The sequence below is a fragment of the Roseomonas aerilata DSM 19363 genome, assembly GCF_000711725.1.
Lineage (GTDB): Bacteria > Pseudomonadota > Alphaproteobacteria > Acetobacterales > Acetobacteraceae > Roseomonas > Roseomonas aerilata.
Window position 1 is genome coordinate 54602 of the sequence record NZ_JONP01000018.1, and the last position, 46895, is coordinate 101496.

At 70.3% G+C, this 46895-nt stretch carries 42 protein-coding genes, 1 tRNA gene and 2 pseudogenes (1 of these 45 cut by a window edge); 20 read left to right on the forward strand and 25 right to left on the reverse strand.

The window, feature by feature from the left end; genetic code table 11:
• A protein-coding gene (locus BO39_RS19285) for a hemolysin family protein (protein ID WP_043836473.1) crosses the window boundary here: on the reverse strand, positions 1-456 show its 5' portion. 849 nt of this gene lie to the left of the window's left edge; the window shows 456 of its 1305 coding nt (coding positions 1-456); it begins with the start codon at positions 454-456; its stop codon lies beyond the left edge, outside the window.
• 263 nt (positions 457-719) lie between these two features.
• Between BO39_RS19285 and BO39_RS19290 the strand changes: the two genes are divergently transcribed.
• Both BO39_RS19290 and BO39_RS19295 read left to right on the forward strand, forming a co-directional pair.
• Positions 720-3548, forward strand: a complete 2829-nt coding sequence (locus BO39_RS19290) for a glycosyltransferase (RefSeq protein ID WP_043836475.1) — start codon at positions 720-722, stop codon at positions 3546-3548.
• A gap of 155 nt (positions 3549-3703) precedes the next feature.
• The gene (locus BO39_RS19295; RefSeq protein ID WP_043836477.1) at positions 3704-3961 is read left to right on the forward strand and encodes a hypothetical protein; all 258 of its coding nucleotides are present in this window, start codon (positions 3704-3706) and stop codon (positions 3959-3961) included.
• Positions 3962-3977: 16 nt separating this feature from the next.
• Here BO39_RS19295 and BO39_RS19300 read toward each other — a convergent pair whose 3' ends face one another.
• Genes BO39_RS19300 through BO39_RS19320 form a run of 5 tightly spaced genes read right to left on the reverse strand, consistent with a single transcriptional unit; the run spans position 3978 to position 8835 of the window.
• Positions 3978-4415, reverse strand: a complete 438-nt coding sequence (locus BO39_RS19300) for a GNAT family N-acetyltransferase (protein WP_043836479.1) — start codon at positions 4413-4415, stop codon at positions 3978-3980.
• Positions 4412-4804 (reverse strand): VOC family protein, encoded by a 393-nt coding sequence (locus BO39_RS19305; RefSeq protein ID WP_043836481.1) that lies wholly within the window; start codon positions 4802-4804, stop codon positions 4412-4414. Before BO39_RS19305 ends, BO39_RS19300 begins: the two co-directional genes overlap by 4 nt.
• Before the next feature lie 4 nt (positions 4805-4808).
• The gene (locus tag BO39_RS19310) at positions 4809-6302 is read right to left on the reverse strand and encodes a M81 family metallopeptidase (RefSeq protein ID WP_043836483.1); all 1494 of its coding nucleotides are present in this window, start codon (positions 6300-6302) and stop codon (positions 4809-4811) included.
• 2 nt (positions 6303-6304) lie between these two features.
• Positions 6305-7546 carry a Zn-dependent hydrolase gene (locus tag BO39_RS19315; RefSeq protein WP_043836564.1) on the reverse strand — a complete coding sequence of 414 codons (1242 nt, stop codon included), beginning with the start codon at positions 7544-7546 and terminating at the stop codon, positions 6305-6307.
• Entirely contained in the window at positions 7543-8835 is a 1293-nt protein-coding gene (locus tag BO39_RS19320) for an ArgE/DapE family deacylase (RefSeq protein ID WP_043836484.1), read from the reverse strand. The genes BO39_RS19315 and BO39_RS19320 overlap by 4 nt, the downstream gene beginning before the upstream one ends.
• A 146-nt stretch (positions 8836-8981) precedes the next feature.
• On the opposite strand from BO39_RS19320, the gene BO39_RS19325 reads away from it, so the two are divergent.
• Together BO39_RS19325 and BO39_RS19330 are read left to right on the forward strand one after the other, a co-directional pair.
• Positions 8982-10013 (forward strand): histone deacetylase family protein, encoded by a 1032-nt coding sequence (locus BO39_RS19325; protein ID WP_043836486.1) that lies wholly within the window; start codon positions 8982-8984, stop codon positions 10011-10013.
• The gene (locus BO39_RS19330) at positions 10010-11521 is read left to right on the forward strand and encodes a YifB family Mg chelatase-like AAA ATPase (RefSeq protein ID WP_043836488.1); all 1512 of its coding nucleotides are present in this window, start codon (positions 10010-10012) and stop codon (positions 11519-11521) included. Before BO39_RS19325 ends, BO39_RS19330 begins: the two co-directional genes overlap by 4 nt.
• Before the next feature lies 1 nt (position 11522).
• Here BO39_RS19330 and BO39_RS19335 read toward each other — a convergent pair whose 3' ends face one another.
• The 3 genes from BO39_RS19335 to BO39_RS19345 all read right to left on the reverse strand — a co-directional run bounded on the left by BO39_RS19335 (position 11523) and on the right by BO39_RS19345 (position 15243).
• Positions 11523-12992, reverse strand: a complete 1470-nt coding sequence (locus BO39_RS19335; RefSeq protein WP_043836489.1) for an AAA family ATPase — start codon at positions 12990-12992, stop codon at positions 11523-11525.
• Between the two features lie 92 nt (positions 12993-13084).
• Complete coding sequence (locus BO39_RS19340; RefSeq protein WP_156963768.1) at positions 13085-13600, reverse strand: hypothetical protein; 516 nt, start codon at positions 13598-13600, stop codon at positions 13085-13087.
• The gene (locus BO39_RS19345; protein ID WP_169742788.1) at positions 13597-15243 is read right to left on the reverse strand and encodes an AAA family ATPase; all 1647 of its coding nucleotides are present in this window, start codon (positions 15241-15243) and stop codon (positions 13597-13599) included. Before BO39_RS19345 ends, BO39_RS19340 begins: the two co-directional genes overlap by 4 nt.
• Before the next feature lie 192 nt (positions 15244-15435).
• Between BO39_RS19345 and BO39_RS19350 the strand changes: the two genes are divergently transcribed.
• Both BO39_RS19350 and BO39_RS19355 read left to right on the forward strand, forming a co-directional pair.
• Complete coding sequence (locus BO39_RS19350; RefSeq protein WP_043836496.1) at positions 15436-16917, forward strand: amidohydrolase family protein; 1482 nt, start codon at positions 15436-15438, stop codon at positions 16915-16917.
• Positions 16918-16931: 14 nt separating this feature from the next.
• Entirely contained in the window at positions 16932-17711 is a 780-nt protein-coding gene (locus BO39_RS19355) for an SDR family NAD(P)-dependent oxidoreductase (protein WP_043836497.1), read from the forward strand.
• Here BO39_RS19355 and BO39_RS19360 read toward each other — a convergent pair.
• Complete coding sequence (locus BO39_RS19360) at positions 17708-18088, reverse strand: YkvA family protein (RefSeq protein WP_043836498.1); 381 nt, start codon at positions 18086-18088, stop codon at positions 17708-17710. The two genes, BO39_RS19355 and BO39_RS19360, sit on opposite strands and share 4 nt — an antisense overlap.
• A gap of 96 nt (positions 18089-18184) precedes the next feature.
• Here BO39_RS19360 and BO39_RS19365 point away from each other — a divergent pair, with 96 nt between their 5' ends.
• Positions 18185-19618 carry a dihydroorotase gene (locus BO39_RS19365; protein WP_245615267.1) on the forward strand — a complete coding sequence of 478 codons (1434 nt, stop codon included), beginning with the start codon at positions 18185-18187 and terminating at the stop codon, positions 19616-19618.
• On the opposite strand, the gene BO39_RS19370 is transcribed toward BO39_RS19365, so the two are convergent.
• The 3 genes from BO39_RS19370 to BO39_RS19380 all read right to left on the reverse strand — a co-directional run bounded on the left by BO39_RS19370 (position 19584) and on the right by BO39_RS19380 (position 22781).
• Entirely contained in the window at positions 19584-21923 is a 2340-nt protein-coding gene (locus BO39_RS19370; protein ID WP_043836499.1) for a xanthine dehydrogenase family protein molybdopterin-binding subunit, read from the reverse strand. The genes BO39_RS19365 and BO39_RS19370 overlap by 35 nt on opposite strands.
• 73 nt (positions 21924-21996) lie before the next feature.
• The gene (locus BO39_RS19375) at positions 21997-22410 is read right to left on the reverse strand and encodes a DUF3775 domain-containing protein (protein WP_043836500.1); all 414 of its coding nucleotides are present in this window, start codon (positions 22408-22410) and stop codon (positions 21997-21999) included.
• A gap of 95 nt (positions 22411-22505) precedes the next feature.
• A complete protein-coding gene (locus BO39_RS19380; RefSeq protein WP_043836501.1) occupies positions 22506-22781 on the reverse strand; it encodes a hypothetical protein in 276 nt (91 codons plus the stop codon).
• Between the two features lie 119 nt (positions 22782-22900).
• Here BO39_RS19380 and BO39_RS19385 point away from each other — a divergent pair, with 119 nt between their 5' ends.
• The gene (locus BO39_RS19385; RefSeq protein ID WP_043836503.1) at positions 22901-23641 is read left to right on the forward strand and encodes an SDR family oxidoreductase; all 741 of its coding nucleotides are present in this window, start codon (positions 22901-22903) and stop codon (positions 23639-23641) included.
• Positions 23642-23781: 140 nt separating this feature from the next.
• Here the strand turns inward: BO39_RS19385 and BO39_RS19390 are convergent, their stop codons facing one another.
• On the reverse strand, positions 23782-24780 hold the full coding sequence (locus BO39_RS19390) for a polyprenyl synthetase family protein (protein WP_043836506.1): 999 nt from the start codon (positions 24778-24780) through the stop codon (positions 23782-23784).
• Between the two features lie 138 nt (positions 24781-24918).
• Between BO39_RS19390 and BO39_RS19395 the strand changes: the two genes are divergently transcribed.
• From BO39_RS19395 to BO39_RS32740, 3 genes are read left to right on the forward strand one after another with little or no spacing between them, the layout of a single operon-like run.
• Complete coding sequence (locus tag BO39_RS19395; RefSeq protein ID WP_043836508.1) at positions 24919-25137, forward strand: putative signal transducing protein; 219 nt, start codon at positions 24919-24921, stop codon at positions 25135-25137.
• Complete coding sequence (locus tag BO39_RS19400; RefSeq protein ID WP_245615269.1) at positions 25122-25874, forward strand: tRNA1(Val) (adenine(37)-N6)-methyltransferase; 753 nt, start codon at positions 25122-25124, stop codon at positions 25872-25874. The genes BO39_RS19395 and BO39_RS19400 overlap by 16 nt, the downstream gene beginning before the upstream one ends.
• Positions 25875-25925: 51 nt before the next feature.
• Positions 25926-26240: a hypothetical protein gene (locus tag BO39_RS32740; RefSeq protein WP_156963769.1), complete on the forward strand. Its 315-nt coding sequence runs from the start codon at positions 25926-25928 to the stop codon at positions 26238-26240.
• 95 nt (positions 26241-26335) lie between these two features.
• Here the strand turns inward: BO39_RS32740 and BO39_RS19410 are convergent, their stop codons facing one another.
• From BO39_RS19410 to BO39_RS19450, 9 genes are all read right to left on the reverse strand, one after another.
• Positions 26336-27400 (reverse strand): ribonucleotide-diphosphate reductase subunit beta, encoded by a 1065-nt coding sequence (locus tag BO39_RS19410; protein ID WP_043836512.1) that lies wholly within the window; start codon positions 27398-27400, stop codon positions 26336-26338.
• 116 nt (positions 27401-27516) lie between these two features.
• Positions 27517-29370 (reverse strand): ribonucleoside-diphosphate reductase subunit alpha, encoded by a 1854-nt coding sequence (locus tag BO39_RS19415; RefSeq protein WP_043836514.1) that lies wholly within the window; start codon positions 29368-29370, stop codon positions 27517-27519.
• Between the two features lie 297 nt (positions 29371-29667).
• Positions 29668-30693 carry an amino acid ABC transporter substrate-binding protein gene (locus BO39_RS19420; protein ID WP_043836516.1) on the reverse strand — a complete coding sequence of 342 codons (1026 nt, stop codon included), beginning with the start codon at positions 30691-30693 and terminating at the stop codon, positions 29668-29670.
• Between the two features lie 167 nt (positions 30694-30860).
• A complete protein-coding gene (guaA, locus tag BO39_RS19425; RefSeq protein WP_156963770.1) occupies positions 30861-32456 on the reverse strand; it encodes a glutamine-hydrolyzing GMP synthase in 1596 nt (531 codons plus the stop codon).
• Between the two features lie 43 nt (positions 32457-32499).
• Complete coding sequence (locus BO39_RS19430) at positions 32500-33075, reverse strand: GNAT family N-acetyltransferase (protein ID WP_052402326.1); 576 nt, start codon at positions 33073-33075, stop codon at positions 32500-32502.
• A 33-nt stretch (positions 33076-33108) separates the two neighbouring features.
• Entirely contained in the window at positions 33109-34476 is a 1368-nt protein-coding gene (locus BO39_RS19435) for an RsmB/NOP family class I SAM-dependent RNA methyltransferase (RefSeq protein WP_043836521.1), read from the reverse strand.
• 102 nt (positions 34477-34578) lie between these two features.
• Entirely contained in the window at positions 34579-36075 is a 1497-nt protein-coding gene (guaB, locus tag BO39_RS19440; RefSeq protein WP_043836523.1) for an IMP dehydrogenase, read from the reverse strand.
• Positions 36076-36221: 146 nt separating this feature from the next.
• Positions 36222-36872: an RlmE family RNA methyltransferase gene (locus BO39_RS19445; protein WP_084698264.1), complete on the reverse strand. Its 651-nt coding sequence runs from the start codon at positions 36870-36872 to the stop codon at positions 36222-36224.
• 67 nt (positions 36873-36939) lie between these two features.
• On the reverse strand, positions 36940-38010 hold the full coding sequence (locus tag BO39_RS19450) for a Ppx/GppA phosphatase family protein (RefSeq protein ID WP_084698261.1): 1071 nt from the start codon (positions 38008-38010) through the stop codon (positions 36940-36942).
• A 514-nt stretch (positions 38011-38524) separates the two neighbouring features.
• Between BO39_RS19450 and BO39_RS19455 the strand changes: the two genes are divergently transcribed.
• The 4 genes and pseudogenes from BO39_RS19455 (at position 38525) to BO39_RS19465 (ending at position 42244) form a co-directional block, all read left to right on the forward strand.
• Positions 38525-38598 (forward strand) — tRNA-Gln (locus BO39_RS19455).
• 73 nt (positions 38599-38671) lie between these two features.
• Positions 38672-38914 (forward strand): annotated as a pseudogene (locus BO39_RS35235) (DUF6538 domain-containing protein); the annotation flags it as partial.
• Between the two features lie 21 nt (positions 38915-38935).
• Entirely contained in the window at positions 38936-40834 is a 1899-nt protein-coding gene (locus BO39_RS19460) for a tyrosine-type recombinase/integrase (RefSeq protein ID WP_043836527.1), read from the forward strand.
• Positions 40835-41839: 1005 nt separating this feature from the next.
• The gene (locus tag BO39_RS19465; protein WP_043836529.1) at positions 41840-42244 is read left to right on the forward strand and encodes a hypothetical protein; all 405 of its coding nucleotides are present in this window, start codon (positions 41840-41842) and stop codon (positions 42242-42244) included.
• A gap of 31 nt (positions 42245-42275) precedes the next feature.
• Here BO39_RS19465 and BO39_RS19470 read toward each other — a convergent pair whose 3' ends face one another.
• Positions 42276-42542, reverse strand: a complete 267-nt coding sequence (locus tag BO39_RS19470) for a helix-turn-helix domain-containing protein (RefSeq protein ID WP_043836531.1) — start codon at positions 42540-42542, stop codon at positions 42276-42278.
• A 168-nt stretch (positions 42543-42710) separates the two neighbouring features.
• Here BO39_RS19470 and BO39_RS34485 point away from each other — a divergent pair, with 168 nt between their 5' ends.
• Positions 42711-43832, forward strand: a complete 1122-nt coding sequence (locus tag BO39_RS34485) for an MbcA/ParS/Xre antitoxin family protein (RefSeq protein ID WP_245615271.1) — start codon at positions 42711-42713, stop codon at positions 43830-43832.
• 29 nt (positions 43833-43861) lie between these two features.
• Here the strand turns inward: BO39_RS34485 and BO39_RS19480 are convergent, their stop codons facing one another.
• Complete coding sequence (locus BO39_RS19480) at positions 43862-44131, reverse strand: hypothetical protein (protein WP_043836533.1); 270 nt, start codon at positions 44129-44131, stop codon at positions 43862-43864.
• A gap of 6 nt (positions 44132-44137) precedes the next feature.
• Here BO39_RS19480 and BO39_RS19485 point away from each other — a divergent pair, with 6 nt between their 5' ends.
• From BO39_RS19485 to BO39_RS19500, 4 genes and pseudogenes are all read left to right on the forward strand, one after another.
• Positions 44138-44740, forward strand: coding sequence for an MbcA/ParS/Xre antitoxin family protein (locus tag BO39_RS19485; RefSeq protein ID WP_043836535.1), 603 nt, complete (start codon positions 44138-44140; stop codon positions 44738-44740).
• Positions 44741-44919: 179 nt separating this feature from the next.
• Positions 44920-45024 (forward strand): antitoxin Xre/MbcA/ParS toxin-binding domain-containing protein, encoded by a 105-nt coding sequence (locus BO39_RS35240; RefSeq protein WP_245615272.1) that lies wholly within the window; start codon positions 44920-44922, stop codon positions 45022-45024.
• Between the two features lie 479 nt (positions 45025-45503).
• Positions 45504-46313, forward strand: a complete 810-nt coding sequence (locus tag BO39_RS19495) for an IS6 family transposase (RefSeq protein ID WP_211257487.1) — start codon at positions 45504-45506, stop codon at positions 46311-46313.
• A 343-nt stretch (positions 46314-46656) separates the two neighbouring features.
• Positions 46657-46895 (forward strand): annotated as a pseudogene (locus tag BO39_RS19500) (hypothetical protein); the annotation flags it as partial.

Sequence of the window (46895 nt, forward strand, 5' to 3'; positions counted from 1 at the left end):
CGGCGCCGAGATGCGGGACAGCTTGGACATGGGGCGTGCGACCAGCGCCGCGATCCGCTCGGGGTGGCGGAGCGCGAGCTGCTTCGGCACCAGCTCCCCCAGGATAAGGGAGAGATAGGTGATGAGCACGACGACGAGAACAAGCGCCACCTCGGTGCCATAGGGGGCGACGCCCGGGATGGCGTCCAGCACCGGGCCGAGGGTGGCGGAAAGCCGCGCGCCGCCGAAGGTGCCGGCCACGACGCCGATAAGGGTGATGCCCACCTGAACCGTCGGCAGGAAGCGCTGCGGGTCGTCCGCCAGCTCCATCGCGACGGTGGCCCCGGGTGAGCCGGCGCGCTCGAGCGCCGTCAGCCGGGCGCGCCGCGCGGAGACGATCGCCAGCTCGCTCATGGAGAAGACGCCGTTCAGCAGCACCAGGAGGAGGACGATGCCGATTTCGAGGAGCGCCGACATGATGGGGGTTGGGTTCCTTCGCTGAGCATGGGAGGCTGGACGGCCGATCGGGGAGATAACACCCAAGGCCCCCGGCGGTCGTCCCCTGCCTTTGTTTTACACTGCGCAACATCATCACGCTGCGCCGCAATATTGCCGCGATTGGGCCGGACCGGCGCCTCAGCCGGAACGCTTCATCAGGGTGAGCGCAGGTCTCTCCCGCTCCATGTCGCCCGGATCGGCCGGGTGGTGGACGGGGGCGCCGCGCCGGAGCCCTGCACGCGATGAACGCGCTCGCCGCCCCGCGCCCTTCCAACAACCCCGAACCCATGCTGTCCGGTTCGCGTCCCCCGCCGTCCTCCGTGGCGGGGCGCCTCGGGCGGCACCGCGTCACCCTCGCGATCCTGCTGGTCGTTGCCCTCGCGCATCTTGGCGCCTGGTGGGCGATGAACCGCCCGGTCTCGATGCCTGACTTCCGGGGCCAGGTGAACGGCCTCGCCTTCGCCCCCTATCAGCGCGGCCAGAGCGCCGAGGGCACGAACTGGCCCACGCCCGACCAGATCGAGGGCGACATCCGCCGTGTCTCGGGCATGACGCGCCACATCCGGACCTACGCCGTCCACGGCGGGATGGAGCGGATCCCGGAGATCGCGCGCGCCGCCTATCCCGACATGCGGGTGACGCTCGGCTCCTGGCTGGACCGGCGGCTGGACCGCAACGCCGCCGAGATCCGCCGCCTCGTGCAGGTGGCGCGCGAGAGCCGCAACGTCGAGCGCGTGCTGGTCGGCAACGAGGCCGTGCTGCGCGGCGACGTGACCCCCGCGCAGATGGTCGGCTACATCGAGCAGGTACGGCGCCAGGTGCGCCAGCCCGTCTCCACCGCCGAGCCCTGGCACGTCTGGATGGACCACCCCGAGCTCGGCAACGCGGTGGACTACATCACCATCCACCTGCTGCCTTACTGGGAGGGGCTGCCGGTCGATAACGCGCTGCGCTTCATCATGGAGAAGTACGACGCCGTGCGGGCGCGCTTCCCCGGCAAGCGCGTGGTCATCGGCGAGGTCGGCTGGCCCTCCGACGGCGTGGCGCAGGGCGCCGCCCGCGCGAGCCGCGTGAACCAGGCGCTGTTCATGCGCAGCTTCTTCAACATCGCCGAGGCCCGCGGCCTCGAGTACTTCGTGATGGAGGCCTTCGACCAGCCCTGGAAGACCTCCTTCGAGGGCCGTGCGGCCGGCCACTGGGGCATGTACGACCTCGACCGCGCGCAGAAGTGGCCGCTGACGGGCCCCGTGCAGGAGACGCCGGCCTGGCTCGGCTGGGCGCTGGGCGCGAGCTTCGCGGCCTTCCTCTCGGCCTTCTTCTTCCTCTCCCGCCGGCCCGACATCCGCTGGCAGGGCAAGCTGATGCTCGCGGCTCTGTCGCAGGGGTTCGTGGCGCTCGGCACCTGCGTCGTGCTGGCGATGAGCGAGACCTACATGTCGACGACCGCGGGCGTGGTCTGGAGCCTGCTGGTCGCGGGGCAGGTGCTGCTGCTGGCGATCCTGCTCTCGGACGGCTTCGAGCTGGCTGAGACCGTCTGGGGCCGCGTGAGCAAGCGCCAGTGGGCGCCGGTGCCCGCGCCCGAGGGCACCCCGCTGCCCAAGGTCTCGATCCACCTGCCGATCTGCAACGAGCCGCCCGCGATGGTCCGGGAGACGCTCGATGCCCTCGCCGCCCTCGACTACCCCGACTTTGAGGTGCTGGTGGTGGACAACAACACCACCGACCCGGCGCTCTGGGAGCCGGTGGCCGAGCACTGCGCGCGGCTCGGCGCCCGCTTCCGCTTCTTCCACCTTGGCAAGTGGCCCGGGTTCAAGGCGGGGGCGCTGAACTTCGCCCTGCGCGAGACGGCGCCGGACGCCGCCGTGATCGGCGTGCTCGACAGCGACTACACCGTGCGACCGGACTGGCTGCGCCGGATGGTGCCGTTCTTCAACCGCCCCGAGGTCGGCTTCACCCAGTCGCCGCAGGACTACCGCGACGCGCATGGCGGCCTCTTCAAGCGGCTGATGTTCTGGGAGTATGCCGGGTTCTTCAAGGCGGGGATGGTCACGCGCAACGAGCGCAATGCCATCATCCAGCACGGCACGATGACCCTCATCCGCAAGTCCGCGCTGGTTGGCGCCGCGGTGGAGGGCAAGGCCTGGGCGGAGTGGTGCATCTGCGAGGACAGCGAGCTCGGCCTTCGCCTGATGCGGCGGGGCTGGGAGGCGGTCTACTGCCCGGACTCGATGGGCCGCGGCGTGATGCCCGATGACTTCTCGGCCTATCGCAAGCAGCGCCACCGCTGGGCCTTCGGCGCGGTGCAGATCGTGAAGGGCCACTGGCGCGCGCTGCTCAACCCCTTCAACCGCAGCCTCACCCAGGGCCAGCGCTTCCACTTCGTCATGGGCTGGATGCCCTGGCTGGGCGATGCGCTGGGGCTGGCCTTCGTGCTCGGCGGCCTCGTGTGGTCGGTCGGCCTGGTGCTGATCCCCCTGACGCGGCTCTACCCGTCCTTCGACCTCTTCGGGATGCACCTGCAGACCGAGGGGCTGCGGACCGCGCTCGTCGCCGCCGGGCTGTCCGACGAGTTCCCGATCACCCTCTTCATGATCCCGAGCCTCGGCCTCTTCGCCTTCAAGCTCGCGCAGATCTGGACGCTCTACCGCGCCCGGGTCGCCTGCGGGCCTTGGGACCGGCTCGGCGCGGCGCTGGGCGGCCTGGCGCTGACGCACACGATCGGCAAGGCGGTGTGGCAGGGCTTCTTCAAGCGGCGCGCGCACTTCGCCCGCACGCCGAAGATGGAGAACGCGCCCGCCCTGGTGCAGGGACTGATGACGGCGCGGCAGGAGGGAATGGTGATGCTGCTCCTCTGGCTCGCGGCCGCCGGCATCACCCTCGCCCATCGCGGCGGCACGTGGGAGGCGATCCTCTGGACCGTGATCCTGCTGGTGCAGTCGGTCCCCTACCTCGCGGCGGTGTCGATGGCGCTGGTGGCGGCCATGCCGGCGCGACAGACGTCGGCGGTGCTGGGTGCGGTTTCCGCCCAGTCCTCCGCAGGGCAGGCAGTGGCGCGGACGGAGATGCGCTAGCTGCGCTTCAGGCCGATCGGTACGGGCCGCGAGGGTGACCTCGCGGCCCGTTCCATTTTTGATGCAAGAAGTGAAAATGGTTAACGATGTTTGAAGATACGAGACGGGGAGGAAAGGCGTTAAGGCCTCACTAACGCTTCAGGAGCCCGTAGCGAATGGCCGAGATCCTTCCCCTCACCCGCAGCCCGCAGGAGCGGCTCCAAGCCGCGCTCCGGCTTCTCGCCCTGGCGCAGGAGGAGCAGCGCGTGGCCGTGAACGCCTTCCGCGAGAACCTGTATGTGCTGCGCGACACGACGGCGAAGCTGCAGGACAGCGTGCACGGCTGGAACCGCGCCGTGGCCGCGACCGGCAAGGACCTGGAGACCGCGCGGGAGGCCGTGCAAACGCTGGCGAGGACCGCCGCCGCCATGTGACTCGCGCCGCCGTTCGTCAGAGCGGCCGCACATGAGTGGCGGAGCGCAGGACGGCCGGCAGGAAACCGCAGGCCTCGTAGAAGCGCCCCGCCGCCGCCGGGGCACGGACCCGCACGGAATGGAATCCGTGCCCCCGCGCCGCCTCCACGATCGCCTCCACCAAGGCGCGCCCTAATCCCCTCCCCCGGTGCGCGGAAGCGACGTAGAGACGGCGGACGCGGCCTGTCGAGGCGTCCTCGGCATAGGGGTCGACGGTCAGGCCGCCCATCCCCGCCAGCGCGCCGTCCTGCCAAGCGGCGAAGAGCGCCTCTCCCGGCGCGTCGAAGCGCATGGCGCCGCTGCGCCAGTCCTCCTCCAGCACCCGCAGCATCTTCCAGCCCTCCGCCATCGCTGTTTCTCGAAGCTGGGAGAAGCCGGGCGGCAGGGCGCCCACCCGCGTGACGGCAATGCTCATCCGCCGCGATGGACAACGTGGAGCTTGTTGCCCTCGGGGTCGCGCATGTAGGCGCCGTAGTAGTCGGGGGCATAGCGCGGGCGTGGGCCGGGAGCGCCCTCGTCCGTGCCGCCATGGGCGAGGGCGGCGGCGTGGGCCGCGTCCACCGCCTCTCGGCTCGGCGCCATGAAGGCGACCATGCAGCCGTTGCCCGGCGAGGGAGGCCGGCCGTCGAAGGGTTCCTGCACGTCGAAGGTCGGATGGCGCTGGCCGGGCGCGCGCCAGCAGACACCGCGCGGGCCGCCGGCCGAGTCCGGTCCCCGTTCGAGCCCGAGAGGAATGAGCACCGCGTCGTAGAAGCGCGCCATCGCCTCCACGTCGCGCGCGCCGACCATCACGTGACTGAACATCGCCCTACCTCGTCGCCTCGTTGGCGCCAGGACGAAGGCGCAGGCCGGGGCGAAGGTTGCGGAAGGGCAGCGTCGCGGGATCGGCCACCACGGGGCCGGGCGCGGCGACGACGAGCACGCGCTCGGCGATCGGGCCGAAATCGGCTCGGAAATGGACACTGGACTTCACCGCCACGATGGCTTCCTGCGCCGGTTCCACGCCGAGATGGCGGAAAAGGGCGAGGTCGTACGCCTGCATCTTGCGGCTCGTCACGATCGCCCGCACCCCGCCGATGGAGATGAGCGCGGAGGGTCCGAGATCAGCGGGGTTGCCGCCGGCCATGGCGCCCGTGCAGGTGAAGCGCCCGTTGGAGAGGCGTAGCACCCGCGCGCTGACATCCAGCGGCGCGCCGTCGCTCTTGCCGCCGAGGCGGAGCGAGACGGTCGCCCCCTCCCCCGCCTTGTGGCACGCGCGCGCGCTCTCGGCGTCGTTGATGGAGCCGAGCACGGCCTTATTCGCCTTCTGCCGCACGAGTTCTGCCAGGAGGCCGGTGGTGTCGCCGTGGCCGCCACCGCCGGGATTGTCCTGCGTGTCCGCGAGGATGACGGGGCGCGCAGCCTTCACCTTCATCGCCTCCGCGACCGCGCGGTCGGCGGGGAGGATCTCGCCGGCAAAGTCGCGTTCCCTGCGGTTCAGAAGGGCAAGGAACTCGTCGGCCGCGGCGTCCGCCGCGGGTTGCTCGGCCGCATAGGCGGCGATGGCCATGCCGCAGCCCGGGAAGTCGGCGTAGGGAAAGCCGAAGCAGAAGGCGAGCTCCGCGACTCCGTGTCGCGTGGCGATGCGCTCGCGCTCGGCGAAGACCTCGCTCATAGGGGGGACCAGCGTGCATTGGCTGGTGATGGGCAGGAGGAAATCCACCTGGCGGAAGGCACGGGCGAAAGGGCGGCCGCGGCGGGCACGCTCGACCAGCAGGCGCAGCGCGCGGGCGCCCGCCTGCTTCATGTCCACATGCGGGTAGGTGCGGAACGGCGAGAGCGCATCGGCGCGCTCCACCATCCCGGCCGTGAGGTTGCAGTGGGGATCGAGGCTGCAGACAAGCGGCATGTCCGGCCCGGCGACGGCGCGCACGCGGCGCAGCAGCTCGCCCTCCGCGTCCGGGAAGGCCTCGGCGACCATGGCGCCGTGCAGGTCGAGATAGACGCCGTCGAGGGGGCCCTGTGCCAGGGCCTCGATCAGGTCGGAAACGATCCAGGCAGCGACGCGCTCAAAGGCCTCGGCGGTGACCGGCCCGGCCGGGTTGGCGAAGGCCCAGGAAAGGGGCGCGACCGCGATGCCGCTGCGCTCGGCGGCCGCGATGGCGCCGGCGGCGGGGACGCCGGTGGTGCGGAGACCGTCGAGCAGCGTGGCCGGCCGCATCGGCGCGGGCCAACCGCCGGGTTCGGCGAAGTCCCGCCAGCCCGTCGCGATGGGGGCGAAGGAGTGGCTCTCGTGCAGGAAGCCGCCGATGGCGATACGCATGCTCAGCCCTTCGCGATGCCGGCCGTGGCGAGGACGGCGTCGGCCAGGACGAGCATCCCGGCCTCCGCCTGGGACGGGGTAATGCTCTCGGCCTCGTTGTGGCTGATGCCGCCGAGGCAGGGGGTGAAGATCATGACGCTCGGCACCTGGCGGGCGACATAGACGGCGTCGTGCCCGATGCCGGTGGGCATGTCGCGGAAGCGGAGGTTGCGGCCCGCCGCGGCATCGCGGAGGCGCCCGGCCAGGGCGGGGTCGAAGCCGGTCTGGGGGAAGGACCAGAAGGGGGTGACCTCGACCTCCACGCCTCGTTCGGCGGCGACCGCACGGGCGCGCTCGTGCAGGGCCTCGGCCATGCGGTCGAGCGCGGCCTCGTCGCCGTTGCGAAAATCAACGCTGAAGGCGGTGCGGGAGGGGACCACATTGCGGCTGGAGGGCTCGACGGCGATGCGGCCGACGGTACCGCGAGCGTCGCCGCCGGCCTCGCGGGCGATGGCCTCGATACCCCGGACAAGGAGAGCGGCGGCGACGAGCGCGTCGCGGCGGTGGGACATGGCGCCGCCGGCATGGGATTCCTCGCCCGCGACGGTCACGTCGAACCATTGCTGGGCCAGGGCGTGGGTGACGACGCCGATATCGAGGCCTTCCCTCTCGAGGATCGGGCCCTGCTCGATGTGCAGTTCGAAATAGGCCTCGAGGTCGTGGAGGCCCGCCGGATCCGCCTCGCCGCTCCAGCCGATGGCGGCGAGCGCATCGCCGAAGCGCGTGCCCTCGGGGTCGCGGATGTCGAGCACCTCCGCCTCCGTGAAGGCGCCCATGGCGGCGCCGCTTCCCATCATCGGCGGGGAGAAGCGGGCGCCCTCCTCGTTCGTCCAGTTGATGAGGAGCAGCGGGGCCTCGGTCTCCGTGCCGGCCTCGTGCAGCGCGCGCATCACCTCAAGCCCGGCCAGCACGCCGAGCACCCCGTCGAACTTGCCGCCCGTGGGCTGGGTGTCGAGATGGCTGCCGATGGCGACAGGCCGGCGGGAGGCGTCGCGGCCCGGGCGCAGCAGCGCCATGTTGCCCAGGCGGTCGGTGGTCAGCGCGAGGCCGACCTCCGCGCCCCAGCGGGCGAGAAGCGCCCTGCCCTCTCCGTCGAGTGCCGTCAGCGCCTGGCGGTTGCAGCCGCCCTTCGGCGTGGCGCCGATCCGCGCCATCTCCATCAGCGAATCCCAGAGGCGCGCGCCGGAGAGCGGGATGTTGCTCACGCCGCGCGCTCCACCCCGCACCACTCGGCCATCAGCAGCGCGATGCTGCGCGTGATGGCGTGCATGGAGGCGAGGGAGACGCTCTCGTCGATGCCGTGGATGTCCTGGGCGTCCGGGCCGAAGCAGGCGACGGGCGTGTCCTGGTAGAGGGTGAAGAAGCGGCCGTCCGTCAGGCCCGTCGCGGGATAGTCGCGCAACTCGGCGCCCGCCACGTCGGCGTAGCTGCGGCGGGCGAGGCGGCAGATCTCGCTCTCCATGTCGAAGGCGCAGGCATCGGCCATGAAGCCCTTGAACTCGAGCGCCACCTTCGTGCCGCGCAGCGCCGGGTCGGCCGCGGCTTCCGCAACGATGCGCTCGATGTCCGCCTTGGTCTGCGCGGCGCTGTAGCCGAGCATGACGCCGACGCGGAGACCGATGCGCGCGCGGGTCGGCACGCTGCTGTTCCACTCCCCGCCCTCGATCGTGCCGAGATTGACGTTGACCGGATGGTTCACGCCGCGGAAGGCCGCGTGGACATTCTCCGCCCGGTTGCGCTCGTTCTCGTAGTCCTTGAAGCGACGGGCGATGGCCATGGCGGCCTCGATCGCGTTGATGCCCGCATGCATGTCCCGCACATGCGTTGGGCGGCCGGTGACGGTGACCCAGGCCCAGACGACGCCTACTTCCGCCGAGTACATGGCGGCCATGGACGGGCCGGGCTCGGGGATCACCACGGCATCGGTGCGCGGCATGGCGAGCATGGTGGCGAGCGCGCCGTTGCCCGAGCACTCCTCCTCGATCACCGCCTGCATCTGCACGGGGGCGGCGGGCTGCAGGCCGGCGAGGCGCAGCGCCTGGAAGGCCGTCAGATAGGAGACGATGCCGGCCTTCATGTCGCCGGCGCCGCGTCCAAACATCCGGCCATCGCGCACCGAGGGCTCGAAGGGCGGGGTGATCCAGAGGTCGGCCGCGCCCTCGGGCACCACGTCCACATGGCCCTGGAGCGCGAGGCTGCGGCCGCGGACCTCGCGGGGCGTGTGGATGGCCGCCACGTTGTCGCGGCCCTCGTAGGAGATGAGCGGCGGCGAGAAGCCGGGATGGTCGCGGAGCCTCTCCGGCAGGGTCGGGATGCGCCTCGGGGCGAGGCCAAGCGATTCGAGGTTCGCGGCCATGAGGTCGAGCGCCCCGGCCTCGTTCCCCAGGGTGGAGGCGCAACGGACCAGGGCGGCGAGGCGGTCGGTGGCCTCGCCCTCCAGGGCCGTGACGGCGTCGAGGATGGCGCGGCGGGCGCCGGGGTCGAGATCGGGCATGGGCTGTCCTGGCCGGGTGGAGGCGCGGCAGGCTAACCGCTTCGCGCCGGGTGTCGAGGCGGGGGGACGAGGCATGAGCGAACCCGACGTCCGAGATCGCCGCGGCGCGTGGACAAGCATCCTGCCGGTCCATAGGGTCGGCGCCCATGCAGGCCTTTGACCACCCGCTGGAATCGGCGCACGCGCCGCAGTTCTTCCTCATGCGGGGCGTGTTGCGCCCCAACTTCGAGGTGCCCGCCCGGGCGGCGGCGCTGCGGGAGGGGCTCCGCTCCCTCGGCATCGCGCCTGGCCTTCCGGAGCCGGCGGCGCGGGCGGCGCTGGAGGGGGTGCACACGCCGGACTACCTCGACTGGCTACGGGATGCCGCCGCCGAATGGGCGGCCATCCCCGGCGCGGGGCAGGAGGTGGTGGCGAACATCCATCCCTCGCCTGAAATGCTCGCCCAGGGCGCGCGCCCGTCATCCAAGGCGGTGGGGCGCGCGGGGTGGTACACGGCGGACACCGCCTGCCCAGTCGGGCCTCGCACCTATGAGGCGGCAGCCGCCGCGGCCGGTTGCGCGCTGGCGGCGGCCGGGATCGCCGCGCGGGGCGGCACGGCCTATGCGCTCTGCCGCCCGCCCGGGCACCACGCCTACGCCGCGCGCGCCGGTGGGCACTGCTACATCAACAACGCCGCGCTGGCCGCTCAAGCGCTGCGCGACGCCGGAGCGGACCGGGTGGCGGTGCTCGACATCGACAGCCATCACGGAAACGGCACGCAGGGCATCTTCTGGTCCCGCGGCGACGTGCTGACCGTCTCCATTCATGCCGATCCCGACGCTTATTACCCCTGGTTCGTCGGCCACGCCTCCGAGACGGGCGGCGGCGAGGGCGCCGGCTTCAACCTAAACCTCCCGCAGCGCATGGGCACGGGCGACGAGCACTGGCTGGAGGCCGTGGCCGCCGGGATCGCGCGCGTGCGCGCCTACGGGGCGGAGGCGCTGGTCGTCTCCCTCGGCTTCGATGCCTCCGAGCACGAGCCGCTGGCCGCCCTGCGGGTGACCGAGGAGGGCTTCGCGCGCGCGGGCGCCGCCATCGCCGGCCTTCGCCTGCCGGCCGCCATCGTGCAGGAGGGGGGCTACAACACCGAGGTGATCGGCGGGCTGCTGGCGCGCTTCCTCGGGGCCTGGGGCGGTTGAGCCTCGCGCGCGTCACGACCTTCTCCTTCCACGGCGTCGAGGCGGTTCCGGTCGAAGTTCAGGTTCAGGTGGCCGCGGGGCTGCCGGCCTTCACCGTGGTCGGGTTGCCGAACAAGGCGGTGGGCGAGAGCCGCGAGCGGGTGCGGGCGGTGCTCTCGGTACTCGGCCTCTCGCTGCCGCCGAAGAGGATCCTCGTGAACCTGGCGCCGGCCGACCTCGTGAAGGAGGGAAGCCATTTCGACCTGCCCATTGCGCTCGGGCTGCTCGCGGCCATGGGCGTGATCCCCGTCGATGAGTTGGCGGGCTATGCGGCCATGGGGGAACTGGCGCTGGACGGCACGATCGGGCCCGTGGCCGGCGTGCTGCCCGCGGCACTGGCCTGCGCGGCGCGTGACCTCGGCCTCGTCTGCCCGGCCGAGCAGGGGACGGAGGCGAGCTGGGCAGGGGCGACGGAAGCTCTGGCGGCGCCGGACCTCCGCACGCTGATCGCGCATTTCCAGGGACGCCAGGCGCTCTCGCCGCCATCCAGCCCGCCCCCGGCCGTGCACGAGGTGGGCGGACCCTGCCTTTCGGAAGTGCGGGGGCAGGAGAGCGCCAAGCGCGCCCTCGAGATCGCGGCGGCCGGGGCGCACAACCTGCTGATGATCGGCCCGCCGGGCTCGGGCAAGTCGATGTTGGCCGCCCGGCTGGCGGGCTTGTTGCCCGACCTCTCCCCGGCGGAGGCGCTGGAGGTCAGCCTCGTGCGCTCCGTCGCCGGCGGGCTGGAGGCGGGGCGGATCAGCGCGCGGCCGCCCTTCCGCGACCCGCACCACTCCGCATCCCAGGCGGCGTTGACCGGGGGTGGGCCGCGCGCCCGGCCGGGCGAGGTAAGTCTGGCGCACCGGGGCGTGCTGTTCCTCGATGAGCTGCCTGAATTTCCGCGCCCGGCTCTGGAAGCGCTGCGACAGCCGCTGGAGAGCGGACGGGTCACCGTGAGTCGGGCGGCGGCCCATGTCTCCTATCCGGCACGCGTGCAGCTCGTGGCCGCGATGAACCCTTGCCGCTGTGGCTATCTTGGCACCGCCGGGCGGGAGTGCGGGCAGGCGCCGCGCTGCGGAGAAGCCTACCAGGGAAAGCTCTCGGGCCCGCTGCTCGACCGCATCGACCTGACGATCGAGGTGCAGCCGATCGCGCCGAGGGAGTTGGCCCGCGCGCCCTCGGGCGAGACGAGTGCCGTGGTCGCGGCGCGCGTGGCGGCGGCGCGCGAGGTGCAGCGGGCGCGCTACGAGGGGCACCGTTTTTCGACGAACGCGGAGGCGCCCGTGGAGGCGATCCGGGAGGGCTTCGCCGCCGAGGCGCTAGGGCTGTGCGAGACGGCGGCGGAGCGGCTCGGCCTCACCAACCGGGGCTTCACCCGGGCACTGCGGGTAGCCCGGAGCATCGCCGATCTGGCGTTGGAGCCGGTGGTCAGCCGTGCACAGGTGGCGGAGGCGTTGGGCTTCCGGCTGCGGAAGCCCAACGCCGGATAGCTTACGCGGCGGCGGGGTCGCCGGGCGCCGTTTCCCAGGCGAGGCCGACCAGCGCCACCACGCGCCGCCCGCCGGCAGCCGGGCGCGTCACGATCAGCCCCTGCTCCTCGATCCAGCCGAGCAGTCGCCGCGCGCGCCCGGCGGAGCGGCTGCCATAGGCGCGCGCGATGGCGGCGTCGGAGGGACAGGGAAGGCCCTGCCGCGCCGCATGGGCGAGGAGGAGGAAGACGCCCTGCGTATCCTCCGGCAGGGTGTCCGCGCGCGCGGCGGCCTCGGGCCAGCCGGGGTCGTTCGCGGCCTCCGGCGGCACGCCCGCGCGGGCAACGGCGAGCATCCGGCGGAAGGCCGGCAGCTCAGGCGGGCGCCCGGCCACGGCGTGAATGCGCAGCCGAACGAGAAGATCCTGGTAGAGCACGCCGATGGGCCGGAAGGCGGCGTCGGGCTCCTCGAGCATGGTGTGGAGGATGGCCGCGATCCGCGCCTCGCGCTCGGCCTCCTCCTCCGGCGTCGGTTCAGGCTCTGCGACGCGGGGCACGGCAGGACGCGCCTGCGCGAGCTGCGCCAGCATGTCCTGCGGGGGGATCGGCGGCGGGCGGCGTGCGGCGCGTGGCACGACCGGGTCCGGGGCGGCGAGGATCAGCTCCCGCGCCTCCTCCGGCCCGGTCTGCGGCAGCGGGGTCAGGGTGGGTCCCGCGCCGCGGCTTTCGGTTTCCACGGTGCCGATGCGGATGGGTAGCGGGCGGCGGGAGAGTGCGGGGCCGAGGCCGATGAAGTGACCGCGCTGGAGGTCGCGGAAAGCCTCCGCCTGGCGCCGCTCCATCCCCAGCAGGTCGGCGGCGCGGGCCATGTCGATATCGAGGAAGGTTCGGCCCATGAGGAAGTTCGAGGCCTCCGCAGCCACGTTCTTCGCGAGCTTCGCCAGGCGCTGCGTCGCGATGATGCCGGCCAGGCCCCGTTTGCGGCCGCGGCACATGAGGTCGGTCATGGCAGAGAGCGAGGCGCGGCGGGCGTCGTCGGACACGTCGCCGCCGGCCGCGGGGGCGAAGAGTTGGGCCTCGTCCACGACGACGAGCATGGGCGTCCAGTGGTCGCGCTCGGCGTCGAAGAGGCCGCCGAGGAAGGCGCTGGCGTGGCGGAGCTGGCGGTCGGTCTCCAGGCCTTCGAGGTTTAGCACGACGGAGACGCGGTGACGGCGCACGCGGTCGCCCGCGGCGGCCATTGCCTCCTCCGCATGGGCGGCGGCATCGATGACGAGGTGGCCGAAGCGGTCGGCAAGCGAGGTGAAGTCGCCCTCGGGGTCGATGACAGCCTGCTGCACCCAGGGGGCGGATTGTTCCAGGAGGCGGCGAAGAAGGTGCGACTTCCCGCTGCCGGAATTGCCCTGCACCAGCAGACGCGTGGCGAGAAGCTCCTCAAGGTCCAGCCGCGCCGGGCCCGTGTTCGCCTGCCCGATCTCGATGCCGACCGTCATGCCCCCTGCCCCTCTTACCCGCCCAGGCCGACCCTCCGCGGGCCGGCTCCTATAAGCCTATCGGGCTGGGCTGTGCAGGCCTGGCGAGGCGCCTATTGCTGCGCCAGGCGGGAGACGCAACCGTACCAGTCGCGCCCGGAGACGCCGGCGTCCGGCACGGAAAGGGCGGGCATCTCGACCCCCGGTCCCTGCACCGTGGCGGTTCCTCCGCCGAGGAGGTCGCGCACATAGGCCTCGCCCCGCTCGTCCAGCGGAAGGGTGGCGAGGGCCGTGCGGCCGGTGCCACGGGCCGGGGCCTCCCAGTTCCCGTCCTCGCCCCGGAAGACGATGCGGGCCCGGCCGTTCGCCCGGCGGCTCGGCGCGGCGGCGGAGAAGGTGACACTCTTGCCTGGGCCGGCGGTGATGCCGAGCGTCGCCTCCTTGTGCGCGACCTGGGCGGTGCAGCGGTCCCCAGCGACGCCGAAGGACCAGGCGCCGTCCACCCGGCTCGGCAGTGGCCGCGCTGGCGCACGTGCCACCCGCGGCGTCACCACCGGCGCCGGTGGCGGGGGGGTCTGGCAGGCGGCGAGGGTGAGGAGGGAGAGGAGGAGAGGCGCAACCGGCCTCATGAAGGCGGCCCGCCGACGGCGAAGCCGTACCAGGGGCCGGCCGCGTAGCGCCGGGAGCTGCGGGAGACGGTAAGCACGCGCCAAGCATAGCGGCCTGGACCGGAAAGCTGCAAAAGCTGCGCGTCGGGCGCCTCCGCATAGGCGGCGAAGGTCTCGCTCCAGCCCTGGGAAGATTCCGCGGCGCGGCCGGTCCCGAGCGATACGACCTCGACGAAAATGGGGTTGGGCCGGGCTTCCAGGGGTGCGCTCCAGGCGAGCACGACGCCCCGCCAGCCGGCATCGGCGGGCAGGGTCGCGCCTTCCGGCGGATAGACGGGCGTGGCGGCGAGCGGCGCGGGCACCTCGTCCTCGACCGGCGGCTCACGCTCCTCCGCGGGGGTGCCGGGTGCGGCGAGGGCGATCTCGATCGTGCCGGGGCGGGGAACCGCGCCACTGGCCAGGCCGAGCTGCGGCACGACGCCGTCGAGCCCGGCAAGACGCGCGACACGCCCCGCGGCCTCGCGATCCTCACGGAAGAAGTAGCTGAGGCTCGGTCCTACCGGCGGGCGGGCTACCGGGAAGGGCGCGCCGACGGAAATACCAGCTCCCGCCAGCGCGGCGGCCACCGCACTGGCGCGGCGCGCCGCCTCGGCGACCCCGCGGGGATAGGTCACGACCACCCGGACCATGGCACCCGTAGGCAGCCCGGCAATTCCCGTGGCGGCGCGGGTGGAGGGGGGCGGAGGCGGTGACGGAGCGAGGGCCATGCTCGCGGGACCGGCCAGCTCCGCTGAGGTCCCTGTCGCGGGTTGCGGCGCGCTGGCAGGACGTACCACTGAGCGAGGCGCTTCGGTCAGGGCGACCCAGGTCAGGCCGCCCAGCACGAGCGCCGCGCCGGTCACGAGGGCGAGCACCGGGAGTCGGGAGCGCGGCTCTGGTTCCTCTTCCGGCATTGTGGCGGGCACAAGCGAGAGATCGGCGCGGCGGGGAACGATTTCGAGCGGACCGGCCCGGCTCGCGGTCGGTTCGGGGGCCGGCGCATCCTCACGGGCCTGATCGTGGGGTGCGGCCTCGGCCCGCAGCGCGGCCGCTTCCCGGACGTGGCTCGCCGTCACGTCGCGCTGGCCGGTCATGTCGGCCTCGTGGAAGGCCATGGCGAGCAGCAGGTTCAGCAGGCGCGGCGTGCCGGCGGAGAGCTCAGACAGCGCGGCGGCGGCCTCGTCGGTCAGCCGGGACGAGTCGAGTTCGGCGATGATCATGCGCGCCGCGAGGTAGGAGCGGATCTCGGCCTGCGGGATCGCATCCAGCTTCACCACCCGGTGCGGCCAGGGGGCGATGCGCCGCGCGAGGGCCGGAAGGCCGACGAGCACGGCGAAGCAGCCCTCGCGCTCGGCCACCTCCTCCAGCGCTGCCTCGCTCATCCGGTCCGCCTCGTCCACCAGCAGGACCTCGGTGTCGGGTCGGGCTTCGAGTGCGCCCTCGGCGGCGTCGCCGCTCTCGAGGCGCTGGACGCGGATGGATTGTGGGCGCAGCGCGGCCTCGATATCGCGCAACAGGCAGGTCTTGCCGACGCCGGGCGGGCCGAGCAGCGCCACCAGGTGCTCCCCGGTGGCGAAGGCCTGCAGGATCGCGCGCCGCGCCGCGGCCCAGCCGGCATGGGGCACGGGGACGGATCCGCCGGTTGCGCGTGGAATCGTGATCGGGCCGGCTACCATGCCTCTTTATGTCCCGGCGCCCGACTTCGTCACAATGGTTCCGCAAGCGATCGAACCGTATCGGTTCATCAAGGTTCGGTGTCCGGGACGGGCGCCGGCACCCGCCCGTGCATGGCGGCCCTTGCCTGCTATGGTCGGGCAATGAAGAGACTCCTGATCCACGGCGCCCGTGTCCTGCTCCCGGACGCCACGGCCGCCCCGTTCCGCGACCTGCTGATCGAGGAGGGGCGCGTCGCCGCCCTGCTGGAGCCCGGCACGGCGGTGGAGGATGCGGCGCGGCACGACGCGACCGGGCGCCTGGTGATGCCCGGGCTGGTGAACGCCCATACCCACGGGCATGGCGGCCTCTCCAAGGGCATGGGCGACAAGTGGGACCTCGCGCTGCTGCTGACCCATGCCGGCTGGATCGGTGGCTCGCGCGGCCTGGAGGACAAGCGGCTGGCGACCACGCTGACGGCCGTCGAGATGCTGCGGAAGGGCTGCACCGCCGGCTACGACCTTGCCTTCGAGTTCCCGGGGCCGACGGTCGAGGGGCTGCAGGCCATGGCGGAAGCCTATCGGGCCGTGGGGCTGCGGGCGGTGCTGGCGCCGATGGTGGCCGACCTCACCTTCTTCCAGGCGACGCCCGGGCTGATCCAGGCGCTGCCGGAGCCGCACCGAGCACGGGCGGCGGCGATGTCGATGGCGAAGGCCGACGACATTCTCTCGACCATCCACGAGGCAGCGAGGGGCTGGCGCGGCGGCGACGTGCGGCTGGGCTGCGCGCCGACCATCCCGCTGCACTGCTCCGACGACTTCCTCGCGGGGTGCCGGGATCTGGCGGAGGAACACGGGTTGCCCGTGCAGACGCATGTGGCGGAGGCGCGCTACCAGGCGGGCGGCGGGGAGCTGCGCTACGGGACGACCCTTCTCGCCCACATGGATGCGATGGGGTTGGTGGGGCCGCGCTTCAGCGTGGCGCACGGAGTGTGGCTGACGGAGGCCGATCTTGCCCTGATGGCCGAGCGCGGGGCGGGGCTCGCGCATAATCCCGGCTCCAACATGCGCCTCGCCTCCGGGATCGCGCCGGCGCGGGCGGCGATCCGGGCGGGGGTAACGGTCGGGCTGGGCACGGACGGTTCCGGCTCCTCGGACAACCAGAACATGTTCGAGGCGATGCGGCTGGCGGCCTTCGCCTCCCGCCTCTGGGAGGGGGCGGAGGAGAAGGACTGGCTGGGCACGGCGGAGACCGTCCGGCTTGCGACCGAGGGTTCGGCAAAGCTGCTCGGGCTGGAGGCCGGGGCGGTCGCGCCGGGTAAGCTCGCGGACCTGCTCTTCCTCGACCTCTCCCATGTGAACTGGCTGCCCTTCAACGACGCGGCGAATCAGCTTGTCTGGACCGAGGACGGGCTGGCGCTGCGCGAGGTGATGATCGGCGGCGAGTGGAAGTTGCGGGATGGCCGGGTGCTCGGGGTAGACGAGGCGGCTCTGGCACGGCAGGCGCAAGAGGCCGCAGACCGGCTGGCGGCGGCGAACGTCGGCACGCGGGAGTGGTGCGAGGCGGTGGCGCCGCATGTCACCTGCCACTGCCGTGCGCTGGGCTCGCGCTTCACGGCGGCCAAGCGCCTGCTGCCGGCGCATTGAAGGGATAGGGTTCCATGTTGCTGAAGGACCGGGTGGTCGTCGTGACCGGCCCCGCCAAGGGGATGGGCGCGGCGGCCACGCTGTTGATGGCGGACCAGGGGGCGGACCTCGCGCTCGTCGGGCGCGACACCGCCGCGATCGGGCCCGTGGCCGAGGAGGCGCGCGCCAAGGGTCGCCGGGCTGAGATCTATGGCTGCGACATCACCGATGCCGCCGGCGTTGAGGCCATGGCCGCTTCCGTGCTGCGTGATTTCGGGCGGGCGGACGTGCTGGTGAACATCGCGGGCGGCACGGGCCCGCTCGGCAAGACCTTCTGGGAGACGACGCCGGAAGAGTTCCGCGACATCCTCGACCTGAACGTCACGGGTTGCTTCCTGACCATGCGCGCCTTCGCGCCCGCGATGATTGCGGCGAAGGCGGGCAAGATCGTCAATGTCGGCGGCACCTTCGGGCTCCGCGGCAAGGCTGGGCGCGCCGCCTATTCCGCGAGCAAGTGGGGGCTGCGCGGCATTACCAAGTCCGCCGCGCTGGAGCTCGGGCCGCACAATGTCAACGTGAACTGCGTCTGCCCCGGCATGATCGAGGGGCCGCGCTTCGAGAAGGTGCGGGGCGAGATGTCGGCCCGCCTCGGGATCTCGATGGAGGAGGCGCGGCAGGAGTATTCCAAGGACTACGCGCTGCGGCGCATCAGCACGGATCAGGACGTCGCGGGGGCGGTGCTGTTCCTCGCTTCGGAGCTGTCGCGGCAGGTGACCGGGCAGGACCTCGCGGTGGATGGCGGCTGGGTGATCTAATCCGCTTCCCCCGGCCAGAACCATGCGAGGAGGACTAGCGCGGCCAGGAGCCAAAGAAGGACGACCATGGCCGCGCCCGCCGAGCTGACGGGACGGCTGGCGGCGCGCCGTGCCGCCTCGCGGTGCTCGGCCATGACCTCGGGAGGGATCAGGCGGATGGCCAGGAGGATTGCTGGCGGAAGCAGAAGGGCCTCGTCCAGCAGGCCGAGCACTGGGATGAAATCCGGGATCAGGTCGATGGGTGAGAGTGCGTAGGCGGCAATGCCGAGTGCCAATGCCTTGGCGTACCAGGGCGTCCGCGGGTCCCGTGCCGCGAGGTACAGCGCGTGGACGTCCTGCCGGATACGCCGTGCCCAGGCGACAAGGCGATCCAGCATGCTCTTCCTCCTCCGCGACGCCGGTGTGGAACTCGGCCCCTATTCGCATGGCGCGGCCGTGCGGGATAAGAGGCTTTGAAACCTGCGGAGAGCGCGATGCAGCCGATGGCCGACCTTCTCATCACCGGCGGTACGGTGGTGAACGAGACGGGGCGCTTCGTGGCCGACGTTGCGGTCAAGGATGGTGTGATCGCCTTCATCGGCCATGCCTCCCTCGCCCCGCCGGCGCGGGAGGTGATCGACGCGCGCGGGCGCTACGTCATTCCCGGCGCGATCGACGTGCACGTGCACATCCGCGAGCCCGGAATGACGCACAAGGAGGACTGGACCACCGGCACGCGCGCGGCCGCCGCCGGGGGCGTGACCACCGTCTTCGACATGCCCAACACCGACCCGCCGACCTGGGACCTGGAGGCGCTGGCGATCAAGCGCGAGGCGGCGGAGCGGCAGGCGCATGTCAATTTCGGCCTCTACGGCCTCGTGGACGAGCGGAAGCTGGAGAGCCTAGAGCCGCTGATGGACGCGGGCGTGGTCGCGTTCAAGCTCTTCTACGGCAACACCACGGGCAACCTGCCGGCGCCGAACGACGGCGCGGTGCTGGAGGCCTTCGAGGTGCTGGCGGAGCGCGGGCATCGCTGCACGATCCACGCCGAGAATTCGCCCATGCTCTTCTGGCGCGAGAACCGCATGAAGGCCGCCGGGCGCACGGACGACTACGCCCACTGGTGCGCCCGCGCGGATATCGTGGCGCTGGAGAGCCTAAACCGCTGCATCGTGCTCAGCGAGTGGACCGGCGCGCGCATCCACATCGCGCATGAGAGCTGCGCGCGCTCGGTGCCGCACATCAAGGCGGCGAAGGCGCGCGGCGTGCCCATTACGGTGGAGACCTGCCCGCAATACGTGCTCCTGGCGGCCGAGGATCTGGTCGGGGAAGCCGCGCGGATCGGGCGGCTGAACCCGCCGATCCGCGAGGGCGCGCAGCGGGACGCACTGCTGGAGGCGCTGGCGGAGGGGACGATCGACATCCTCGGCACCGACCACGCGCCCCATGCGGTGTCGGAGAAGCAGGACCCCTCGATCTGGGGCAATGCCTGTGGCTTCCCGGGGGTCGAGACCTCCATGCGGCTGATGCTGACGCTGGTGAATGGGGGGAAGCTGACGCTGGAGCAGTATGTGCGGATGGCCGGCGCGGCGCCGGCGCGGGCCTTCGGGCTCTATCCGCGCAAGGGCGTGGTGCAGCCGGGTGCCGATGCCGATCTCGCCATCGTCGATCTCTCGGCCGCGGGCGAGATACGGGGGGCGGAGCTGCACTCCCTCCGCAGCCGCTTCACGCCCTTCGAGGGGATGCGGACGGTGGGCGCGCCCGTCGCGACGATCGTGCGCGGGCGCGTGGTGATGCGGGACGGCGTGGTGGCGGATGCGCCGGGCTGGGGAAGGATGGAGCGGCCGGTGATGCCAGCCCCCTCCCCCCGCAACCTCGCGACGACGACGGCGGCTATTCTGCGGCCAGGCGCGATGCCGATCTCCTGAGCGAGAGGGCGCGCCAGACCTTCTCCGGCGTCAGCGGCATGTCGATGTGGTCTAGGCCCAGCGCGTCGCAGACGGCGGAGACGATGGCGGGGGGTGCGCCGCAGGCACCCCCCTCCCCCGCGCCCTTCACGCCGAGGTCGTTGGTGGGCGTGGGCACGACGTTCAGGCCGAGCTGGAAGTCGCAGCCGTCGCCCGCGCGGGGCATGCAGTAGTCCTGGAAGGTGCTGGTGAGGAACTGGCCGCTCTCGGGGTCGTAGCGGGCCTCCTCCATCAGCGCCTGGCCGATGCCGGTCATGATGCCGCCATGCATCTGCCCGTGGACGAGCAGCGGGTTGATGACGTTGCCCACGTCATCCACGGCGGCGTAGCGGGCGAGGGTCACCTGACCGGTTTCGGGGTCCACCTCGACCTCGGCGACGTGGCAGCCGTTCGGGAAGTTGCACTCGGTGTCGCGGGTATAGGTCAGCAGTTCGTCGAGGCCGGGCGCCTCCCCTTCGGGCAGCTGCGCGGGGTCGTGGGCGGCGGCGATGACGCGCGGCCAGTCGAGGCCGAGATCGGTGCCTGCGACGCGGAAGCGACCTCCCTCAAGCTCCACGTCCTCGGGTGCGGCTTCCAGGAGGTGAGCGGCAATGCGGCGGGCCTTGGCCACCACCGCGTTGCTCGCGCGCAGCACCGCGACGCCGCCCATCTGGGAGGAGCGCGACCCGCCAGTGCCACTGCCGGCGGGAAGCTCGTCGCTGTCGCCCTGGATGAAGTCCATGGCGGAGGGGTCGATGCCCAGCCGCTCCGCCACGACCTGAAGGAAGGCGGTCTCGTGACCCTGGCCGTGGCTGAAGGTGCCGACGCGAAGCTCGACGCGACCCTCCGGCGTGACGCGCAGGCGGGCTGTCTCGCTATTCAGGCCCCCTGAGGCCTCGATGAAGTAGCCAAGGCCGATACCGCGCAGCCGGCCGCTCGCCCGCGAGGCCGCGCGGCGGGCGGGGAAGCCGTTCCAGTCCGCGAGTGCCAGGGCCATGGCCTGAGTGCCCGCGAAATCGCCGGAGTCGATGAGGTTCCCAACCGCGTTGCGGAAGGGCATCTGCTCAGGGCGGATGTAGTTGCGGCGCCGGATCTCGTCGCGCCCGATGCCGAAGGCCTCGGCGGCGCGATCAAAGAGGCGCTCCATGATGTAGGCGGTTTCTGGGCGGCCAGCACCGCGGAAGGCGTCCGTGGGCACGGTGTTGGTGAAGACGCAGCGCACCTCGTTGTTGATGGCGGTGCAGTCGTAGACGGTCCCCATGATCCGGGCGCCGCCGGTGGTCGGCACGCGCGGGCCCATGTCCTGGAGGTAAGCGCCCATACCCGCGACGGTGCGGATGCGGACGCCGAGGCACTTGCCGTTCGCGTCCAGCGCCATCTCGGCACGCGTGACCTGATCGCGGCCATGAGGGTCGGACTGGAAGGTCTCGGTGCGGCCTGCCAGCCACTTCACCGGGCGGCCAAGTCGCCGGGCGGCCCAGAGAACGAGGGCGTTCTCCGGCATCAGCTTGCCGCGCGCGCCGAAGCCGCCGCCGACATCGGGCGAAACGACGCGGAGCTGCGCGGACGACACCTTCAGCGCGTGCTTCGCCAGGTTGTCCCGCACCCGGTGCGTGCCCTGGCTCGGGCCGTGGAAAAGGTAGCGCCCGGCGGCCTCATCCCACTCGCCGATGGCCACGCGGGGCTCCATCGGGTTCGCGACCATGCGGTTGTTGACGAGGGAGACCGAGACGGTGCGGTAGGCGGCGCGGAAGGCGGCTTCCACCTCCTCCGCGCGGCCGCTGTCCCAGAGGACGGCGGTGTTGTCCGGCCGGCCCTGCCAGACCACGGGCGCACCCGGCTCGGCGGCGGCGGCGGTGTCGGTTACGGCGGGAAGCGGCTCGTAGTCGATCTCGACCAAATCTGCCGCGTCCTGGGCGGCCTGGCGGGTTTCGGCCACGATCAGGACCACGGGGTCGCCGACATAGCGGACGCATTCGGTCTGGAGGATGTCGCGGCCGGGATCGAAGAGCGGCGCGTCGCGGCCAGGCACATCGAAGAGGGTAACGAGGCGGCCGAGGCCGTCCGCCGCCGCGTCGTGGCCTGTCAGCACTGCGAGTACCCCGGGCACGGTCGCCGCAGCATCGGTGCGGATCGCGAGGATGCGCGCATGGGCATGCGGAGAGCGAAGGATCACGGCCTGCGCACAGCCGGGCGGATCGATATCGTCGGTGTAGCGGCCACGCCCGGTGAGGAGGCGGGTGTCCTCGCGCCGACGCAAAGGCTGACCGATCCCGTTCCGCTCCATCCCTGTCCTCCCCATCCTGGCGAGGGGAGTATAGGGCGTCAGGCGCGGCCGGGTAGGCGCCGCGCCTGCGCGCTCAGCGCGCGATGTCCTCCACGGGGTAGCCGAAGGCGGCGACGCCTTCGGAGAGGTAGTCGCCGAACAGCTCCATGCCCGTGAGGTATTCCGCGGCCGTGCCGGCCTCGTTGCGCTCCTTGGCCAGGCGCAGCGTCTCCGCCCACTCGGTCGTGTCGTAGTCGCCACGGCCGATCCAGGTGAGAGCGATCAGCGAGGCCTGCTCGTCCTCGTTCAGCTCGTCAATCAGGCCCTTGAGGGTGTCGGCGAGCGCGTCGGGATCGTTGTCGTCCGCGTTCTCCTCGTCCTGGACGTCCTCGTTGTTACCCTCCTCCTCGAGTTCGCCCACGGCGCGGGCGGCGTCGATGATGCCGGCAATGGTCTCGAGGCTGATGCCGAGATCGACCTCCTGGTCGGGGTCCGGGCGATCGCTCATCTTTGGCGCTTCCCTTGATCGGGGTTTGGTTGCCCGCCAGCCTCCGCGGCTCAGTGCGGGTGCTGGCGGCCGGATCTGCGGCCCTATGCCTAGGGCTACTCCTCCGGGCGTTCGATCGCGCGGCGGCCGCGGATCGGGGAGATGTCCACGGGGCCGCCGAGGATCTGGCCCAGCTCGGACCGGTCGCCCGCCTGGAACTCGCCGGGGGCGACCGGCTCGGCCGCGGTGCCGGCTGCGGGGTCGTCGCCCCGCTCCTCGGCCATGCGGCCATGGGCCTGGCGGCGGGCCAGGGGGTTGTCCTGGATGGGATCGACGTGGGTGACGCTCGTGTCCGGGGCGGGCGCGCGCTTGCCGTCGGGGCGGTCGCTCATGGCTGCATTCCTTCAGTCAGCCCTGGAACGCGACCCTTCCGGGGAGGTTGCCCTGCCGATCTTGCCAGGGCGCGCTGGCGCACGCAGGCTCGGCGCCGCAATCAAAGGGGGAGAGGTCCATGGCCGATCGGTTCGCGGTGGTCACCGGCGGGGGACAAGGGATCGGGCGCGCGGCGGCCCAGGCGCTGCTGGCGGAGGGATGGCACGTCGCCGTGCTCGGCCGCCGCATGGCGACGCTTGAGGAGACAGTCGCAGGGCAGGCGCAAGGTATCGCGATCGCCGCCGACGTGGGGGACCGCGCCCAGGTGGAGACTGCCTTCGCGGAGGTGCTGTCCCGCTTCGGCCGGCTGGACCTGCTGTTCAACAATGCCGGACGCGGGGCGCCGGCGGTGGATTTCGACGAGCTCTCGCCCGAGGACTGGCACGGCGTGGTGGCGGCCAATCTCAACGGCACGTTTTTCTGTGCCCAGGCTGCCTACCGGATCATGAAGAACCAGTCGCCCAAGGGCGGGCGGATCATCAACAACGGCTCCATCAGCGCCCATGCGCCCCGCCCGGGGGCCGCGGCCTATACCGCCACGAAGCACGCCGTGACCGGCCTGACGAAGCAGATCGCACTCGACGGGCGCAAGCACGACATCACCGCCGGGCAGGTCGATATCGGCAATGCCGCGACGCCGATGACAGAGCGCATGACGAAGGGCGTGCTGCAGCCGGACGGCTCAATGATGGTCGAACCGCGAATGGACGTGGCTCTGGTGGGCAAGGCGGTGGCGCACATGGCCTCCCTGCCGCTGGAGGCGAATATCCCCTTCATGACGATCATGGCGACGAAGATGCCCTTCCTTGGGCGAGGGTGAGCGCTTGCGGCCTCGGAGAGGGCGCTCGCCCTGTCCGGGCGACCGTTCAGCGTTCTTCCCGCGGCGCCAGGAGCCTGAGTCGCCTGGACCTGCATCCCGCTGGCAGTGATGCGGTAACCGGAACCACCGCCGTAACCCCTCTAGCGGGCTCGCGCGATGCAGAACTCGACGATCCCCGCGAGGGCGCGGCGTTCCGGACAGTCCGGGAAGATGGAGAGGGCTTCCAGGGCGCGCGCGCCGTAGTCGCGGGCGCGCTGGATGGTGGCGTCGAGTGTGCCGCGGGACTGCATGAGGGCGATGGCGCGGTCGAGGTCGCCTTCGGCCTGGTCGCGTTCCTCCAGCACGCGGCGCCAGAAGCCGCGTTCGGCCTCGTCGGCCGTTTGGAAGGCGAGGAGGACCGGCAGGGTGATCTTGCCCTCGCGGAAGTCGTCGCCGACCGTCTTGCCGAGCGCCGCCTGGCTGGCCGAGTAGTCGAGTGCGTCGTCCACAAGCTGGAAGGCGACGCCGAGGCAGTGACCGTACTCGCGCAGGGCTTCCGCCTCGTCCTGGGGGCGGTCCGCGACGACGGCGCCGATCTCGGTGGCGGCGGCGAAGAGGGCGGCGGTCTTGCCCTCGATCACCTCGAGGTACTGCCGCTCGGTCGTCGCGGTATCGTTCTGGGTGACGAGTTGAAGGACCTCGCCCTCGGCAATGGTGGCAGAGGCGGTGGCGAGGATGTCGAGCACCCGAAGCGATCCGTCCGCCACCATCACCTGGAAGGCGCGGGCGAAGAGAAAATCGCCGACCAGTACGCTCGGCTTGTTGCCGAAGACGGCGTTGGCGCTGGGGGCGCCACGGCGGAGCGCGCTCTCGTCGACGACATCGTCGTGCAGGAGGGTCGCGGTGTGGATGAACTCCACGCAGGCGGCGAGCGCGACGTGACGCTGGCCCCGGTGCCCGCAGAGGCGAGCGGCGGCGAGGGTCAGCAGCGGGCGGATCCGCTTGCCTCCGGCTGCGACAAGGTGCGCGGCCAGCTGGGGGATGAGAGCGACGGGGCTCTGCATCCGCTCCACGATGAGGCGGTTGCAGGCTTCGAGGTCGGTGCGGACGAGATCGGTGAGGACCTCCAGCGCGTGTTCAGGATCGGGCGCGGGGTGCATGCTTGGGGCTCGAACGAGGGGCGCGGCTGGATCAGGCGCGGTGGTGGCGCTCACGCGGGCATTGACCTGTCCATGGGGGCCGGCACCATAGCCACGGGGTGGGCGGGCAGCAACCAGCCCCCCGCCAGGAGGAACTGGATGATCCGCGTGCTGCTCTCAGAAGGGAATCCGGTCCGCCTGGGCTTCCTCCAGGCCCTGCTGCGCGATGGCGGGCTGAGGCCGCTGCTGCTGGACAGCCATGTGAGCGCGGTACAGGGACGGATCGGCGCCTTTCCGCAGCGCCTCGCCGTGCCGGAGGAGCAGGCCGCCGCCGCCGAGGCCCTGCTGCGCGAGGCCGGGGAGTGGACGGCGCGCTGACCGCGAGCGGACCGGTCCAGTCTCTGCTGGGCGGGCGCGTGCGGCTCCGCCAGCCGGCGGAGGGGCTGGGCGCAGGCCTCGACGCAGTGATGCTGGCGGCCTCGGTGGCCGTGCCGACGGGGGGCATGATGCTGGATGCCGGCTGTGGGGCTGGCGCGGTCTTCCTCTGCGCCCTCGCCCGGCTGCCCGAGCTGCGGGCCGTGGCGGTGGAGCGGGATCCGCTGCTCGCGGCACTGGCACGGGAAAACGCGGCGCTGAACGGCTGGGCCGACCGCGTGGAGGTGGTGGAGGGCGACGTCGCGGACCCTGCCCTGCGCGCCCGGCTGCCGGCCTGCGAGATGGCGGTCAGCAACCCGCCCTTCTGGCCCGGCGGTTCCCCGCCGCCGCGGGCAATTCGCGCGGGCGCGACCCATGGCGTGGAAGTGGGACTCGACGCCTGGGCGCGACTGCTGGCGGGGGCGTTGGGACGTGGTGGCCGGGCCGCCTTGGTGCTCCCGGCCGCACGGCTGGAGGAGGGACTCGGCGCGCTCCGGTCGGCCGGGCTCGGCGGCACCGAGGTGTTGCCCCTTTGGCCGCGCGCCGGGCGCGCCGCCAAGCGCGTTCTGCTGCGAGCCCGCCGAGCGCCACGGGCACCCAACACGCTGCTGCCCGGCCTCGTGCTGCATGGCGAGGATGGCTGGACCCCGGCAGCGGACGCAGTGCTGCGGGGGGAAGCTCTCGAATGGATGGGCGCATGAGGGCCACGCGCCGCCTTCCTATTCCGGATGGCGGAGGTACCAGAGCCGCTCATGAGCGGCGACAAGGCTCTCGATGGACTTGCGGCGGTTCTGGCCGGGCGTAACCTCCCGGCGGCTGACCATCATCTCGAGCACGCGGAGAAGTTCTTCGGCCACCTCAAGATCGCGCTGGTCACACGCCTGATGGAAGGCGAGCAGGATCTTATCCGTGAGGCGCCGGGTCTGGCGCGGGACGAAGTTCGCCGCGGAACTTGGTCGTTCTTCATCCAGAAACTGTTCAGACATCATGTCGGCGACCTTCCCTCACGCCCACATGGAGCGCGGGAGGCGCCTCCTGCTCCGACCTGGGTTGTGGTGACAGGATAATGGCACCAGGCCGGGGCGTGAACGCCGCCATCGCCCCGGACGGCACCTACGTGTCATTATTACGGGTGCCGTTGCATTTATGAGACGGCCGCCCCTTAGTGACGGGCGGCCTCGGCGCCAAGGATCGCCCCCTCCGGCTGCGGAGAGCCGAAAGTATGGTCGGCGAAGGCCTCCTCCCAGGTGCCTTCCGTGGAGGCGCGGGAGTACTCCGTCGAGCGGTTCTCGAAGAAGTTCGTGTGCTCCACCGCGTTCAGCATCTCGTCGAGCCAGGGCAGCGGGTTCTTCTCGATATGGTAGAGCGGCTCCAGGCCGAGCTGCTGCAGGCGGCGATCCGCGATGAAGCGGATGTACTGCTTGGTCTGCTCGGCGTCCAAGCCCTCTACGCCGCCCATGCTGAAGGCGAGGTCGATGAAGGCGTCCTCGTGGTCCACGATGGTCGCGCAGATGAGGTAGAGGTCGCGCCGCAGTTCCTCGGTCCAGATCTCCGGGTTTTCCTGCACGAAGGTGCGGAAGAGGCGGATGACGGAGAGGCAGTGCAGCGTCTCGTCGCGCACGGACCAGGAGACGATCTGGCCCATCCCCTTCATCTTGTTGTGGCGCGGGAAGTTCATGAGGATGGCGAAGGAGGCGAAGAGCTGCAGCCCCTCGGTGAAGGCGCCGAAGGCGGCGAGCGTCTTCGCGATCTCGGTCTTATTCTCGACCGAGAAGTTCTGCATGTAGTCGAACTTGTCCTTCATCTCCTTGTACTTGAGGAAGGCGCTATATTCGACTTCCGGCATGCCCACCGTGTCGAGCAGGTGGCTGTAGGCCGCGATGTGGATCGTTTCGATGTTGCTGAAGGCGGACAGCATCATCAGCACTTCCGTCGGTTTGAACACCTGGGAGTAGTGCTTCATGTAGCAGTTGTTCACCTCGACATCCGCCTGGGTGAAGAAGCGGAAGATCTGCGTCAGCAGGTTCTTCTCGGCCGGGGTGACGTTCTTCTGCCAGTCCTTCACGTCGTCGGCCATCGGAACCTCTTCCGGCAGCCAGTGGACGCGCTGCTGCGTCAGCCAGGCGTCGTAGGCCCAAGGATAGCGGAAGGGCTTGTAGACAGGGTTGGCGGTCAGCAGGTCGAAGCGGACCGGCAGTTCGTCGCGCGAGAGGGCGCCGTCGGGCATGGGTGTGGTTCCTCGGACAAGTGGCCGATGGGAAGGTGGTGGTGGGCGGAAGGGGTGCCAGCGGGCGCGGCCCGCCGGCTCCTCTCTTCGCGCGGATCAGCGACGGCGGGGCGCCGTCACTGGCAGGCGAGGCATTCCTCGTAGTTCGTGCTCTCGGCCGGCGCCGCCGCGATCGGCAGCGGGGCCGCCACATCCTCTACAGCATAGCCCAGCTTCGGCTGCGCCGCGACCTTGTCGCTCACCACGTCAGCGCGCTGGATCGACAGGCTGCGGCAGTAGTAGAGCGTCTTCACGCCCTTCTTCCAGGCCTGGTAGTGGATCTGGTGAAGGTCACGCTTGTGGATGTTCGCGGGCAGGAAGACGTTCAGCGACTGCGCCTGGCAGATGTAAGGCGTCCGGTCGGCGGCGTGCTCGATCACCCAGCGCTGGTCCAGCTCGAAGGCGGTCTTAAAGACATCCTTCTCCTGCTGCGTCAGGAAGTCGAGGTTCTGCACCGAACCCTTGTTCGTGGTGATCGAGGTCCAGGTGTCCTCGTCGTCGCGCCCGTACTTCGCCAGCACCTTCCGGAGATAGGGGTTGCGAACGATGTACGAGCCCGACAGCGTCTTGTGGTTGTAGACATTGGCCGCGATCGGCTCGATGCCGGGGCTCGCGCCGCCGCAGATGATGCTGATGCTGGCGGTCGGCGCGATCGCCATCTTGTTCGAGAAACGCTCCATGATGCCATACTCGGCGGCATCGGGGCACGGGCCGCGCTCGGCGGCCAGTTCACGGCTCGCGGCATCGGCCTGGGCACGGATGTGCTTGAACATCTTCATGTTCCACACCTTCGCGACCACGCTCTCGAAAGGCACGTTCTGCGCCTGGAGGAAGGAGTGGAAGCCCATCACGCCGAGCCCGACCGAGCGCTCGCGCATGGCGGAGTACTTCGCGCGCGCCATGGTATCGGGCGCGGTATCGATGAAGGACTGCAGCACGTTGTCGAGGAAGCGCATCACATCGGGGATGAAGCGCGGCTCGTCCTTCCACTCGAACCAGGTCTCGCAGTTGAGCGAGGAGAGGCAGCAGACGGCGGTGCGCTGCTTGCCGTGGTGGTCGCGGCCCGTCGGCAGCGTGATCTCGGAGCAGAGGTTGGAGGTCTTCACCTCAAGCCCCGCGAGCTTGTGGTGCTCGGGACGCGCGCGGTTCACGTGGTCGGAGAAGATGAGATAGGGCTCGCCGGTCTCGATCCGCGCGGTGAGGATGCGGATCCAGAGGGCGCGGGCCGAGACCTTGCGGACGAGCGCGCCGTCCTTCGGGCTCGTGAAGGCCCATTCCTCGTCGGCCTCGACCGCGCGCATGAAGGCGTCGGAGACGAGGATGCCGTGGTGGAGGTTCAGCGCCTTGCGGTTGGGGTCGCCGCCGGTCGGGCGGCGGATCTCAACGAATTCTTCGACCTCGGGGTGAGAAATCGGCAGGTAGACGGCGGCCGAGCCGCGGCGGAGCGAGCCCTGGGAGATCGCGAGGGTCAGGCTGTCCATGACGCGGATGAAGGGCACGACGCCGCTCGTCTTGCCGTTCATCCCTACCTTCTCGCCGATCGAGCGGAGATTGCCCCAGTAGGAGCCGATGCCGCCGCCCTTGGAGGCGAGGGCAACGTTCTCGTTCCAGAGACCCACGATGGCGTCGAGGCTGTCATCGGCCTCGTTGAGGAAGCAGGAGATCGGCAGGCCACGCTTCGTGCCGCCGTTCGACAGCACGGGGGTCGCCGGCATGAACCAGAGCTTCGAGATGTAGTCGTAGATGCGCTGCGCATGTGCGGCGTCGTCGCCGTAGGCGCTGGCCACCCGCGCGAAGAGGTCCTGGTAGGACTCGCCGGGCAGCAGGTAACGGTCGCTCAGCGTGGCCTTGCCGAACGCAGTCAGCAGGTCGTCGCGAGAGCGGTCGACCTGAACCTGGCCGTGGCCTTCGAGCTGGATGGCGTCGAACATCGTTAAAGAAACCCCTGAATTCCCCCGCGACGGAGGATGCCTCCTGAAGGGCGGCCCGCACAAGATATCGGGCTTCGCGGATAAAACGAACCCTACATATGGGGGTTTCCCGTTGCGCGCGGAACACGGTTGCGGCGCACCGGGTGGACGACTCGCGCGATTTCAGCGAGTCGCCGGACGACCTTCATTGTTCTGCTCGACGGAAACATTCTTGTGAAAGCAGGGCGTCCCCGTGTTCCCCGCAATCCACAGGGCGAGGCGAGAAGGAAGGGGCCGTTCGCCCCCTCCTTTCATGCTTCAGCGCATCGGCGGTGCGTAGTGTAGGCCGCCCTGCGACCAGAGATTGTTGATGCCGCGCTGGATGCCGAGCGGGGTGATGTTGCGCTCCCAGACCTCGGCGTAATTGCCAACCTGGCGGACCACCTGCACTGCGAAGTCGTTGTTCAGGCCGAGTTGCCGGCCCAGGTCGCCGCTCCGCCCCATGAAACGCTGCACGTCGGGGTTCGCGCTTTCGTTGAAGGTCGCCAGGTTGGTGCTGTTGATACCCATCTCCTCCGCGGTCAGCATCGCGAAGTGGCTCCAGCGGACCACGTCGAAGAACCTCCAGTCACCCTTGCGCACGGCGGGGCCGAGCGGCTCCTTCGAGATGATCTCGGGCAGGAGGAGGTAGGCCGCCGCGTTCGGCCCCTGGCTCGCGCGGAAGGAGGCGAGGGAGGAGGCGTCGGTCGTGTAAGCGTCGCAGCGGCCTGCTATGAAGGCGGCGCGCAGCTCCTCGACGTTATCGATGAGGACGGGCGTGAAGCGGATGTTGTTCGCTCGGAAGTAGTCCGACATGTTCAGCTCGGTGGTGGTACCGGGAAGCACGCAGATGGTCGCGCCGTCCAGCGCGCGTGCGGTGGTCACGCCGGAGGCGCGCTTCACCATGAATCCCTGCCCGTCGTAGAAGTTCACCCCGGTGAACGCGATGCCGAGAGAGGCCTCGCGGCTGAGCGACCAAGTGGTGGAACGAACGAGGAGATCGATCTCACCCGATTGCAGCATGGTGAAGCGTTGCTGCGTGCTGGCGGGTATGAAACGCACCTTGGTCGCGTCGCCCAAGATGGCGGCCGCTACGGCCCTGCAGGAGTCAACATCAATCCCCCGCCACTCTCCGCGGCTGTCCGGCATGGAGAAGCCGGCGGTAGCGGGGGAAACGCCGCAGACGAGCGTGCCGCGGGCGCGGATGGCGCCGAGGGTGTCCGCGGCCGGCTGCTGGGCCAGGGCTGGCTGGACGGCCGCGGCAGCCACCGCGAGCAGGGTGGCGGCCAAGGTGGCGAGGCGCATCGTTGGGGCTCTCCCGAAGGTCCGCCCGGGCTTGCTTGCCGGGTGCGGGCTTAGGGCCGAAGTTTCAGCCGCGCAGCGCGGGCCTCGCAAGGGCTGGGTACGGGTTCTTGCAGCCTCACACCGCACTTCTGCCCGCCGCCTGGGCAGGGTGGCACGGCGCCGAGCGCCTACTCCCACTCGATCGTGCCGGGGGGCTTGCTCGTCACGTCGTAGGTCACGCGGTTGATGCCACGCACCTCGTTGACGATGCGGTTCGCGACGCGGCCGAGGAAGGCGATGTCGAAGGGGTAGACATCGGCGGTCATGCCGTCCAGGCCGGTCACGGCGCGGAGCGCGCAGGCCTGCTCGTAGGTGCGGCCGTCGCCCATGACGCCGACGGTGCGGACGGGCAGCAGCACGGCGAAGGCCTGCCAGATGGCGTCGTAGAGACCGGCGGCGCGGATCTCCTCGAGGAAGATGGCGTCGGCCTTCTGCAGCAGCGCCACCCGCTCGCGCGTCACCTCGCTGGGGATGCGGATGGCCAGGCCCGGCCCCGGGAAGGGGTGGCGGCCGACGATCGACTCCGGCACGCCCAGCTCGCGGCCGAGCGCGCGCACCTCGTCCTTGAACAGCTCGCGCAGCGGCTCAACCAGCTTCATCCGCATGCCCTCGGGCAGGCCGCCGACGTTGTGGTGGGACTTAATGGTGACGGAGGGGCCGCCGGTGGCCGACACGCTCTCGATCACGTCGGGATAGAGCGTTCCCTGAGCGAGGAAGTCCGCCCCGCCGATCTTCGCCTGCTCCTCCTCGAAAACCTCGATGAACAGCCGCCCGATGGTCTTGCGCTTCACCTCCGGATCCGTGACCCCGGCGAGCGCACCGAGGAACAGGTCGCTCGCGTCGCGGTGGACGAGCTTGATGTTGAAGCGATCGCGGAAGGTGGAGACGACCTGCTCGGCCTCGCCACCGCGCAGCAGGCCGTGGTCCACGAAGATGCAGGTGAGCTGGTCACCGATCGCCTCGTGCAGAAGCACGGCCGCGACGGAGGAATCGACGCCGCCGGAGAGGCCGCAAACCACCCTGCCCGTCCCGACCTTGGCGCGGATCCGCTCGATCTCCTCCGCCCGGAAGGCGCCCATGGTCCAATCGCCGGCGGCACCGCAGACGAGGCGGGAAAAGTTGCGCAGAAGCTGGGCGCCGTGCGGGGTGTGGACCACCTCCGGGTGGAACATCGTGCCGTAGAAGCGGCGGGCGTCGTCCGCGATCACGGCGAAGGGCGCGCCCTCGCTACTCGCGACCACGCGGAAGCCGGGGGGCAGCTCGGTGATGCGGTCACCGTGGCTCATCCAGACCTGCTCGCGCGCGCCAGGGGCCCAAATGCCCTGGGTGATCGCGCACTCGCCGGTCACGTCCACGAAGGCGCGGCCGAATTCCCGATGGTCGCTCGTCTCGACCTTGCCGCCGAGCTGGGCGGCGAGGGTCTGCTGGCCGTAGCAGATGCCCATGATCGGCAGGCCCATCTCAAAGACGGACGGGCTCGGGCGGGGGCTCTCGCCATGGGTGACGCTGGCCGGACCGCCCGAGAGGATGATGCCCTGGGGATCGAAGGCGCGGATCCGCGCCTCGTCCGCCGTGTAGGGCCAGACCTCGCAGTACACCCCGTCCTCGCGCAGGCGGCGCGCGATGAGCTGCGTCACCTGGCTGCCGAAGTCGAGGATGAGCAGGCGCTGGTGGCGCTCGCTGCCGGGGAGGATCGCGGAGGGCTCGGAGATCGTGTCGGGCATGGCGGCCATCACCACAGAATGGCGGCGGCTTCAAGCCTCTCGATCAGCCGCCCCCCTGCCCTCCTTTCGGAAAGGACCCGCCGCGGTCGGCCGCGGTGGCCTCCATAAGTAGGGTGATGGGGTCCCAGAGGACCGCCGTCTGCTCCACCTGACGGCCGCCGACAGCGATGCGTTCCTGCCCCACCGGGCGGCCACCAAGTCGGCGGTAGAACCAGCCCGCGCCGTTTGCCGAGAGCACCCAGAGCATGGCCGAGTTGCAGCCAATGACCGAGAGGTGGGCGGCCGCGGCCCGCATCAGGCGGCGGCCGATTCCCTGGTCCTGCCAGTCCGGGAGGATGTAGAGGGTATCGATCTCGCCATCCGCGATGCCCACCCGTCGGGCGCGACCGGCGGAGGCAAATCCGACGGCAGTTCCGTCCGGCGTGCAGGCGACGAAGATCGCATCCCCGCCGCCGCGACGGAGCATCGAACGGAGGTAACCGGCACCAATCCGCCGCTGGTCGAGCCCGGCGAGATAGGCGTCGGGCAGGATGCCAGGGTAGCTGTCCTGCCAGCTGATCCGATGGATGGCGCCGATCGAGGCGGCATCGTCCGGACGGGCGCGTCTGATCTGGATCATCCTGCCCATCGCGCCATGCCGGAAGCCGCGCGCCTAGGGGCGGCGCTGCAGCACGGCGGCGAAGAAGCCGTCCGTGCCGTGACTGTGCGGGGCAAGGGCCATGAAGGGACCATCGCCGGGTGGGGCGCCGGGCGGGGTGCCGGGCGGGGTGCCGGGCGGGGTGCCGGGCGGGGTGCCAGTCACGCCGGAAGCCGCGCCGGCCTGGGCCCAAGCATCAGCCAGGCTGATCGCCTCGAAATCGGCGTGCCGGTCCAGAAAGCCCCTCACCTGCTCGTCGTCCTCCCCGGGAAGCACCGAGCAGGTAGCGTAGATCAGCTTCCCGCCGGGGCGCACCAAGGAGGCGGCCCTATCGAGGATAGCGCGCTGCTTCGTGATGAGCTCCGCCATGTCGGACTCGGTCGTCCGGAGGCGCGCGTCAGGGTTGCGGCGCCAGGTGCCGGTGCCGGTGCAGGGGGCATCGACCAGGACGCGGTCGAAGGTGCCAGCGCGGCGCTTCACCCAGCGGTCGCCGGACTCGAGCAGGTGCGTCTCGGCATTGTCCACCCCAGCGCGGCGGAGGCGCTTGGTGGCGCCCGCGAGGCGGGGAACCGAGACGTCGAGCGCCGCGATCCGGCCGCGGTTGCCCATGGTGGCGGCCATAGCGAGGGTCTTGCCCGCGGCCCCCGCGCAGTAGTCGGCTACCTTCATGCCCGGGCGCGCGTCGGCGAGGAGGGCGATGAGCTGGCTGCCCTCGTCCTGGATCTCGATCATCCCCTCCGCGAAGGCCCGCGTCGCCAGCACGGGCCGGCGGTCGGCGACACGAAGGCCCCAGGGGGAGAAGGGCGTGGGGGTGGTGGGGATCCCCTCCGCCGCCAGAGCGGCGGCCGCCGCGTCACGCGTGGTGCGGAGGAGATTCACCCTGAGGTCGAGCGGAGCGGTGCCCTCCAGCCCCGCGGCGGCTTCCGGCAGGGCTTCGCCGAAACGGGCGCGCAGGCCGGGCAACGCCCATTCCGGCACATTGAGCCGGGTGGCCTCGTCCATTCGCGGGTGCAGGAAGGCACGGCCCTCCAGCTTTGCGAGGAAGCGCCGCTCGTCGGGACTGAGCGGCCGCTCGGCGTACTGGCCACCGTTGAAGGCGGCTTCCACCCCCGCGAGGCTGCCGCCTTCAGCGAGGATCATATGGGCGGCCATCAGCAGGCGCCCGGTGGGGGCGGCACCGACATGGTCGAGATGCCAGTCCAGGCGAGCACGCTCCCGCACGACAGACCAGGCGCGGTCGGCGACGGCACGGCGGTCGCCGCCGCCGATGAACCGGCGAGCACGGAAGAAATCGTTGGCGACCGCGTCTGCCGGGCGGCGGGGGGCGGATTCCAGTGCGTCCAGCAGAGCAATGGCGGCGGAGATGCGCGCGAGCGGGGTCAAGGGAAGCGGTGATCCGGAAGGGGGCGGCGTTAAGGAAAGATGGTGGCGGTCACGCCCCCGGTCAGGGCCCCCTCCCCCGCGGCGGGGTCGGGGGCCGGGGCTTCACCCCTCCTGCCGGTAGTTCGGCGCCTCCCGCGTGATGGCGACGTCGTGGACGTGGCTCTCGCGCAGGCCGGCGCCCGTGATGCGGCGGAAGCGGCAGTTCGACTGCATCTCGGTAATCGTCGCGTTGCCCGTGTAGCCCATGGCCGAGCGCAGGCCGCCGACGAGTTGGTGGATGACGTTGCCGACCGGGCCCTTGTAGCCGATGCGCCCCTCGATCCCCTCGGGCACGAGCTTCAGCTGGTCCTGCACATCCGCCTGGAAGTAGCGGTCGGCCGAGCCGCGGGCCATGGCGCCGAGGCTGCCCATGCCGCGATACGACTTGTAGGAGCGGCCCTGGTAGAGGAAGACCTCGCCCGGCGCCTCGTCGGTGCCGGCGAAGAGGCTGCCCATCATCACGCAGTCGGCGCCCGCGGCGATCGCCTTCGCCACGTCGCCGGAAGTGCGGATTCCCCCATCGGCGATGGCCGGCACGTCCTTCTCCCGCGCGGCCGCCGCGCACTCCATCACGGCGGTGAGCTGCGGCACGCCGACGCCCGCCACGATCCGGGTGGTGCAGATGGAGCCGGGGCCGATGCCGATCTTCACCGCGTCTGCCCCGGCCTCGATCAGCGCCTCCACGGCCTCGGGGGTGGCGACGTTGCCGGCGATGATCTGGACGGAGTTCGACATCCGCTTAATCGCCTCGACCGACTTCAGCACGCCCGCCGAGTGGCCATGGGCGGTATCGACCACCACCACGTCCACCTCGGCCTGCACCAGTGCCTCGGCCCGGAGAATGCCGTCCTCCCCGGTGCCGGTGGCGGCGGCAACGCGCAGGCGCCCGAGCCCGTCCTTCACCGCGTTCGGGTTGGCCTGGGCCTTGTCCATGTCCTTGACGGTGATGAGGCCGACGCAGCGGCCCCGCTCGTCCACCACCAGCAGCTTCTCGATGCGGTGCTTGTGCAAGAGGGCCCGCGCCTGCTCCGGCGTCACGTCGACCGGAACGGTGACGAGGTTCTCCCGCGTCATCAGCTCGTAGACGCGCTGGTTGGGGTCGGTCGCGAAGCGCACGTCGCGGGAGGTGACGATGCCGACGAGGCGCCCCGTGTCGCGCTCCACCACGGGGATGCCGCTGATGCGGTGCTGCTCCTGCAAGGCACGGACATCGGCCAGGGTCTGGTCGGGCTGGATGGTGACGGGGTTCACCACCATGCCGCTCTCGAACTTCTTTACGCGGCGGACCTGGGCGGCCTGCTCGGCAATAGTCAGGTTCTTGTGGATCACCCCGATGCCGCCGTGCTGGGCCATGGCGATGGCCATCGGCCCCTCGGTCACGGTGTCCATCGCCGCGGCGATGAGAGGGATGTTCAGCGCGATTTCCCGCGTGATCCGCGTGCGGGTATCGGTCCCCCCCGGCAACACCTTCGAGTAGGCGGGCACGAGCAGCACGTCGTCGAAGGCGTAGGCCTCCTCAAGACGGGCGAGGAAACGGGGCGGGGTGCTATCGGGTGCCATTGGCGGGGGCCTCTCGGGACGGGGCGGCGCTGCCTTGGCGATCCCTCCTACGCGCTCCGGGGGTCGCGCCGCAAGGCCGGGCGCATGACTGGTGCGAGACGCTGATCCCCGGCGCGGGCAGGGGTTCGCCAAGGCCGGCCCCTGCCCTACCCGGCTCCGCCGCGGAAACCCTGGGCGACGACATACATCTCAGCGCTGTCCTTGCGGCTGGCCGGGGGCTTGGCGTGGCGGACGCTGGCATAGTCGCGCTTCAGGCCGGCAAGCAGGTCGCGCTCCGTGCCGCCCTGGAAGACCTTGGCCACGAAGGCGCCGCCGGGGGAGAGGACCCGGCGCGCGAAGTCCGCCGCCAGTTCCACCAGGGCGAGGATGCGCAGGTGGTCGGTCGCGTTGTGGCCGGTGGTGTTGGGGGCGATGTCGGACATCACGAGGTCCGCCTGGCCGTCCAGGGCCTCAAGCACGGCGCGCTCCGTCGCCTCCTCCTGAAAGTCGCCCTGGAGGATGATGGCGCCGCTGATCGGCTCCATCGGGAGGATATCGAGGGCCACGACCTTGCCGCGGTCCCCGATCCGGCGGAGCGCCACCTGGGTCCAGCCGCCGGGGGCGGCGCCGAGGTCCACAACGCGCTGCGCGGGGTGGAAGAGCTTGAAGCGCTCGTCCAGCTCGATGATCTTGAAGGCGGCGCGGGAGCGCCAGCCCGCGGCCTTGGCAGCCTTCACATAGGGGTCGTTGAGCTGCCGCTCGAGCCACTTCTGGCTGGCGGTCGTGCGGCCCTTGGCGGTGCGCAGCCGGGTGGTCATGCTGCGCTGGCCGCCCGGCCCTCGGGAGTCGGTCACGGGTGGTTCCTCGGGGTTCGTTGGCCGGCGGTCAGCCGCTGCGTCGGTTCTTACGTCGTGCGCGCATGGCGCGGAGGAGAAGGCCCTCCCGCAGGCCGCGATCGCAGACGGTGATGCTGGCCGCCGGCCATACCTGGCGGATGGCGGCGTAGATGGCGCAGCCGGGCAGGACGAAATCGACCCTCTCCGGCCCGATGCAGGGATGGGCGGCGAGGCCGTCGCGCCCCATGGCGCGCAGCGCCTCCAGCGCCCTGTCGGCGCAGCCCATCTCCAGTTCGTGCCCGTCCACGGCCGCGCGGTTGTAGCGGGGCAGGTCGAGGGCGATGCCGGCGAGGGTGGTGACGGTGCCCGAGGTTCCCATCAGGCGCACGCCGCCGGCGCGCATCTCCTGGCGGATGCGGTGGACGCCGTCGAAAGCCTCGAACTTCGCCGCGACTTCCTGCACCACCCGGTCGAACCCATCGGCGGAGAAGCACGCGGCGCCGTCGCGCTCGACCAGCGTCACGACGCCGAGCGGGACCGAGATGGTGCCGATGAGGCAAGGCAGGTCCGGGCCGTCGGTACGGACCCAGGCAACCTCGGTGGAGCCGCCCCCGATGTCAAAGAGGAGGGCGCGGCGGTCCCTCTCCCGCAGGAGAGGGGTGCAGGACTCCATGGCCAACTCCGCCTCCTCCCGCGCGGGGATGACGCGGATGGGGGCGCCGAGGGCGCGCTCGGCGCGGCGGATGAAGTTGAGGCCGTTGGTGGCGCGGCGGCAGGCCTCGGTCGCGACCGCGTTGACGACCTGGATCGGGCGTCGGGCGATTTTCTGGCCGCAGGCTTCCAGCGCCGCCTCCGCCCGGTTCATGGCGGCGTCGGAGAGGGCACCCGTGGAGCTCAACCCCTCGCCGAGGCGGATAATGCGGCTGAAGCTGTCGAGCACCCGGAAGCCGCTCGGGCCGGAGGGGCTGGCAACGAGGAGGCGGCAATTGTTAGTGCCGAGATCCAGGGCAGCAAAGAGCGGCGCGCCCGGCGGGGCGTGGGGTCCGGCGCGGTGGGAGGATGCCGGGGGAACCTCCCTCCGCCAGCCGCCCGGGAGATGAGTGGCATTCCGGGTCTGCATGATACTGGATTCACAATCTTCTACGGTTAGATAGGGGTGGGCAAGGGCGGATTCCACGGCCTGCAAGGAAGGGTGACGGCTGGCCCTTGCTTCCCAAGGCGTCGGGCGCTTTAGCCGAGCCTCAAGCGGCTTGGCCGATCAGGTGGGCAAAAGGCAGCACCGGCCTGTTTGCCCACGACAGCGCCCCTTCCGGTGGCCCCGGGCAGAGCACGCCAGGCGGCGGGCTTCGCCATGCTGGGCTCGGCGGAGTGGAGCGTGCCGGTCACGCCTGGGGCCGACCTCCGGGAGGCCGTTGCGCAGCTCGTCGGCGAAGCGATTGGGATGCGGCGCGCGGTTCGACGAGCGGCCGGTCTACGATCGTGGCACGCGCAGCCGGGCGCTGGAGGTCACCCTGGACGGCCCTGGCGCGGGCGCGTGCCTCCCGTCCGGGTCCGCTGGGAGGCCGAGCCGGAAGAACGCGCGGATGGGGTTGCGGGGCGCATCGAGCGGCGGTATAGGGCGCGGCGCCTGCCGTTGGGGAATAGTTTAACGGTAGAACTCCCGACTCTGACTCGGGCAGTCTTGGTTCGAATCCAGGTTCCCCAGCCACTTGGCCGTAAAGATTTGATTTAACAGCGAGAGTTGGTGATCGCGCCCACCCCAGGCGGCGAGACCCTCAACTGTGACACATCACTGGGACACAACGGCGCAGACCGTTCCAGGATCCGCTCCTCCTCGGCGGTACGCTTCTCAATTCGTCCCAGCCCACGTCACCGTCCGTGCCGGGGTCTGGTACTGGCGGCGCCGCCTTCCGGCCGCACTGGTGCGAGGCACCAGCGCTGCAGGCAAATTCCAGATCGCTCGTCTATCGTTGCGGACGCGCGACCGTCGAACCGCCCTCGCCCGGGCCCGGCAGCTGGACGCGCTGCTCGAGAGGACGGTCGTTATGAATGCCCCCGCGACGATCACAGCCGCCCAGTTCGCCGGCCTTGCCCGCGACCACCTGCAGGGCGAGTTGGAGGCGGCACGTGCCCGCCGCGCCCCGGACCCGATCCTACCGACCGGTGGCGAGGTCGAGGCGACGCTCGACCCGGCACTCGCTGAGAGGATCCTTGCCTTCATCAGCGCAGCGGAGGCGCCCTCGTCCGAGGACGACGATGACACGGCCGCCCAAGCGGCCCCCGCCGGCCGCGACGGTGGTCCGATCCATCTTCCTCGGGAACTCGCGGCGCCGCTGCTCGCTGCCCTTCGGTCGGCCCCTCCGCCCGAACGGCCCACGCGCCGCAGCGCCCTTGCAGCATCCCTGCACCGGTCCCAGGCCGCGCTTGGCTGCGCCATGATGGCGAGGCGCGCGCTGACGACGAATGACCACGCCCTGTCCCGCGGGATGGTGGACATCGTCGCGGCCTCCGCTGGCCTTGAGGTCACGCCGCAGATCAGGCCCGTTCTCGAGCGTGTCGGGCTGCGGGTGCTAGAGGACGTGTTCCGCGTGGAGGCTGTGCGGGAGACTGGCCATTATGGCACTGGGCCGGAGCAGGACCGGTCCCTTTTTGCCGTTCATCTCCGCACTAGCCCTCTCACCGGCCGGGCATCAGACTTGGTGGCAGGGTCAGGCGCCCCTGATCCCCTCCCCCCGGTTACCGCGCCCCCCGAACCGGAGGCAGCGCCAACACCTCCCGATCGACCCTCACTCGCACCGCCCGCAGCCACGGCCCTGGGTCCCACCGAGTCACTGGCCTCTCTCACTGAGGCGTTCTTCGAGAAGCGGAACCGCGAGAAGATCCGTCATCAAGGTATCGCGCAGGAGCGGACAACCCTACGCCTCTTCTTCGACATTCTCGGTGACCGCCGCGCAAGGGACTACAGGCGCCAGGACATCACCAGGTTCCTCGACACCTTGCGCCGCCTCCCCTCCAGCTACGGAAAGTCGCCGAAGGACAGGCAGCTTTCCGTCGAGGAGCTCATCGCGCGCGCCGAAGCAGCGGGCGCACCACGGCTGGCGGACAAGACGGTCAAACGCCATCTCTCCGCCCTCTCGGTCTTCTTCAAGCTGGCAGTAGATCGCGGCCATCTTACTTTGACTGAGCGCAACAACATCATCGGGGAGCACGACTTCGCGCTGGGTGACGCCCGCGAGGCGCGCGATCAGTGGACTGATGAAGAGCTCGGCCGCCTGTTTTCGTCCGCAGTTTGGACGGGCCGGGATCCTGCCCGGCGATCCGCACCGGGGACGGAGATCACCCGCGACGCGCGGTTCTGGATCCCGCTCCTCTGCGTCTTCCAGGGCACACGGCTCGAGGAGGTCGCCGATCTGCGGCGCAAGGATGTCACGCACGACGCCGGCGTCTGGCAGCTCGGGCTGACGACGGAGCATCGGCGCCTGAAGAACCACAGCGCCAAGCGCACCATCCCCCTCCATCCGGAACTCATCCGGCTCGGGTTGCTAGAATACGTCGCGAAGGCCGCTCCCTGCCCCGCGGACCCGCTCTTCCCCGATCTCGAGCCACAGGGCGCCGACAGTAAGCGAGGTGCCCGGATCACACGGTGGTTCGTCGAGTACCGCCGCGATATAGGTGTGTTCCGCGAGGGTGTTGGCGCGCACGCGTTCCGCCACAACGTCGCCACGCGCCTACGCGAACAGCTGCACGACCACTCCGACCTGCTTCGCCTCAACTACCTTCTTGGTCACGCCAGCGGCACGGGCGAGGGAGATGTACGGTACGACAAGGGACGGGAGGCACAGGCAATGGCGGCGCTGCTGTCCCGGCTCAGCTATCCTGAAATCGACCTCGTCCATCTTCATGTTCGTAAAAGAGGAGACCTTTCGCTGCCCACACACTGGTGAGAGCGGGAATGGGTTAAAGCGTTGAGCCGCAAGCAACAGGCACGCCGCAAAGCGGCTAAGCTGCAAAGATTGCTGGCGGGCGCCTTGCTGCGGTTCCGCCAGGCAGGCGTGCGGGTTGCTGCGGAAGTGGGTGTGGGGCGAATCTCGCCACGCTGCACGGCCGCTTGCCAAGCCAGCTTGCGTCCTGCGGCTCGCCACTCGTGGGCGTGCTGGGACCCGAACGGCTCTTTGACGTCGTTGTTGGTCGCGGGCAGACCTGGCACGGCAGAGCAGTGCAACAGCCCGTCTCGGCCGCTGTGCTCGCCCTTCCGGGCGGCGCTGGCCGGTTGGCATCCGTCGGAATAGCCAATCGGAGGCGCCCGCCTCATCCTTCAGCCACACGATCTCTCGAAGCCGTCGCACCGACAGTCTCTCGGCTGGCGTCCGGGCGCCTCGTTCTCTCCAGCAAGAATAGCAACCCAGGCCCGGCCCTGCGGCCGAGCAGCGGCTCCCGCCCCGCAGAGGTGCTGAATCCGCATCGGAGTGGACGACTTCATCCTGCAATCAGCTGCCGGCTTCGGATCGGCATCACGTGCCAACGTGCTCCGGCAGCCGCATCCTGTCCCGTCGGGAGCCGCCTCATACCCGCGACGCCTCTGAAGAGGGCCGCGCTGAAGCTTACCCGTTCTTGGCCGAGTTCATCCCGATGAAAGCAGTCAGCTTTTATTTCCGGCCGCTCGACAGAGGAGCGAGGGAGGAAGTTCCCTGGGGTGGCTTCGCGCGCCGCGAGCGGGTGCCGGGTCCGGTCCGTGGGCCGGCCCGGCACCCGCCGCTGGCGCATCTGAAGGCCACCCATCGAATGAAGATAAAGAAGTGCGCCTGGCAATTGCCAGGAGTGCCCCCCCACGTTTTCTCGGACATCGGTGCAAGCGGACCCAGCGGCCCCTCACGGCCGGGCTGGACAAGGAATCAGTGCCCGTTACTGGTCAATGGCCTGCCTTGCCCTGCTCGGGCGGAGGCTGCGGCATGAGCCCAACCGATACCCCCGCTCCGCACCGCGGAAGCCGCGAGGACAGGCTCACTGCCCTCTGCTCTCTCGTGCTGCTGCTACAGCGCGAGACGGACAAAGCTGCCGCCCTTGAGCAGGAGGCGGAGAGCATGGGAGACCTGGGCGCAGCCGGGCGGCACCACGCCCGGCAGGTGGAGCTGGTGCAACGCCGCCACCAGCTCATCGACCAGCTGTGCCGCCTGCCGGCGACCACCGCTGCCACTCGCCGCGCTAAGTCGGCCGTGCTCATGACGCTGGTGACGGTCGATGAGAGGGGCTTACCCGAGCAGCCCGAGGACTGGCCGCTCTGGTCAGCCTTGAGAGACCTTGCAGCCGATTGGAGTAATCCAACCGATCCCTCCTACCCAGCGGGAGCGCGGTAGCCGGGCGGGCTGAAGGAGCCCTCGGGCTCCTTCAGCCCTTTCGCCCGCTCTGCCGGCTAGCGGGGACCTTGAGAACGGCCGCGACGATCTCATGGGGGTCGAGCTTGAGGGCAGCGGCGTAGTCCAGCACCTCCTCAAGGTCGAGGCGTCGCTCCCCTTGCTCCACCTTGGAGACGAAGCTCTGGGGCTGACCCAGGCGCTCAGCCAACTCCCCTTGCAGAAGGCCGAGGGCGAGGCGTCGGTCGCGAAGCAGTTCACGGAGCTTCGTCGAACGGGGCGACCACCGCGTGCGCGGCATTTGGGCTGACCTATCGAAGTGAGATGGAACCGATAATCGGATTGCACCATCTCCCTAAAACCGAATATGGGTTACTGGCTGTACTGAACTCGCCGGGTTCAGCAGCACACCACGGTTGCGTAAGGGCGGTCGCGTGTGACCATGCAAACCGGCAGGGGGCAGTCAGCAATGGAGATCCGAGGCTTCCTTGTGGAAATCTTCGAGCCAGAGACCGAGGGCGTGATCTGGTCGCTCCGTGATCCCGGTCTACCGGACGGCGAGGACCTCTGCCCCCTGGAGGGCGGAGACGAGCTCCGCATCCTCGACGACAGTGGCTGTATTATCTGGGAAGGCCTAGTGAAGTTTGACCACCTCGCCAGCCGGCCGGCCCGCCCCACTGAAGGGGATCTGTACGAGGAGGATGCGTTAGGCGACTGGCTCCACGGCATGCAGGTGGGCGTGGACCCAGAGGCGTGGCGCCGGATGTTTGATGAGAGCCGAAGGGCCATTCTGCGCCGGGGCCCGCCCAACCCCTGGGACAGGAGCCCGCACCCGTTCAGCGGCCCTGTCGAGGGCTTACGCGCGCGTCTCGCCGCGCTCCCTCAGGTGCAGGCCGAGAAGCTGTTCAGGCATGCCCTCGACCCGTGGTTCTGGTTTCATATCGATGATGATTGGCGCAGCCTGGCCCAGGCCTGGGGGCTCGAACAGCTTGAGACGATGCTGCTTCTCGCCAACACCAGCCCGGAGCAGGTGACGGCATGCGCGAACTATATATGTCAAGGCGCGGACACGCTGCCGTCGTTCTTCCTGCCGCTCTTTGAGCGCCTCGGACTGCTGTATGGATTGAACGCTGCCCTGCTTTGGGGCTTGCCGGACGTCGCGTCGCGCGCCGCTTGGCTCGATGCGGCGAACGCGCGGCTGGACGGCGGCTCCCCCATCGATCTCCTGCTCGGCGGTGGGATGGAGGAGATATACCGGGTGCTGGAGGTCGCCCGCACTTCTCTCGACGGTTTGCACGCGGACGAGAGGGCTTCTGATGAGCAGCGCCAGCATCGCGCAGCCGTCGAGAAGCTGGACCTGGAACGGCGGCAGAACCAGGATCGAGTGTTGTCCTACGTGGAGCGTCTGAACGGCACCATCCTGGCGCAAGCGACCGACGATCTCGGATCGAGGGAGGGCGCTGCGGAATGGCTCATGCGGCCCGCTGTCGCGCTTGGCCACGACCGTCCAATCGACCTGCTCGGTACGGCCGTGGGCCGCGGGCGGGTGGAACTCCTGCTCACGCGTATTCGCTACGGGGCTGACGTGTGACCGGGCCGCCGTCCCGAGGTCCGGCCCGCTCAGGAGCGCCCAAGCTCACCACTGGCCAGCAGGAAGCCGTCGAAATCCGAGGCTTCCTCGATCCATTCTATGAGACCGGCACAGAGGGAGTGGTCTGGTCGCTCGAGGATCCTGGCCTGCCAGCTTACCACAGCCTCCATCCCCTGGAGGACGGGGACGAGCTCCGCGTCCTCGACGACACCGGCGGTACTCTCTGGGAAGGAGTGGTGCGCCTTGACCGTACCACTGGTCTCTTGCCGCGCTCTCCGGGTGGGGAGCCGGTCCAGCAAGCCGTGATGGGCTTCTGGGTGCACGGTCAGCAGCAAGGCATGGACGCGCAAGCCTGGGGCGAGATGTTCTTTGCGAGGCGCAGGGCGATCCTGCGCGAGGGCGCGACCCGCCGTTTTCCCAAGGAGCCCCACCCCTTCAGCGGCGCGGCCGACGGTTTGCGCGCACGCCTCGCCGCTTTGCCTCAGGCGCGCGCCCAGGAACTGTTTAAGGAGGCCCTTTACTCGTGGCTCTTGTTCCACTCGAGCGGGGAGTGGCACAGCCTCGCTCAAGCCTGGGGGTTCGGTATGGGCGAGACCCTGGCGCTCCTTGGTCAACCAACGCCGGAGCAGGTGAAGGTCTGGGCGACCTACCCGAGGCCGGGCGGCGCCACGCTGCTGCCGTTCTCCCTTCCGCTCCTGGAGCGCCTCGGCCTGCTGTTCGGATTGAATGCGCTCCTTCTGTGGGGGCTGCGGGATCCGCGATCGCGCGCCGCTTGGCTCAGAACGACGAACGCGCGTCTGGACGGCAGCTCGCCTCTTGATCTTCTGCTCGGCGGCGAGATCGAGGGGGTACGGCGGGTGCTGGAGGCCGCGCGCGCGGGCATGGACGATGGAGGAGAGCGGAGGTGAGCGCGTCAGATGAGGAGCGCCGGCATCTAGAAGCTGTCGCAGCGCTGGATGCTGCCGCCCGGCGCGATGGAGCTTGTCAGTTTGCTCGTGTAGAGCGCCTGGCCGGCGACATCTTGAGGCAAGCCGCAGACGTCTTCGGTTCGAGAGAGGCTGCCGCCGAATGGCTCATGCGGCCCGCTATGGCGCTCGATCGGAGCCGCCCCATTGACCTGCTTGGCACGGTAGCGGGTCGCCAGCAGGTCAAGCTCCTGCTCGTCCGCCTTCACTATGGTGTCTACACCTGATCGAGTCGCCGGCAGGAGCTCGGTTAAGCCGGCTTGCGGGTGACGCCGTGAGCCCTCTTGCTTGCAGATAAAGGCGTCCACTGAACCCTCGCCCCGCACGTCTGCTCAACGGCTTGCGGCGTTGACCGGCGTGGAGACCCTACGCCGTCCGACACATCGAGCCGTGCCTGCTCCGCAGGGCCGTGATGTTGTCTGGGCGGGAACGAGGCCAGCCACGGCACTGGGGCTGGTGAACGATCGTCCCCATATGGGCAATTCCCTGCGCGCCCCATCCGGTGAAATGCGCCGCTTTGGCCGGCCTGTGGGGGAAAACTGGGCAAAGGATTGGGCATGGCAGTGTTGGAAGCGGCGAGTGAGTTGGTGCTCGACACGCGGATCTGTCAGAGCTCGCGCCAGGAGTGCCTGGGCTGGCGAGCTGGGGCAGGCGTTGATAGGCTCCCGGCGGGTTGGTGGGCGGCTGGGGGCCTGAGATGGAGTGCGTGGACTGCGGTTCGGCGGAGGTCACTGAGCGGCCGGACCGCACCGCCCAAGGCTACCGCAGGTTCCGCTGCCGCGACTGCGGCAAACAGTTCAACGAGCGCAGTGCCGGCCTGCTGAACCGGGCGCAGTACCCGAGCGACGTCGTGGCGCTGTGGCGCCTGCGCTACCGGCTTACTCTACGGGATCTCAGTGAGATGTTCCTGACCCGCGGCATCATCTTCAGCTACGAAGCGGTACGGGGGTGGGAGGCAAAGCTCGCGCCGATCCTGGCCGACGAACTCCGTTGTCGTCGACGGGGCAGGAGTGGCGCCGGCCGCCGCCACTGGCACGTGGATGAGACGTACCTGAAGGTTCGGGGCCGATGGTGTTACCTGTACCGGGCGATCGATCGGGACGGCAATCTCGTCGACACCATGCTGAGCGAGCACCGCGACATGGCTGCAGCCCAAGCCTTCTTCCGCTCGGCCAAGGCCGCAACCGGGATCACCCCCGAGCGCGTCACCACGGACGGCCACGGCTCCTACCCACGTGCGATCCGATCGACGCTCGGCCGGCGCGTCGCGCACCGGACCAGCGCGTACAAAAACAACGGACTTGAGCAGGACCACCGGGGCGCGAAAGGGCGCATACGATGTATGCGGGGCTTCAAGAGCTTCGCCTCTGCCGAGCGGTTCTGTCGAAGCTACGACGAGCTTCGCGATTTCCTCCGCCCCTGCACCCGCCACAACCAGCCTCTTCCCGCCAACCGCCGTCGCGTGCTTCATCTCCGTCGCGCTACCACTGCGCTCGCCATTCTCAAGGCGGCGTAAGCAGAACCCAGCCTTCATCCCACGTCGCCAGGTTGGGCGCGAGCGCTGACAGATCCGCGATGCCACCCCTGTCCGCACCAGAGTCCCCACCTTTTCTCCCTCACTCCGGCCGACCCGGCGCATGCCCTTGCGGCGCTGTTCCGGCCACTCTGAGTGTGCCGGCGGCGCAATTCCATGGCAACCGCCCCCTCCCTGCCCCTTGGGCACGATAATCCCCCAACCTCGTGCCTAAGCCGAGCGGGCAGGGTGGTTGCCACGATCTTCCACTGCGCGGGTTTTGACCCCTTTGCAGACGTGGAGACCACGCGCTACGGGACGGCACCCAAGGATGCGGTCGATAGGAATGGCTGAAGCGGCCGGCTTCTACTTCAAGCAGATCAACTCAGCGTCGTACCGTATCCCACCCCTGGTGCTGTTGCATGGCAGCGGCGGCTCTGAGGCTTCGCTGATGGACTTCGCGCACGGTATCGCACCAGATCGGACGGCTTTCTGCCTGCGCGGCGGCGTGCCTTGGGAGGACGGGTACGCCTTCTTCCGGCGGAACCCGGATCGGACTCTCGATTACGAGGATCTCGACCGACG

What these genes read in the sequence shown, in the direction of transcription:
- BO39_RS34485 (WP_245615271.1), top strand. Translation starts at nt 42,711, where the DNA reads ATGGAGATCCGAGGCTTCCTTGTGGAAATCTTCGAGCCAGAGACCGAG.
- guaB (WP_043836523.1), bottom strand. Translation starts at nt 36,075, where the DNA reads ATGGCACCCGATAGCACCCCGCCCCGTTTCCTCGCCCGTCTTGAGGAG.
- BO39_RS19340 (WP_156963768.1), bottom strand. Translation starts at nt 13,600, where the DNA reads ATGAGGCCGGTTGCGCCTCTCCTCCTCTCCCTCCTCACCCTCGCCGCC.
- BO39_RS19430 (WP_052402326.1), bottom strand. Translation starts at nt 33,075, where the DNA reads ATGATCCAGATCAGACGCGCCCGTCCGGACGATGCCGCCTCGATCGGC.
- BO39_RS19365 (WP_245615267.1), top strand. Translation starts at nt 18,185, where the DNA reads ATGCAGCCGATGGCCGACCTTCTCATCACCGGCGGTACGGTGGTGAAC.
- BO39_RS19415 (WP_043836514.1), bottom strand. Translation starts at nt 29,370, where the DNA reads ATGTTCGACGCCATCCAGCTCGAAGGCCACGGCCAGGTTCAGGTCGAC.
- BO39_RS19320 (WP_043836484.1), bottom strand. Translation starts at nt 8,835, where the DNA reads ATGCCCGATCTCGACCCCGGCGCCCGCCGCGCCATCCTCGACGCCGTC.
- BO39_RS19370 (WP_043836499.1), bottom strand. Translation starts at nt 21,923, where the DNA reads ATGGAGCGGAACGGGATCGGTCAGCCTTTGCGTCGGCGCGAGGACACC.
- BO39_RS19300 (WP_043836479.1), bottom strand. Translation starts at nt 4,415, where the DNA reads ATGAGCATTGCCGTCACGCGGGTGGGCGCCCTGCCGCCCGGCTTCTCC.
- BO39_RS19450 (WP_084698261.1), bottom strand. Translation starts at nt 38,010, where the DNA reads ATGCAGACCCGGAATGCCACTCATCTCCCGGGCGGCTGGCGGAGGGAG.
- BO39_RS19375 (WP_043836500.1), bottom strand. Translation starts at nt 22,410, where the DNA reads ATGAGCGATCGCCCGGACCCCGACCAGGAGGTCGATCTCGGCATCAGC.
- BO39_RS19390 (WP_043836506.1), bottom strand. Translation starts at nt 24,780, where the DNA reads ATGCACCCCGCGCCCGATCCTGAACACGCGCTGGAGGTCCTCACCGAT.
- BO39_RS19325 (WP_043836486.1), top strand. Translation starts at nt 8,982, where the DNA reads ATGCAGGCCTTTGACCACCCGCTGGAATCGGCGCACGCGCCGCAGTTC.
- BO39_RS19295 (WP_043836477.1), top strand. Translation starts at nt 3,704, where the DNA reads ATGGCCGAGATCCTTCCCCTCACCCGCAGCCCGCAGGAGCGGCTCCAA.
- BO39_RS19385 (WP_043836503.1), top strand. Translation starts at nt 22,901, where the DNA reads ATGGCCGATCGGTTCGCGGTGGTCACCGGCGGGGGACAAGGGATCGGG.
- BO39_RS19360 (WP_043836498.1), bottom strand. Translation starts at nt 18,088, where the DNA reads ATGCTGGATCGCCTTGTCGCCTGGGCACGGCGTATCCGGCAGGACGTC.
- BO39_RS19410 (WP_043836512.1), bottom strand. Translation starts at nt 27,400, where the DNA reads ATGCCCGACGGCGCCCTCTCGCGCGACGAACTGCCGGTCCGCTTCGAC.
- BO39_RS19460 (WP_043836527.1), top strand. Translation starts at nt 38,936, where the DNA reads ATGAATGCCCCCGCGACGATCACAGCCGCCCAGTTCGCCGGCCTTGCC.
- BO39_RS19395 (WP_043836508.1), top strand. Translation starts at nt 24,919, where the DNA reads ATGATCCGCGTGCTGCTCTCAGAAGGGAATCCGGTCCGCCTGGGCTTC.
- BO39_RS19310 (WP_043836483.1), bottom strand. Translation starts at nt 6,302, where the DNA reads ATGCGTATCGCCATCGGCGGCTTCCTGCACGAGAGCCACTCCTTCGCC.
- BO39_RS32740 (WP_156963769.1), top strand. Translation starts at nt 25,926, where the DNA reads ATGAGCGGCGACAAGGCTCTCGATGGACTTGCGGCGGTTCTGGCCGGG.
- BO39_RS19485 (WP_043836535.1), top strand. Translation starts at nt 44,138, where the DNA reads ATGGGCTTCTGGGTGCACGGTCAGCAGCAAGGCATGGACGCGCAAGCC.
- BO39_RS19470 (WP_043836531.1), bottom strand. Translation starts at nt 42,542, where the DNA reads ATGCCGCGCACGCGGTGGTCGCCCCGTTCGACGAAGCTCCGTGAACTG.
- BO39_RS19355 (WP_043836497.1), top strand. Translation starts at nt 16,932, where the DNA reads ATGTTGCTGAAGGACCGGGTGGTCGTCGTGACCGGCCCCGCCAAGGGG.
- BO39_RS35240 (WP_245615272.1), top strand. Translation starts at nt 44,920, where the DNA reads ATGGCGCTCGATCGGAGCCGCCCCATTGACCTGCTTGGCACGGTAGCG.
- BO39_RS19350 (WP_043836496.1), top strand. Translation starts at nt 15,436, where the DNA reads ATGAAGAGACTCCTGATCCACGGCGCCCGTGTCCTGCTCCCGGACGCC.
- BO39_RS19420 (WP_043836516.1), bottom strand. Translation starts at nt 30,693, where the DNA reads ATGCGCCTCGCCACCTTGGCCGCCACCCTGCTCGCGGTGGCTGCCGCG.
- BO39_RS19445 (WP_084698264.1), bottom strand. Translation starts at nt 36,872, where the DNA reads ATGACCACCCGGCTGCGCACCGCCAAGGGCCGCACGACCGCCAGCCAG.
- BO39_RS19465 (WP_043836529.1), top strand. Translation starts at nt 41,840, where the DNA reads ATGAGCCCAACCGATACCCCCGCTCCGCACCGCGGAAGCCGCGAGGAC.
- guaA (WP_156963770.1), bottom strand. Translation starts at nt 32,456, where the DNA reads ATGCCCGACACGATCTCCGAGCCCTCCGCGATCCTCCCCGGCAGCGAG.
- BO39_RS19290 (WP_043836475.1), top strand. Translation starts at nt 720, where the DNA reads ATGAACGCGCTCGCCGCCCCGCGCCCTTCCAACAACCCCGAACCCATG.
- BO39_RS19335 (WP_043836489.1), bottom strand. Translation starts at nt 12,992, where the DNA reads ATGACGGTCGGCATCGAGATCGGGCAGGCGAACACGGGCCCGGCGCGG.
- BO39_RS19380 (WP_043836501.1), bottom strand. Translation starts at nt 22,781, where the DNA reads ATGAGCGACCGCCCCGACGGCAAGCGCGCGCCCGCCCCGGACACGAGC.
- BO39_RS19305 (WP_043836481.1), bottom strand. Translation starts at nt 4,804, where the DNA reads ATGTTCAGTCACGTGATGGTCGGCGCGCGCGACGTGGAGGCGATGGCG.